The sequence below is a fragment of the Pleurocapsa minor HA4230-MV1 genome (assembly GCA_019359095.1).
Taxonomy (GTDB): Bacteria; Cyanobacteriota; Cyanobacteriia; order Cyanobacteriales; family Xenococcaceae; genus Waterburya; species Waterburya minor.
The window spans coordinates 342,983-400,653 of sequence record JAHHHZ010000013.1; the positions used below are offsets into that span (position 1 = coordinate 342,983).

The following is a 57,671-nucleotide window of genomic DNA, read 5'->3' on the forward strand; positions in this document are numbered from 1 at the left end:
TTGGACTTTCCACAGGAGCTGATGACTATTTAGTCAAGCCTTTTAGTCCCAGAGAATTAGTTGCTAGAGTTCGTGCCTTATTAAGACGCAGCCTACGCCACGAGGTGTCAGAAGATAACTCGCAAAATTATCGCACTAAACATTTTACTGTCGATTTAGATCAGCATGTAGCAACTAGAAAGTTGGACTCCCAAACCCCAGAAGAATTAGACCTGACAACTTTAGAATTCAATCTCCTTTCGACCTTTCTCAGCTATCCTGGACGAGTTTGGAGTCGCACCCAGCTAATCGATCGACTTTGGGGTAATGATTTCTTTGGTGATGAACGAGTTGTCGATACCCATATCAGAAGACTGCGGAAGAAAATCGAGCCAGATTCAGCAAATCCCACCTTTGTTAAAACCGTGGTTGGTGTTGGCTACAAGTTTGAAGATGATCATGTGTAAAATGATTACAGTAGACAAATCGATTTTATCGCTACTTTACGTAGTTAATTTTTTTAGCTATTAATAATCAAAAATAGTTTTTTTTAAACCTAATTGGTATCAAAAAACCTTTGATACTAAATCCGTTTCGTATAGATTACTTAAAAAATAAAGTCATAAGTGTTTATTAATCTCCCAGTCCTCTATTCTCCTAGTCAGCTTAAATAAATAACTTCTGTCAATCGGATTTAGTATGATTGCCAAATTGTTGCCATTGATACTCTAATTTTTTTAGAAAAAACTAATATCTATACAGGATTGTTTACTGTGAAATATATAAAAGAAGATTATCAATGAGCGCTCACTTTTAAAGTTTCTACTGATGTATCTGCCAAAATAAGTAACTTGATTACTTAAAAGTAAGAGTTGTCAAAATAGTCAAAATAGTCTAATGCGTCCTTAAATCCAGCCCTAATGGGAAATTTCTGTGGCGAATCAAAGAAAAGTAGGGTAATTCTGAAGACAGGGAAGTTCTGTAGGCGGGTTTCTCGTCGCAGGAAACTGTCCGTTTTTATTATAAAAACCCTTCTAGAAAAATTGTCTAAAGATTATAAAATGTATGATTTAGTATATAAAATGTATGATTTAGTACAAGAATTACTAAAAATTAAATGCTGTTATTTTAAAGTTACTAATAATATTCAACTTTTGATAGAGAACTTTTAAAAAATATTTTTTTAAGATGACAACAAATCCAAAAAATTAGGCTCAAAATTTGAATATGAAAGAGATGTGTTGGCTACCATGCAAAGGAAAACAATCGCATATTGCACTTCATTTGAGGGAATATCCCTATGAATCTTGGAAAGTTTACACAGCTTCTCCTCATGCCGTACCAGACCACAAAGTACCTGGAGGTTCAAAAGGTTGGGCAACTTTTCAAAAACTACGCCAAAATGGTTGGATTTTAATTAGTAGTGAGCGTGCTAAATTACCTACTTCATTAGCAATAGCAAGCCACCAACGTAATTAAATTTTCAAGCAAAAAATTACAGTGTTTGGCTAGTCCTGAAGTCTGGAAAACTCTGGTAAAAATTTAACTAAGTATTAACTAAATGAAGGAAAAGAAAAATCTGGAGAACTTTCCTCAAACTTTGAAAAAAGGTATTTGGATATTAGGTACAACTTCTTGGATGTTTGGAATTAGCGATCGCAGTATTGCATCCTTAGCGGATAGCTATATTTCCGCTATAGATTTGATTCAGCTATTTACGGCTTCGTTTTTCTTTGTTAGTTGGCTATTTTTAAAGCCCGAATAATATGAGTAGTAATCGTTTATCAAACAAACCTAAATTTACCCCTCATCAAACAGTGGGCTTTATCGGAGGTATGGGTAAAATTAAAAGTATTCAACAGCAAGATAGTCGTTGGGTTTATACAATCGAAATGAATATGGGAGCAGAACCCGATTTTGGCAGAGTAGGGGCGGAGACAACTATTGTTTTAGCAGAACAAGATATTCGCTGGGTGCATCTGTTTTTAGCAGAACAAGAGATGCACCCTATCCACTGAGCAAAATTTCTCCTTATTTCTCATTTAAGCTTGGTTATTAATTGGTTGAATAAGCTGATTGGGCAAAAATTGATGATTTATCTAGAGATGTTCTGGTTAATCTATAATTTTGCTGTTATCCTGAATCTTGCTTTAACCAGTTATTTGAGCATATGACCAACCAACAGCCAATTCAGATTCCTCATTGTACCTGGCAACGTTCTATCGGTAAAGGATGGGATCATCCCTACACGGTACGCTACGCTAGTAATCTGGATGATGGCCCTTGGCATGGAATGCCCTTGGGCGGGATGGGTGCAGGATGTATTGGTAGATCGAGTAAAGGAGATTTTAATCTCTGGCATTTGGATGGGGGAGAGCATATTTTTCAGTCTCTTCCCGCCTGTCAGTTTAGTGTGTTTGAACAAACAGCATCAGCTACTCAGGCTTATGCTTTAAGTACAGAAGCACCAAAGGATAATACCTTATCTCGTTGGTCATGGTATCCCACTGAGGGCGGAACTTACAGCGCGTTATATCCCCGCAGTTGGTTTGAGTATCAAGGAGTCTTTGCAGCAGACATTACCTGTGAGCAATTTTCACCCATTTGGGCGGAGAACTATCAAGAGTCTAGTTATCCGATAATTAATTTTGATTGGACGGTACACAACCCTACAGATCGGCCCATCACCTTAAGTATCATGCTGACATGGCAAAATACTGTCGGCTGGTTTACTAACGCCATTAAATCGCCGACGATTAAAGTGCGAGATGATGGTAGTCCTGAATATGAATATCAACCTAAGTGGCGGGATAGCACAGGTAATTATAACGAGTGGATTCAAGATAATTATCGGGTGGGCTATTTGATGAATCGGGTGAAGCCTGATGAAGATGTCCAAGAAGGAGATGGGCAAATTGCGATCGCCTCAATTTATAATCCTAGTGTCGAAGTATTTTATCTCAGCCGTTGGAATCCCGATGGTGACGGAGGGGAAGTTTGGGATAACTTTGCCGCAGATGGCTCATTACCCGACTTACAGAATGAAACTCCTGCCGATCCTGGAGAACAAATTGCCTGTGCGATCGCAATTCGGTTTACAGTTAAACCAGGTCAAACTAAGAAAATTCCTTTTACTCTAGCTTGGGATTTACCCATCACTGAATTTAAGCAGGGGGTTAACTACTACCGTCGCTACACGGACTTTTTTGGGCGGAATGGCAAGAATGCCTGGAGTATGGTGCGGACTTCCCTCAAGCATAGTGATCTGTGGCGCGAAAAGATTGAGGCTTGGCAACAACCGATTCTGCAACGGGACGATTTACCCAACTGGTTTAAGATGGCGCTGTTTAACGAGCTATACTTACTGGCTGATGGTGGTACTCTCTGGACTGCTGCCACAGAAAACGATCCCGTAGGACAGTTTGGAGTTTTAGAATGCCTGGACTATCGCTGGTATGAAAGCCTAGACGTGCGCCTATATGGTTCATTTGGCTTGATGATGCTGTGGCCAAAACTCGATAAATCCGTCTTAGAAGCCTTTGCCAGAGCAATTCCCCACCATGATGATACCCCGCGTATTGTGGGTTACGATCGCTCTAGCGCCATCAGAAAAGAAGCTGGCGCAACTCCTCACGATCTTGGCGCACCCAATGAGCATCCGTGGCAGGAATCTAACTATACTTCCTATCAAGACTGTAACCAGTGGAAAGACTTACCCAGTGATTTCGTGTTGCAGGTATATCGTGACTATCTGCTGACGGGAGAAAACGATCCCGATTTTCTCTGGGAATGTTGGGACAGCATTACTCTGACTCTGGCATATCTCAAAAAATTCGACCGTGACAATGATGGCATCCCCGAAAACTCTGGCGCACCAGATCAAACCTTTGACGACTGGAAACTACGAGGTATAAGCGCCTACTGTGGTGGACTTTGGATTGCAGCACTCGAAGCAGCAATTAAGATCGCTCAGATTTTACTAGCTACTCCTCCAACTAATCCTCAGTTACAGCCAGAAAATTTCCCGACAAGTATGCAAAATACTTTGGATACTTATCATAGCTGGTTGCAACAATCGCGATCGCTTTATCATGATGCTCTCTGGAATGGTGAATACTATCGTCTCGATACTGAAAGTGGCTCAAATGTAGTCATGGCAGATCAACTCTGTGGGCAATTCTACGCTCGTTTACTCGGTTTACCCGACGTGGTAGAAGAGCAATATACTATATCTACCCTGAATAAAATCTATGATGCCTGTTTCCTGAAATTCCATGATGGTAAATATGGTGCAGCTAACGGTGTGTTGCCTGATGGTAGTGCTGTTAATCCCAAGGATACCCATCCTTTAGAAGTCTGGACAGGAATCAACTTTGGTTTGGCTGCCTTTATGCTGCAAATGGATATGAAAGAAGAGGCTTTTAAGTTAACGGAAACTGTAGTGAAGCAAGTGTATGAAAATGGTTTGCAGTTTAGAACTCCTGAAGCGATTACTGCGGTGGGGACTTTTAGAGCAAGTCATTATTTGAGAGCGATGGCTATTTGGGGGATTTATGGGGTTTTGAGTGATTGGAAGTAGGAGTTTCGCGCCAAGACGCAGAGACGCAAAGGATTTAATCACTTATAAGAAAATGGAACAAACAGATATTGATGATTATCCCTGTAAAACTATTTATGTGCGTTTAAGTCGAATTTAAAATGCCATTGAAAATTTTAATTACTATTTTCCTAATATTTCCTCTTCTTTCAGGATGTCAGGCGATATTCTTAGACTGTACAAGTAAGCAAACTACCAAACCAAGACATCTCAAACGTTTACTTAAGACTAAAAAGTGTACTAATTGCTATTTAGGCGATGCCGATTTACGGGGTGCAGATTTAAAAGGTGCAGATCTGTCTGGATCTTATTTAGTCAAAGCGGTTTTAGATGATGCCGATTTAAGGAATGCTAATCTCAGTAATACTCAATTGAGTTGGTACGATATGAATACTGGTGCTGGAGAAAATGGTTATATTGGGCCACCTACTAGTTGTCAAGTAGATATGTCAGCTTCTCTTAAAAGAGTAAATCTAAGCGGTGCAAACTTGAGAAACGCTAATTTGAGAGATGTTGAGTTGCAAGGATCAAACCTACAAGATGCTAATTTATCAGATACTGATCTATCTCAGGCACAATACAGTAAAGCAGGAATGTTTGAGAAGGAAAGCATAGACAATGGAGATACAAATTTTCCCCCTCAGTTTGAACCATCAAAAGCAGATATGATTCGAGTTGGGGAATATCCTCTAGATTTTAGTAAAGTAGACATCAAAACTGTAGATTTAAGAGGTAAGGTTATTTACAAAGAAAACTTTGACGGTCGAGATTTGAGTGGGCTAAATTTTGTGGGTGCAAAATTAATCGAAGTTTCTTTTGAAAACGCCAACCTAAATAACACTAACTTCGGCGGTGCAGAATTTTTCAGAGTATCTCTAAAAAAAGCTCAACTATTTAAAGCTAGTTTATCGAGTGCAAATCTATCGCAAATAGACTTACAAAAAGCGAATCTTAGCTATGCCAATCTCACCCACGCTAATTTACAGAGAGCTAATTTACAAGAAGCGAACCTCAGCCATTCGCGATTAGGTCTAGCAAATTTTCAACAGGCAAATCTGTTAGATGCAACCCTTCCTGATTTGAGTATAAATTACGACAAGCCGAGAATGTTCAAAGGTGCGATTATGCCTGACGGTTCAATTTATCAAGAAGATACTGAATAATATAATTAAGCTACAAATTTTAGCGAATGGATGTTTTATTAAATAAACTGGCTTGTTTTGTTTGGTTAAACGTTAGCAAGAGCGAGCTTTATACAAACAAATCAACACGGTACAAAATCATGATAAATTCTGAGGTTGCGATCGCGCTAAATTAAAGTCGTAGTAAAAAAAAAGCGATCGCCTTAAAATAAACAAAATGACATTACAAGAAGTTCTCACACTAGCCAAACAACTAACTCCCCTAGATAAAGCGCGTTTAATTCAACAACTTACTCCAGACTTAGAGAAAGAATTAGAACAACAAAAACCGCACCCTAAAAGATCATTACTAGGTTTATGTGCTGATTTAGGCACTGCACCATCGGCAGAAGAGATCGATCTTACTCGCAGTGAGATCTGGAATAGTTTTCCCAGAGATATGATAGCTGGTTAGAACAGGCGCGATCGCAAAGCCAATGCTGTTACTCTAAAAATATTACTATTTATATTATAAAAGCTTTAAAAAACTATCTAAATTTATGTTTTGCTTGCTTAAGATTTCTTTTATAGTTCAAGCTGATATTTTCGCTTCTACATATTCAATAGAACTATTGGGTTGAGGAATTGATTCCCCATCTTCTTGCAAGCCTTCTAAATGAAATTCTATGGCTTCTTGAATTAAGGTTTTAACCTCTTCTGGTGTGTCTCCAACCGCTACACAACCAGGTAAATCAGGAACATAGGCTCCATAGCTATCTTCGCCCTTCTCAATAATCACTGCATAGCGCATATTACTAGTCCTCTTCTATTTGAGCTTGCTTCCAAATGCTTTTGATTGTGCCAACAGGAATATCCTTACTAAGTTTACCCGATACTGTAACTGTCCCTGGTTTGATTGGATGCTTGAACTGACGATGGCTACCTTTAGTTCTTTTTAGATACCAACCGTCTTGTTCTAACTTTCTAATTGCGTCTCTTACTTTCATAAAAGTATCATAACCAAAGGCGATCGCATCTAATCATCAAACTTTAGTGAGTGGTAGCGATGATGGGGGAATTGGAATGTGGCGATATTTTTTTAAATACTTTTTTAGCGCGATCGCCAATTTCGTAGGTCATTTGATTTCTTATACATGGAGAAACCAAGGCGATCGCAATTTTCAAACTTTAAATTGTAGCGACTGTCTTAAAAGTCAAGGGCGATCACTTTATCATGATGCTCTTTGGAATGAGGAATACTAACGTCTCGATACAGGCAGTGGCTCAATCGAGTCATGGAGATCGCATTAGCTTTTGTCATTTTGGTGTCACAATTCATTCGTAAGATAGATGCAAAATAATTGACAAATTTTCTACCATGCAACAGGAAAAAGCAGGCGTTGCAACTCCAAAGAGAACGCTGACATACTAAAAATCTAGCGAAGTTTTTTCACAAGGCGATCGCTCATAAATTAGCACCTTAGCTCCAAGATAAAAGCAAATGCAAGACGACAAAAAGAGGTGGTGGCAAACATCTCGACGTAATTTTTTGGCAAGAGCGTTGACGGCAGCTGGAGGGGCGATCGCTGCTCCACCGTTGCTTAATGCTGCCCAAGGGAAGGAAGAATCCGTGGTAAATCCCCCAGGGGAAGGGGAAATTCAGGTATCCCTCGATATTAATGGTCAAGAGCAGACCCTCAATATTGAACCGCGTGTAACATTGCTGGACGCCCTACGAGAGAACCTCGGCTTAACGGGGAGTAAAAAAGGTTGCGACCACGGACAATGCGGTGCTTGTACGGTGCTGATTGACGGGCAGCGAGTTTATTCTTGTCTCACCTTAGCTGTGATGCAGGACGGCAAGGAAATTACCACGATTGAAGGACTGGCAAGGGGTGATACTTTACATCCAGTGCAAACAGCTTTTATTGACAATGACGGTTTTCAGTGCGGTTACTGCACCCCTGGACAAATCTGTGCCACCGTTGCCTTACTCGATGAAGTTGAACGCGGTTGTGCTAGTGCTGTTACCGACGATCTCAATAGTCCACCTCAACTGGCGCAATTGTCAGAGTCGGAAGTACGCGAACGATTGAGCGGCAATCTTTGTCGCTGTAGTGCCTATAACGGCATCGTCGCAGCAGTGCAACAAGCAACTGGACAAACTCCACCAGAACCGACGGCGTTAATGTTGGTACAAGATTCGGAAGAAACTGCATGAAAATTTTTACTTATGTTCGGGCTAACTCTACCCAGGATGCAATTCAACGAGCAAGCCAAGAAAAAGGGGCGAACTTTATTGCGGGAGGCACTAATTTAGTCGATCGCCTGAAAGTTTTTCTCGACGAACCCTCGCAATTAATCGATATCTCCCGCTTAGAACTCAACCAAATTGATCGCACTGATGAAGGAGGACTTCGCATCGGGGCATTAGTTAGCAATACAGCAGTTGCCGATTATCCTGAGATTCGCAGTAACTATCCCCTGCTTTCTCGCGCTATTCTTTCAGGTGCATCGCAGCAAATTCGCAATATGGCAACGGTAGGCGGTAATTTAATGCAGCGCACTCGCTGTCCCTACTACTACGACACAGTATTTCCTTGCAATAAAAGACAACCAGGTTCGGGCTGTCCAGCAGCGACGGGAATCAATAAAATGCACGCAATTTTAGGGGCAAGCGAACAGTGTCTGGCGGTTAATCCCTCGGATATGTGCGTGCCTCTGGCTGCTTTAGATGCGGTTGTGGAAGTTGAAGGAGTCAAGGGACGCAGAGAAATCCCTTTTACGGAGTTTCATCGGCTGCCTGGCAATACGCCTCAGTTGGATAACAATCTGGCACCTGGCGAAATCATTACGGCGGTTATTTTGCCCCCCGTCTCCTTTGCCCAATCTGGCGTGTATTTAAAGTTACGCGATCGCGCTTCTTATGCTTTCGCCCTGATTTCGGTTGCAGCTGCCTTAGATATTCAAGACGGAGAGATTCAACAAGCGCGTATGGCACTAGGAGGGGTAGCCCATAAACCCTGGCGATCGCCAGAAGCCGAACAGTTTCTCCAGGGTAAACCAGCCGAGACAGCAACGTTTCAACAGGCAGCCGAGCTTGTTTTACGGGATGCCAAACCTTTGAAATATAACGCTTTTAAAGTAGATATGGCCAAACGTGCCATTCGTCGCGCCCTAACCGTTTCAGCCCAAGGAGGAGGAATTGTATGAACGAGCCATTGAAAACTTCAGTCAGCCGTATCGATGGACGGGCAAAGGTTACGGGTACAGCTGTCTATGCTGCCGAACATCAAATTCAGGGCTTGGTGCATGGCTATTTAGTAACATCGGCGATCGCTAAAGGCAGAATTCGGGCGATCGATACCCGTACCGCCGAACAATCTCCAGGGGTTCTAGCTGTCTTTACTCATCGCAACGCTCCTAAACTCTTTAAACCAACCAACGATTGGAAAACCTCGGTCATTTATGAATCGCGCTTGCCTTTATCCGACGATCGCATTCACTATGCGGGGCAAATTATTGGCTTAGTGGTTGCCGATACCTTCGAGCGATCGCGTCATGCAGCTAACTTGATCGAGGTGGAGTACGACACCGAACTCCCAGTTGTCGAGCCAGAAAAAGCTACTTTTAAAGAAGCTCCTGGGATGATGGGGGAAGAGTTGAAATTTGAGAAGGGTAGCTTTGCTACTGGAAATGTCGAACAGGCTAATGCCAATACAGCTATTGATGCAACTTACTCGACCTCGATGGAACACCATGCGCCAATGGAACCCCATGCCATCATTGCTCAGTGGCGAGGCAACGATGCCGTTACTATTTACGAACCTTCACAGTGGGTACTGGCAGGGCAGCGAACCTATGCAGAAGTGTTGGGCTTGCCAGTAGAGCGCGTCAGGCTCGTCAGCCCTTACATTGGTGGGGCTTTCGGTTGTAAAGCCTTTCCTTGGCCCCACGGATTGCTCTGTGCTGCGGCTGCCAAACAAGTGGGAAAACCCCTCAAAGTCGTCGTGTCTCGCCGTCAAATGACTGCTAATACTGGACAGCGATCGCCAACCGAACAGCGTATTCGCCTGACCGCAACCGCAGATGGAACTTTAACGGCGATCGATCACGAGGCAAAATCCTACACTTCGCCCGCCAATGTGTTTACCGAACCTTGTACTAAAGCTACACCCGTGATGTATGCAACACCAAATATGCGGCTATATCAGGAGTTAGCTGTATTGAATGCAGGAACGCCCACCTTCATGCGCGCACCTGGGGAGACTCCTGGTATGTGGGCATTAGAATCGGCAATGGACGAACTCGCTTGGAAATTGAATGTCGATCCAATTGCTCTGCGACTCAAAAATCTTGCCAAAGACGACCAACGCAAGGGATTGCCGTTTTCCGAGCATCATTTTGCCGATTGTCTCAAGGTGGGGGCAGAACGCTTTGGCTGGCAAGACCGTCCGCAACCTCGCTCTCTTTCCCGTGAAGGTAAACAGGTTGGCTTGGGCATAGCAGCCGCCACGTATCCAGGCCTTCGCGGAGCTGCTTCTGCCAAGGTTCGGCTTTTACCCGATGGTACGGCTCATGTCTTGACGGCGGGAAATGATATGGGAACGGGTTCTTATACCATAGTTGCGATGACAGCATCAGAAGTTCTTGGTTTACCCGTCGAGCAAATTAAGGTGGAGATGGGAGATTCTCGCTTACCCGACGGCGGACTCGCGGGTGGTTCGCAAATGACCGCATCCCTTTTGCCTGCGGTTAAGAGCGCTTGCCAACAACTGCTGCAACAAGCTAAGGCAAACAACGCTCAAGAAGCCATTGCTGCCTTAAATCAATCTGGACGCGCTGCTTGGGAAGCGACGGCTTCTAGCGCCCCTGGACAGGAAGCCAAACAATTTGCTTTTCATTCGTCGGGCGCTCATTTCTGCGAAGTGGCAGTAGATGAAGAGATTGGACGTTTAAAAATTACTCGCTGGCTGTCGGTTATGGATATAGGGCGCGTTATTAATGTGAAAACAGCGGCAAGTCAAGTACGCGGTGGGGTCATTATGGGCATTAGTCACGCCTTGATGGAGGAGGGTGAATTAGACCCAACGATGGGTAATCCAGTAGTCTACGACCTAGCAACCTATCACATTGCCTCTCATGCCGATATTCCCCGCATTGACGTGGCATTTGTCGGCAAACCCGATCGCCAGTTCAATCCAGTAGGCGCTCGCGGGGTCGGGGAGATTGGGATTACAGGCGTAGCGGCTGCTGTTGCCAATGCTGTTTATCACGCCACTGGTAAACGAATTCGCGATTTGCCGATTACACCTAATAAGCTTATATGAATGAATTACCAGCAATTTTGAAACTCTTTGAGGAAAGCCAACAACAAGACGAGACTGCATATTTAGCCACGATTGTTAATACCCAAGGCTCAACCTATCGGCGATCGGGTGCCAAAATGTTGATGACCAATACGGGTCGCATGGTAGGGGCTATTAGTGGCGGTTGCCTAGAAAATGATATCTTCGAGCATACTCGTCAACGGATGCAATCTGGGAAACCAATTGTTGTCACCTACGACACTACGAATAATGAAGATATTGTCTGGGGTTTTGGGATTGGTTGTAATGGTGTAGTTCAGGTTCTCATCGAACGTCTCGATCGCTGTCTTAATCCAATTGTTTTTTTACAAGCATGTTTTAAGAAAAGACAACCAGGCGTTATTGCAACTGTGTTTAGTGTCGAGGGTTCGGTTGAGATGGAGATCGGTGCCAGGGTAATGTTTGCCGATGATGGTTTGATCTCTACTAATATTGAAGCACCCAATTTATTGCAAACCCTCGTCTGTGACATCAAAGCTAGCTTTCAGGCTCGACAGTCAAGCATTCGCAAATATCAATTTCTCTCTGGTAGCGTGGAAGTTTTTATCGAAGTCATTCAACCACCAACGCCGTTAATAATTTTCGGTGCGGGTAGCGATGCCATACCCGTGGCTAATTTTGCTAAAACATTAGGGTGGAATGTGACCGTTGTTGATTGTAGAGCCAGTGAAGCAACACGCGATCGCTTTTCTCTAGCTGACCAGGTTATTCTTACTCGTCGAGACATCATTGACCAACAAGTTCTCGTTGAAACAGACACCGCTGCTGTAGTAATGACCCATAATTACTTTGACGATCTGGAAATTTTGAAAATGCTGTTGCCCTCTCCCGCTCGCTACATTGGAGTTTTAGGGGCAAAAAAGCGGACTGAAGGAATACTTGATAATTTAATTTATACCAAAGACCAGTTAGCAAGATTATATTTTCCGATTGGCATCGATCTGGGTGCAGAAACGCCTCAAGAAATTGCGATCGCGATTATTGCTGAGATTCAAGCTGTTCTCGACCATCGTGCAGCAGGCTTTCTAAAACATCGACAAGCGCCGATTCATCTCCTAACACCGTCAATTTAACTTAAGTAGGTAGGCAAAATAATTGATCAAACCCCTACCCTTAGAGCTATTTGTCCTAAAGGATTCCTAAAGGATTAGCTCCTTCGTCCTAAAGGATACCGCTCCGCATATCGCGTCACCGCTCCGCATATTACTCGTTACTCGTTACTCGTTACTCGTTACTTATTACTCCCTAACCTCATTTCCAATTTAATTACACCCACCTACTTATGCTGTCTTCTAGCCAAAACGCGATCGCTGCCGTTATTCTTGCTGCTGGTGCATCGACGCGGATGGGAACACCGAAACAACTGTTGTTATATCAAGGACAAAGTTTATTAAGAAGGGTGATTGAGACGGCGATCGCTGCCCATTGCAGTCCGATTTTTGTGGTCTTGGGTGCATATAGCGATCAAATTCGCTGTGAGCTAAAAGATCTCCCCGTTCAAGTAGTTGAAAACCCTGAATGGCAAACAGGTATGGGATCGTCAATTCGTCATGGTATTCAGGCACTAATAGAGACAGCTCCTTTTGTTGAAGCTGCGATTCTTCTCCTCTGCGATCAACCCTTCGTATCAGCGTCAACGATTCACCAGTTAGAATCTGTCTATCGTTCCACCAACTATCCCATTATTGCCTCAGCCTACCAAAATACCATTGGTGTTCCAGCGTTATTTCACTCAACGCTATTTTTAGAACTGACTGGCTTGACTCAGGTAGAAGGCGCGAAAAAAGTGATTCAACGCCACATTAATTCTGTTGTTACAGTGGAATTTCCTCAAGGAGCGATCGATCTAGATACTCCTGAAGATTACCAACAGTTTCTAGTAAAGTCTCAAGTTTAAATTGAAGGATAAAGTCTTCTCGATCGAGAGGCTAAAAATAGTTAGGCATTAAGTATTTTTGGGCATTCTAAATAATAAATGAAAATCCAAAATTAACATTTATAGTTTAGAGGATATCTGAAAAGTCTAATTGCTCCGTTTCCAGTGGGTAGATCCCCCTAAATCCATGCCACTTGCTCTACTTGGGGAGACCCCAAGACCGCAGTGGCTCCCCTTTTTAAGGGGGACTTTGATTCCGATTCCCCCCTTGTTAAGGGGAGGCAGCGCGTTGCGGAGGTTTCCTCCGTTGTAGCGACTGCCGTGGGCTAGGGGGGATCTGATAGGGTCTAAGCATAACAGAATTGAGTTCTCAGACATCCTCTTAGTAATACGTTAATCTCCTCATCTCCCTATCTCCCTATCTCCCTATCTCCCTATCTCCCAACATAATTGTAATTACTAACTTTTCTCTGCGTAACGTCAGTAGGTAATTTAATTTATCGTGCATGGAGAAACCAAGGCGATCGCTTTATCATGATCCTCTCGGAAATGGTGAATATTATAGAAATAAAGAGCGCAATTTCACTGAGACTAATTAACATAACTTAACTAGAAGATAGAGATAATTACGGAACTTTTTTTGGTGCTGGGGCAATAGAATCTAATCACAAGTTTAGTGAAAATTTCTACCCACAAAATAATAAATGTCTTTAGCTCAAGTTCAAACGACAGGTACGTCAACAGATCTCAGGTCAGATAAGCATCTACTGAGACAAAAGTATCCCCAAAGACGCTTTCACTATAGTCTCAAAGATTTTTTCTCATTTCAGACTGATACTGGCACGATTGATGATTGGAATGAATCCCGTAATATCTTAGTCAGCGAAAACTTTATTATCGGTTTGATTGCTGGTTTAGAAGAAGAAGTCGGCGATGCTTCTGGGGTTTTAATGTACAACATTGGTCAACAATGGGGTCAAGAAGATGCCAAATTTTTCCGTAGTTGGTTTCTTAAAGAGTATGGCTATGAAGATTTTAGCCAGCTTAATTTAATGTACGTTCTAGAAGCTTGGTGGTGGCCCTTTATCACTCAAGGTTGGGGTAACTGGGAAGTAGACATGAGCGATCAAAAAAATGGCTTTATGTTTATCAATATTTTTGACTCTGCCGTAGCTAGAACTTTAGGTGATGTTGGTAAACCAGTCTGTCACATATATGCAGGTTTGTTTGCAGGTTTCTTTAGTGATTTGATCAATAAAGATCTTGGCTGTATCGAACTTCAGTGCTATGCCATGGGAGAAACTTACTGTAAATTTTTACTGGGTAAAAAAGATCGCATTGATGCAGCATCTTTTTGGCATAACGAAGGGGCAACCGCACGAGATATCCAGAAAAAACTATATAACGGGGAGTATCTCAAGTGAGTACTATTGCTGCTTGGCAATGTTTGAGTGTTAATGAATTTATTAGCCAATGTAACTGGAAAAATATTTCATTTCAAGCACTTACTACATCTGTAGCTCAACGCAAAAATGTCTTGACAGCTTGGCAGTGTTTAACGACTGAAGATTTCTTTGCCTTAAGTAATTGGTCAGGTAAAGTAGCCTCGGTCGATGGTTTAGAGCAATCAGCCAAGCACCAAGTTACTTTTGCTGTGACTTTGACATCGGCTCAGTTTTGGCAGTGCTTCAACTGGTTAGGAGAAAAGGAAATCCCTTCACCACAAAAGGTTGAGCAAATATTAGAACAAACCAAAGAAGCAGTTGCTGCCGTTGAAGAATTTACCCTCAACGATTTATCTCAATTATTCTAATTTATTCTCCGTAGATTTAATTTTATTCCCATGATTACTGAAATTGACTCGTTGATCTATCAAGCAGAAGCTGAGTATTTGACACAAAAGGATTTGGGAATCTTTAAAAGCCAAATCTTATATTTGTCCGAACGATTAAAAATATATGAACAGATTCGCGATCAAGAAACAGAAATTTTTCAACATGTAGTTAATCAAATATTCAATAACTTTCCTGATGAGCCTGAATTGAAAGTTACGCGGGCTGTAAAACATTGGCTGGTGATCCTTCGCTATTGCAGCATGGCGGTTCTATCTAATGATGCACAATATCTTGAGCGGCGAATTTTAGAATGGCTGCCCGAACAGATCGCAGCTCATCAAATGCAGGAGCTAGAACAAAATTTGTATGGCTATTTATACAAGCGTCTCAAAAAGAGTTTGGACAATGACCAATTCTCGATCCTACAGCCATATTTAGAACAGTCTAAAAATGTTTTATTAAGTCAAAAACAAGCCTTAAAGCCTGCATAGACACTTATTGATTACCCCTTGAGGAGAATTATTACTAAATCATGATTAACGTTGCTGATTTAATTTCCGAGTCCCATCTTCCAGGTAACTATTTTGCTCCTACTTCCTATCTACAAGGAGATTTTGAATCTGGTTTAATCGAAAACCGTCAGGGTGGACGTTTGCTGGCTTTACCCGACACCTTAATTAGGGGTCTTTATAGTGGCTTAGCCGCTGAACTTGGTTCTGCCACTGGTTTAGTTCTTTATAACTGCGGTCGTAAATGGGGGAAAAACTTTTTTCGCCGCTTTAGCCAAGAGGTCAGCAGCTATTACCAGCAGCCAGTTGCAACCATGGAAATGATCGAACTTGTCCAATGTTTAAAACAATGCTGGAAAGCTCATGGCTGGGGTCTAATTGAGCCAAATTTTAGCCACTATCAACAGGGGTTTTTAGTCATTCAGGTCACCAACTCTAGCTTTGCTAAGGCGCTCGCGGAGCCTGGACGGAGTCCAATCGCTTCTCCCGATCAACCAGGTTGTTTTATTGAGGCTGGCTTGTTGAGTGCTTTTTTCTCAGAATTATCAGAAACTGACCTGCACTGTGTGCAAACAACCTGCGAGTCTTTGGGGGCAAGTTCTAATTGGTTTATTTTAGGAATTAAAAAAAGGCTGGAATCAGTATCAGGGATGGTAGAGCAGGGACAAACTCATACTGCCATTCTGCAAAGTCTGACGGCAAATCAATAGCGCTCAATCCGAATTATTTAACAAGAAAAGCTCATGGTTAAAACTGTTCGACTAGATCCATTTGGAACGAATACGGCGATCGCCACTAACACTAATTTATTGTCAGTGTTAATGCAAAATGATGTCGAAGTTACTCAAGAATGTGGTGGTAGAGGAATCTGTGCTACTTGCCATGTCTATATTAGGGAAGGGGAAGAGAGTATTTCTCCTGTAACTAAAAGAGAACACCGCACCTTGGGTTCGATCACTAGCTGTAATGTCAACTCTCGTTTAGCTTGTCAGGCAAGGGTCATCGGAGAAGGGGTGATTGTCGAGTTACCCGCAGGGATGTATATCAGCCAAGATGATGATATTGAAGATTTAATTGGTCGCCGAGCGCAGTCTAATCTGCTCCATCCTTTGTCTGGTCAAGTGTTGGTAGAAGAAGGTAAGCTGATTACGCGGTCTGTGATCGCTCAGCTTCAAACAACTCAGAGTCAGGTTAAAGAGTTTTTAAATAAAAGTGAATCTGTATAAAAGTCAAATTAGGTAAATCTTATGTTAAATCAACTAGACCGATTAAGCTTAGAAACAGAAGGTCGTTACGCAACTGAGCAGGAACTACAGTCTCTAAAAAATTTTTTCCCGACCATTAATGCTCGCTTGAGTGCTTATCAAAAACTGCGTGATGCGGAAGCCGAGATCATCGCTAAGTTGGAGGTAAGGATGCGGGAAAAACAACCCAATATTTTTAAAATGGGTGATAAGGACGTAACGCAGATGTATCAAAGAGACACTAAAATGGCGCTAAGGATTTCCTTGGCAGCAATGCTGATTGACGATCTAGATCGTTTACGGGAAAATCTTCTGTTTTGGTATTTAACTATTATTAAGGCGTTTCAATTCCAACATATTATTACTTTAACTTACGCCACCATGCCAGAAATTGTGGAGCAGTTCCTTACCCCTGAAGAATTTGCTGTTGTCAAGCCAATTTTGATCTTAAATCAAACAGTATTAGCTGATTAATTAGTCTTAATTTTATCCCTAAACCTTAGTCTCATTACTTATTTAAATCAACATGAAATCATCTACTCCTAATAAAAATCATTGGTTAGATATTGCCGAAACATCTGCTGTTGTTGGTTCTATCGGCGGGTCGATCACTAGTGTTGTCCTCAAACAATTTTTGTGGGTCACAATTCCGCTTTCTGTGACTGCGGGACTTGCAGTAGTTAACCATCAACGACTCAAGCGAATCATCGCTTCTGAGCAGGCAGCAATGACTGTGTTGATTCAAGACAATCAAGCCAAAGTTAGCCAACTTAAAGAGCAATCAGAAAAGCAGCATTGGGACAACAAAGTTGAGCTGGCTGAATTAAAAAAGGCTAGTGATACAGCGACTACAAAACTAACACGATTAGACCAGCAACAGAAAACAAGTTCGGAGATGACAACGCAAGAGTTGCAGACTCTACAAACTTCGATGGCTCAGCTAGATCATCTGACTCAACAGCTAGAACAAGAACAAAGTCAAAACCGTAAATTGGCTAAAGAGTTGAAAACGATTGAAAAATTTACCCAAATTATCAATAATGACCCTAACTCGGTTGAAGCTCACTATCAAAGAGGCTGTTCTTATCAGCTTACTGGCAGTATCGAACTAGCAGTTGAGGACTTTTCTAAGGTGATCGAATTACGTAACGATCATGCGGAAGCGTATCATCAACGCGGGTTACTCTATTTAGAACTTGCCGATCCCCAAAAGGCAATCATTGATTTGCGTCGGGCATCGCAATATTATATTGGTAAAGGCGACCTAGATAAGTATCGTCAAACTAGAGACCTCAGCCTAGAAATTCACTTTAATCAGTCTGCCGACGCTAACATTAGCGAAACTATTGAACCGAAGAAAAAAGCAGAACAAAAGCTGGAACCAGTGGCGGTCAATAATCTTTTTGGTTAAATTTTGTTGGTTAAGTTGATTAAATATTTTATGGTGCGATCCCGAAGGGTAGGCGCGACGCGGTTGCGAAGCAAGTCCGAAGGACTCAGCTAGTCCTTTAGGGGAGCCTAATCGCTCTCCCAAATCAGACTTGGTACTCAGCAAAACTTTTAATTCATTGATGAGTTTGATTAGTTAGCAGCATAATATGTAACTGAAGAGCATTAGCCAACCATAAATTTAATCTTAAAATTGAAATTTGCTGAGACATCAATCAAACTACAAAATCTTAGATTTAGTTGGTCAAGGACAGTTTGGGAGGGTATTTGCTGCGGTGGAACTCAAGAGCGGTGCTTTAGTCGCGTTGAAAGAGTTAAAAACTAAACAATTATCTACCAGCAGCTTTTTACGAGAATTAACTTTTTTAGTTACTCTCGATCACTTTAATCTAGTTACCTGCAAAGCGTTGGAACACGGACATAATCAGCGCTATATTGTCATGGATTACTGCGAAGGAGGAACTTTACGCAGTTTTTTAAATAATTCTCCTGCCATAAGTTTAAATCAGAGCTTGAAGTTAGTAATTGATATTCTCTCTGGTTTGAAGTATGCTCACGAAAAAGGCATCATTCATCGTGATATTAAGCCTGAGAACATCTTACTAAAAACTAGCGATCGCACCTATACGGCTCACATTGCTGATTTTGGTATTGCTAAACTCAAACAAGAAGCTGATTCACAAAATATCTTAGGTAATACAGGCTCTCCTGCCTATATGGCTCCCGAACAGTTTTATGGAGAATATTCTTATAACTGCGATCTTTATGGAGTCGGGATAATTTTATATGAACTGGTGACAGGAAACCGTCCTTTCTCAGGAATGCCTAAAGAATTGGTGGCAGCACACCTAAGTCAACCAGTGACAATTTCCTTAGATATTCCGCTGTTGTTACGCTTGGCGATCGCTAAATCATTAGAAAAATTGCCCAGCCGTCGCTATCAAACTGCTGCGGAAATGCTGGAATCTCTGGAGTTGGTGCAGGCAATTTTGGAAGTAGATCCCAATCCTCAAACTCCCCTTCAAGTCAAATCTGATTTTAGCGATCTGGTTCCTGTTGCTCAATCTACTCTAGATTATCCAGTGTCCCATTTAGCGAGCGCTGAGGGGCAAGTTTATTTAGTTAGTGGCGATCGCCTTTTAATTCAGCGTAATCTAGATGCTAGTTTGTCTGAAGAAATTTTGGTAGACAGGGAAATAATTTTAAATCAGCCAATCAAAAGCTTACAGTTTAGTTCTACAGGCTGCCTGATCGCCACAACATCTTCAATCTACTATTTAGCTCAAGATAGCGATCTATTACCTCTTGCCACCTTTGAAAGTAATCACGATCGATTCATTGCCACTGTCGATCCTCAAGGATCTTGGCTGGGTATTTCCTCTGGTAGCCAGAATTCAGATAAGTCTGATCTAAAAATTTACAAATTACCTAACTGTAAGTTACAGCGATCGCTAATCAATCATCAAGTTTGCCAGAGTCTGATTGCTTTAGATCGAAAATATGGTTTAGCAATAAGCCAAGTTCAGGCACAAAATACCGAATTTCAGCTTTTTAATCGTCGCGGTAATTTCCTCGCTAATTTTACTGTCCAGATTCAACTTGACTCGGTAATCGATCATCCCCTATTTCCCAATCGTTTATTGGCGACAGAAGTAAATAATTCTGACATGGTGATCCTCATTACTCTAAAAAAATTTAATCTCAAACGAATTGCCCTGGAAATTTCCCCTGCGGTAATTAAACCTTGTCCTCAAGGATATCTAATTAGCGATCGCCAAGGCAAAATGATCTTGCTCGACTCTGATGGAGACTGTATTGGTAGATTTAAAGTACCATTGTCAAGTGAGTTTGAAGTTACAGCGATCGCTGCTTCCACCTCCGAGTTACTAGTAGCCTCTGTTTCTTCATTCTCTTCATCGCGATCGCAGCTACAAAGATTTTCTAGCCAAGAGCTAAGTAGGTGGGTGTAATTAAATTGGAAATGAGGTTAGGGAGTAACAAGTAACGAGTAACGAGTAACGAGTAATATCAAGTATGGATAAACAGTTGAATTAAAACTCGCGCAAAGACGCAGAGGCGTTTATCCCGCTTAGTTTGAGCGCGAGATTCGGCGAATTTATTTCGCCTTGAATAATCGCGCTGTTGGGGCCCTAAAGGACTAGCTTCGCGTCGCAAAGATTTTATCAGAAGTACATAAGCGGACGTGATATAACGAGTAACAAATAGCTCTAAGGGTAGGGGTTTGATCAATTATTTTGCCTACCTACTTATTTATCAAGCACCACAGCTAAACCGCGTCTACATAAATAGTTTTTTCAATCTGACGCTGTATACGTCTAGGCAAAGTGGCAAAAAAGTTATATCCTGTATTTTTTTCTACCCGATCTACCGACACAATATAGTCTTGCCAATCTGTATTTATCACCTCTTCGGAATTAGGAATCCAAACCGCCAGAGTTTTAGCATTCTGGGCTGTGATCTCACTATTCGGCTCATCTAAAATTAAGATTACTTTCCAGGTATATTCAGGAACAACGACTTGACTATCAGCAATTTTCTCGGCAATACCTTCTCCTCCTGCCACTAAATAAAGTTCTTTCCCTTGGAAAGCTAATTCTCGGCTATATTCCTCTAATTCCCGCCAAACTTCGCGATTATTGCTGGGAGACTGGGGAATGATATTAGTCATGACAAAGGTACTCTCATTCTCCAGCACACTACGAGTGCGATCGCCACTGGGAATTAAATGACCGCGATCGTAACCACTTCTGCTGTAGTCACTGGGTCTAACGGCATAGCAATCTGCTGGTAACTCAGTATTGGGCATAAAATTGTCAGAACGTTCGGCACTACCTAGCCAACTGCGATCGAGCTGCCAACTAACCCAATTAGCAACTCCTGTTTTACAGTTGTAAGATAAAGCATATTCAGGCTTGGCGATGAGATAATTATTCTCCCTGCTTTTGGCATTGCTGGGATTACCATATTTGAGATGGACATTATCTGTGACGGTAGTTGAACATCCCGTTAGCAGTAGCAGAGAAATTACGACTGTGAAAGAACACAGGTTTAAAATAATTGATTTTAATTTCACAGCCGTTTTTTAAGATTTTCTGATTAACCACAATTATTAAAATATACCTCTATGTTGCTCCGTTGAGAAAACTAAAGTTTTCAAACGAAATTTATAGTAAGGGTGTGCATATTGATATTAAGTACCGCATCTTAATAGGCAGCAAACACATATTTTGAAGTAAGTATCATGGCTAATATTTCAGGAACTACTAGTAATGACTTTTCTGAAGGAACAGTAGGAAAAGACACTATTAGAGGTGCAGATAATCAGGATTTTCTCATTGGTTTGGATGGGAATGATAGTATTCGGGGCGACGGGGGCAATGATGCTTTGTTTGGCGGGGATGATACGGACATCATTTTGGGAGGTAACGACAACGACCTCTTGGATGGTGGCTTAGGTAATGATACTTTGCGTGGAGGATCGGGAGCTGATCAACTAATTGGGGGTGAAGGTTTAGATTCACTTTTGGGCGAGTCAGGCAATGATACTTTGTACGGCGGCTTAGGCAATGATACCTTGAGCGGATCTTCAGGTGATGATGTTCTGCAAGGTGGCGTTGGTGAAGATGAAATTAATGGTGGTTCTGGCGCTAACAATTTGGTGTATGGTGGGGATGATGCTGACATCTTTGTCTTGAGCAATAGTGGCAACAGCAATATCCTGGATTTTGCAGGCGGTACAGATAAACTCAGCCTAGGAAGTGGTTTAAACTTTGACAGCTTGGAAATTCAAGATAGTGGAGGAGATACTGAAATTATAAATGCTAATGGTGAGGTGATTGCTTTAATCTCCAATATTGCAGCCGCGGACTTAAGCGCTGCCGATTTTGTGTAACAAATCTTCTTTAAGAGGCGATCGCTTGCATTAAAAAAAAGTGCGATAAAAAAGCTTTCAATTCTTAGCGCGAAGATGTGTTGTTGAAAGAACTACCGACCCAGCTTGAATTGAATTTAAGCTGGGTCGGTAATGCGACGCACGACGCGAAGCTTATCCTTTATGACACTTACACCTTGATTATTCCACCCCTTCAATCGGCGCAAAGCCTTGACGCTGAATGTTTTCTGTCACTACACGGGGATCTAAGAATTGTAAAAGATAATCTGGCCCACCTGCTTTGGAACCCACCCCCGACAGCTTAAAGCCGCCAAAGGGTTGTCGGGCGACGATCGCTCCAGTTATGTTTCGGTTGATATAAAGATTACCCACTTCAAAATCGCGGGATGCTTGTTCGATATGCTGGGGGGTACGGGAATATAAACCACCAGTTAGGGCATAGTCTGTACCGTTAGCTATCTCTAAAGCTTGGTCAAAGTTATCTGCCTTCATTACAGCTAAAACAGGGCCAAAGATTTCCTCTTGAGCAATAGTATGGTCTGGATTAACTCCACTAAAGATAGTGGGAGGGATATAGTAGCCACCGTCAGGAGTCGGCATGGTTAAAGCTAATTCACTTTGCTGTTTACCTTGAGCAATGTATTCTAGAATGCGATCGCGCGCAGCTGCATCAATTACCGATCCCATTTGAATGTTCGGATCGTCTGCTGCACCAACGTTTAAAGATTTAGTTGCTTCCACCAGTCTAGCGAGGAAAGCATCATGAACAGGTGCTGCTACAATCACCCGCGAACAGGCGGAACACTTTTGCCCACTGTAGCCGAAGGCCGACTGTACCACTCCAGCGACAGCTTGGTCTAGATCGGCACTCTCATCCACAATAATGGCGTTTTTGCCACCCATTTCGGCAATAACGCGTTTTAGGTGCTTTTGTCCTGGCTTGAGTTGGGCAGCATCGGCATATATTTTACAGCCGACTTCTCTTGAACCCGTAAAAGCAATGACATGGGTGTCTTTGTGTTCGACTAAATATGTGCCAACTTCCGAACCCTTGCCTGGAACATATTGGAATACTCCTGGAGGAATGCCCGCCTCGACTAAAATTTCTGCTAGCTTGGCAGCAATGACGGAAGAAGTGGCGGCAGGTTTTAACAGGGTGCAGTTACCTGTAACTAAGGCAGCAACAGTCATGCCAGTGGCGATCGCAAAAGGGAAGTTCCAGGGGGAAATGACGACAGCAATACCTTTGGGTTGATAGAAGTAGCGGTTATTTTCTCCAGCCAGATCGTAGTTTTTGCCAGATTCTAGCCTTTCCATTTCTGCTGCATAGTAGCGACAGAAATCAATTGCCTCAGAAACTTCCCCATCGGCTTGGGGAATAATTTTACCTACTTCTAAACAGATCCAGGCGTTTAATTCGTGTCGGCGTTCTTCCATTAGATCGCCAGCTTTACGCAGGATATTAGCTCTGGCTGAAGCAGATGTTTTTTTCCAGGACTTAAAAGCTTCTTTTGCTGCTATCATTGCCTGTTCTGCCTGTTCTACAGAAATTTGCCCTACCTTCCCTACTAGTTCACTCGATCTACAAGGATTAACGGAGTCGAGATAATTATCCGCCTCAATATATTCACCGTTAATTAAAGGCTGATAGGTTTTACCTAACTCTTGCTTGACCTGTACTAACGTTTGTTCTGCCTTGAGCCTGGTTGCTAAATTGGCGTAATCGGTATCAGGGGCATAATTGAATGATGTGGTTGTGGAATCAATATATCGATCGTCTAAATCATCAACCATAGGTGGCGCAATTAATTCAGCAATGGGTTTTTCCTGATCATTTTGTCGAATAAAGGAGCTATTTGCCGTATTTTCTAGTAAACGACGGATGAGATAAGCCATGCCTGGTAGTAAATTACCGTAAGGAGAATAGACTCGTACCCGATGACCCCGCTTAACTAACGCTTGAGCTAATTTATCTCCCATGCCGTATAGCACCTGCATTTCAAAGCGACGAGGAGGAATTTTGAGAGTTTCGGCGATCGCACAGGCCAAAGCTTGAGAACGGACATTATGGCTGCCGATAGCTGCATAGAGATATTGATGATTTTCCAATAGCAGTTGGGTCATACGCTCGTAATTGAGATCTGTTGCTGCTTTTTGGTTGTATACAGGCTGTGGCCAATGATTTTGCAGAGATTTAATCGTTTCTTGATCCCAATATGCGCCTTTCACTAGACGTACCGTTAGAGGATGACCCCGTTCTTTGACCCAGTTAATAATCCCCTGTAAATCTTGATAGGAATCTCGCAAATAAGCCTGGAGAGTAATACCTAAGTCTGTCCTACTGCGAAACTCTTCTTCCATCAACAACTCTTTCAGAATTTGGAGAGTCAGATCTTTATAACGATACTGCTCCATGTCAAAATGAATCGCTGCACCGAGTTCCCCTGCTTTGCGTAACAGGATTCTCAAGCGATCGCATACTTTTTCTTTACTTCCCACAGGATTAAGAGGATCGAACTGAGAATAAAAAGCCGTCAGCTTAACGGATACCTGTACCTGAGAAATTTCCTCTCCATCCGCCAGATCGATTCCCTCTTGGCGTTGCCAACTTTGGGCTTTTTGCGTCAGCTGCTCGATTAAATCTAGATAACGCTGAAGATAATCTGCTGCTTCGGCTTCCGTAATGACCGCTTCACCCAAAAGGTCAATCGTATAGGTCATCCCTGATTTACGCAGGCGATCGATCGTCTTAATCACCTCCGTAATATTTGCCCCCGCGATATATTTATAGGCTAGTGTCTCTACTGCCTTAGTGATAGTCGCTGCTGCGGTTTGGGCGGGAAAAGAATCAGGATCGCTAAAGTTAATCATGCCTTTTAAAGCACCTGGTAACTCTACGGCTTCCGCACTCATATATTGCTGAAAATGATTAGCGATCTCAGCCTTACTCTGAAGAGCGGGAATAGCATCAATAAAGCGGAACATCTGCACCCTTAAACCAGGGTTTGCCATTGTCCACTCCAGAACTTTATCGTCCCAGCGCATCTGATCCCGCATTCGATTAAAGATATTATTCTTCGCTCTGGTGCTTTTAATTAAATCGCCCGCAATGGACTGAGTTTGAGATTCGTAACGACGATCTATTTCTACGCGATCTGCTTGAGCTACCACTAGATAAATACTCCTGGATTGAGGTAGAGGATGGAAAATTATATATACCTATATATATTTAAGACATTTATGATCTCGATTGAGCAAAGCGCGATCGCCGATCCCAATCATGTCCAATATGTCCAATATGTCCAATATGTCCAATATGTCCAATATGTCCAATATGTCCAATATGTCCAATATGTCCAATAATTTTAAAACAAGGTGCAAATTTACTGGTACAACCCAGCTTACTAAAAGTTTAGTAATGTTTTTAGCCAAAGCAATCAAATATCAAGATACGATCACAAAAGCGTCAATACTCACGGTCTATATATTCTTCAAGATAGATTTCTATTTCTTGAACTTAATTTGGCTGAGTAATCTGCAAACTACAACATAATTTAGTTGAAGAATTTTCTGCTTATGATCCTAATAGCCAAAGAAACTATTGAACAACAAGCAAATCGGCTCTTAGAAAAGTCGATCATTTACTATCAACAAAAAGCCGTAGGGGCAGTAGCAGCAGCCGACTCTGAACGAGAAGCTTTAAACTACGACCAGTGCTTTATTCGTGATTTTATTCCTGCTGCCTTGGTATTTCTCATTCAGGGTAAAACAGATATTGTCTACAACTTCCTAATTGAAACCGTCGGCTTGCAAAAGAAAAAAAGAAGAGTGGACTGTTATCAGCCTCCTATAGGTCTAATGCCCGCTAGTTTTAAGGTGGAGTCCCTGGAGGATGAACAATATCTTCATGCGGATTTTGGGGATAAAGCGATCGGTCGCGTTACGCCGATAGATTCCTGTCTCTGGTGGATTATTCTGCTCCGCGCCTATACTAAAGCAACTGGCGATTGGGAGCTAGCTCAAAGCGACAATTTTCAGGAAGCTTTAGCGTTTATTTTAGAGATCTGTTTAGGCCCACAGTTTGAGATGACCCCGACTCTGCTTGTACCCGATGGTGCCTGCATGATCGATCGCCCAATGGGATTAAGCGGACATCCCCTAGAAATTCAGTCGTTGTTTTATATTGCGCTGCGGGCTGCTCGTGAAATGCTGGTCAAAAATACCGATGGTGAAATTCTGGTAGATAAAATTAATAACCGTTTAGGCAGCTTGGTATATCATCTACGAGACTATTACTGGCTAGATTTAACCAAGCTTAATCAGATTCATCGCTATCAGTCCGAACAGTTTGGGGAATCGGTCGTCAACAAGTTTAATATTTATCCTGAATCGATCCCCGACTGGTTAACAGAATGGATCCCCGATCGAGGAGGTTATCTAGCAGGCAATTTGGGGCCAGGAAAAATGGACTTTCGGTTTTTTTCCTTGGGTAACTTAGTCGCCATCATGGGTTCATTAACTACGGCAAGACAATCTGCCGATATCCTCAATCTCATTGAAAATCGCTGGTCAGATTTGGTTGGTAAGATGCCAATAAAACTCTGTTACCCAGCAATTTCTGGACTGGAATGGAGAATAATTACTGGTTGCGATCCCAAAAATACTCCTTGGTCTTATCATAATGGCGGTAGTTGGCCAGTCTTGTTGTGGACGATGATGGCAGCCTGTCAAAAAATGGGACGAGAAGACTTAGCGGACAGGGCAATGGCGATCGCCGAGTTACGACTTTCACAGGATGATTGGCCCGAATATTATGATGGGAAAAATGCTCGTTTAATTGGCAAATCGTCCCGTAAATTTCAAACTTGGACGATCGCTGGCTGGTTACTCGCCAAGTTACTCAGAGAGAATCCCCGTTATCTGGATTTGGTTTGTTTTGAAGCAGATACTGAAGCGATCGCCTGTACAATTTAATATTAGTTCTAATTTACTAGTTGAATAGATTATTATCTTTGATGTCCAAAGATAACTGTCATTAACATAATCAAAAAACTATATTTCTCTAATTGCTTAAAAAATTAGCGATCGCTCTTTAGCAGAAGGTCAGACTACTATTTTTAATCCGATCTGCTCAATATATCTCGCTCAATTAACCACAAATTCACTTTTTATTTATTCGACAGATAGGAGAATTTGTAAAAAAATCTTAATGGAGCAAATTAAATTGTTACTGAGGTTTTTTTTGTCCTAAACTGGAATAGATATGAAATATACCTAAACTAAATTTTATTTGGGCTTACCCCCTCTATAAATTGTTGTTTATCGTCCGAACTCTATTAAATAATATTTGGTCGTAGCCGTAACTGCGGGTCTATTCATTAAATTGTTATGGCGTAATCCCTGTCATTACAGCGGATCGTGCTGTCAACTTTTGCAATTATATATATTTAAGCCTTTATAGGAAAAAATTATATGGAGTCTCATAATCAGTACGTAAGAGATCGCTTGTCGATATTTGTAGACGGCAACAATATGTTCTATGCTCAGCAGAAAAATGGCTGGTTTTTTGATCCCAGAAGAGTATTAGAGTATTTCACTAAAGATCCCACGGTGGTGATGATCAATGCTTTTTGGTATACAGGATTAAAAGATGCTCAAGATCAAAGAGGCTTTCGAGATGCGCTGATTAGCTTAGGCTATACCGTTAGAACCAAGATCCTCAAGGAATATTATGATGATGCTTCTGGTCGCTATTCCCAAAAGGCTAATTTAGATATTGAGATTGTCGTAGATATGTTTAACACTGTTGAGCAATACGATCGCGTAATCTTGTTTAGTGGGGATGGAGACTTTGAGCGGGCAATTGAACTATTGCGCTCTAAAAACACTCATATTACCGTAGTTTCTACCGAGGGCATGATCGCCAGAGAACTACGTAACGCTACAGACCGCTATATAGATCTGAACGATGTTCGTGGTCATATAGAGAAAAGCGATTTCTAGATTGATTAACAATGATTAATTCAATCATGATTATTTTTGTAGATATTCGCGATCGCTTACAAATAAAATTTAATTAAATAACCTCTACCATTAATACTATTAATATCAATAAACTCGTTGCTAAAGTTCATTTGAGGATTTAACACTTGAAATACAGTGTTGAACATATCAGACTTTTTGCATTGGCAATAAATTTTCAGAGGAGTAATTTAGTAATTTAATGAGCGAACAATCACCATTTCAACCACCAAATAGCGATGACAATGAATATAGTAGTGAAGCAGAACAAGCTTTAGCCAAAGAGCGTCAGTTACCCCTAACAGGCTGGCAGCAGGAAGTAGATAAAGGCTTAGATTATGGTTTAGAAGCAGCATCAAGTATTAAAGATCGAACTATTCCTACTTTTTCGAGGGGAGAATTACCTCACTACGCAGGGATTAATACTTTTTTAAAAGCACCCTATTTAGAAGATGTCAAACAGGTAGGCAATTACGATGTAGCAATTATTGGCGTTCCCCACGATTCGGGAACTACCTATCGTCCTGGTACTCGTTTTGGCCCTCAAGGTATTCGTAAAATCTCTGCTCTTTATACGCCATATAACTTTGAACTAGGAGTTGATTTACGCGAACAGATTACTCTTTGTGATGTGGGAGATATCTTTACCATTCCTGCCAACAATGAAAAATCTTTCGATCAGATTTCTAAAGGTGTGGCTCATGTTTTTAGTTCTGGTGCATTTCCCATCGTCTTAGGTGGCGATCATTCCATTGGCTTTCCCACGGTTAGAGCTGTTTGTCGTCATTTGGGGGATAAAAAAGTTGGCATTATTCACTTTGATCGTCATGTAGATACTCAAGAAACAGATTTAGACGAAAGAATGCACACCTGTCCTTGGTTTCATGCGACCAATATGGCAAATGCTCCCGCAGAAAATTTGGTGCAATTGGGTATTGGTGGTTGGCAAGTACCGCGACCAGGAGTAAAGGTATGTCGAGAAAGAGCGACTAATATTTTGACCGTAACTGATATTACGGAAATGGGTTTAGATGCAGCAGCCGACTTTGCGATCGCCAAAGCAACAGACGGTACAGATTGCGTCTGGATTAGTTTTGATATCGATTGCATTGATGCGGGATTTGTTCCAGGGACAGGCTGGCCAGAACCAGGGGGTCTATTACCTCGTGAGGCGCTACATTTACTCAAAAGAATTGTGCAAAATACTACAGTATGTGGTATTGAAGTAGTCGAAGTTTCTCCACCCTATGACGTTAGCGATATGACGGCACTTATGGCCACTCGCGTTATCTGCGACACCATGGCACATTTGGTAGTTTCAGGACAGTTACCCAGAAGCGAAAAACCATCCTACATTCATGAAGAAGCACAGCAAGTAGATGAACCTTGGCAATAGCAATGAGTCCTAAAGGATTAGCTTCGCGTCACAATGAACAATGAGCAATAACAATAAGCAACTGTATCAACTAAATCCTCAAAGTCGATTTAGCGATCGCGCTCAGGATTATGCTAAATATCGTCCTAGTTATCCATCTGAGGCGATTGATTGCATTTTAGCGGGACTAGACACATCTGGAATAGCTGCTGATATTGGCGCTGGAACGGGTATTTCTTCGAGATTGCTAGCCGATAGGGGAGTTAAAGTAATTGCCATTGAACCTAATGCAGCAATGAAACAAGCAGCCGAGTCACATCCTTTAGTTGAATTTGGCGATGGGAATGCTGAGGCGACAAAATTATCTGACAACTCAGTAGATTTGGTTACTTGTTTTCAATCTTTTCACTGGTTTAATCCCGAACCAGTGTTACAAGAATTTGCCCGTATTCTCAAGCCAAAAGGAGTATTAGCCGTAGTCTGGAATAATCGCGATCGTGAAGATAATTTTACTCGTGAATACAGTCATTTAATTCAAGTTGCTTCTAACAATCAATCTGAATTGCGTTATGGCACTCAAAGATTTCTTCACGAGCCAGAATTATTTGCTCCTGTTCGTCATGAAATTTTTCCCTATTACCAAGGATTAAATCGTGAAGCTTTAATTGGTAGAGCGATGAGTACTTCTTATATTCCCAAACAAGGAGAAATAGCAACTAAATTTATTCAAGATTTAGAGCAATTATACGAGCAACACAAAAATAGTAATGGCTTGGTTTATTTAAAATATAACACCAGTATTTATCTAACTTTTTTGTTAGTCAGTACAACTTAAAATCAACTAAAAATCTTTAAGTACAGACTCGTAAGTATCATCAGCTATGCATGAAACAGACATGACCAAAGCTTTGATTTTGACCGTGAAAGATTGGTATGAATCACAATCAGAAGCGATCGAGCTGCAAAAAATACATTTAATTGTTGGTCAATTTACCTGTGTCGAACCTCTGGGTTTGCAGTTTGCTTTTGAAGTTCAAACCCGCAATACTTTTTTAGAAGGAGTAGAACTGGCGATTAAAGATATTCCTTTGATCGCTTTTTGTCATAGCTGCCAACAAGAATATAAACCTGAAATTGGACTGCAATATAGTTGTCCTGATTGTCAGTCACCAATGGAAGATATTCGCTCTGGACGTGAATTAAAAATCGATCGCCTTGAATATTCTTCTATAACTAAAAATTGTAAGGGCTAACGGCGACGCGACTTAAGGAGCTAATCTCCAACTAAGCGACTTGTCCTAAAGGATACTGCTCCGCATATGCCGCTTAGTTCGGTAGACAAGTCCTTTAGGGCGTTCGCCCCTACTAATAACTAACAACTGAAAAAAATGCATCAAACATTCGACGCTGCAATTGAACTAAATTTACTCCACGCTAACCAAGAAGGCGCAGATCACAACCGCGAACATTTTGACAAGTGGGGAATTACCTGTCTTAACATTATGAGTAGTCCAGGAGCAGGAAAAACTGTTCTTTTGGAACAAACCTTAAAAGCTTTAAAAGATAAGTTAAACATTGCCGTGATTGAAGGCGATATGACCACTGAACTGGATGCCGATCGCCTTCGTAAATATAATGTTCCTGTAATTCCCATTAATACGGGACGTTCCTGTCATTTAGATTCCAAAATGGTGGCAGGTGGCATTCATACCTTAGAGCATCAATATAATCCGAACGAGCTTGATTTAGTGTTAGTTGAAAACGTGGGTAACTTAGTTTGTCCTGCCGAATTTGAAGTAGGGGAACACGCTAAAGTTGCCTTATTAAGCGTTACTGAGGGAGAAGATAAGCCTTTAAAATATCCTGTGATGTTTCAGCAGGCAGATTGCCTGTTAATTACCAAAACCGATCTAGCACCCTATTTAGATATCGATCTTGAGCGGATTAAAGCCAATGTACGGCAGATGAATCCCCAAGTAATAATTATTCCTATTTCTGCCAAGACAGGTGAAGGATTAGAAATTTGGCTAGATTGGTTGCGATCGCGGAGCGTAGGCGCGACGCGGAGGACGCGGAGCTAATCCTTTAGGACTAGTCCTTTAGGGGAGCCTAATCGCAAACACACAAAGCAAAAGATTTAACTGTTAATTGAGCAAATTAAATTTAGTTTTTAATAGCGATCGCACTGGTAAGCTATTCTCTAACCTAACGTGATTACTTTACTCAATTTATGCTAAAAATTCGTTCATTTTTCACTTATTTGCTTATTTTTGTCCTCAGTGCAACTGTTGTTGTTGGTTGTAATCCAGCTACTTCGATTAAAACAACCACTGATACCGATTCTCCTACTTCTACTAGCGAGGCTGCCTTCACTTTGGGCTATAGTGCCTGGCCTGGTTGGTTTCCTTGGCAAGTTGCACAAGCAGAAGGAATTTTTAAAGCAAACAGTGCTTCGGTCGAGCTTAAATGGTTTGACGGTTATTTAGAATCACTCAGTGCTTTAACCACAGGACAAATTGAGGCGAACAGTCAAACCTTAAACGATACGATTAGTAGTGTCTCAGGCGGTACAGATCTGGCGATAGTTTTAGTTAATGACAACTCCACTGGTAACGACAAAATAATTGTGAGTGAAGAAATTAATAGTGTTGCCGATCTAAAAGGGAAAAAAATTGCTGCTGAAGAAGGCACAGTCGACCATTATTTATTATTACTCGGGCTTGAAAAAGAAGGTTTATCCGCAGCAGATATTGAGTTTGTCCCCTTAGAAACAGGTCAAGCAGCTACAGCCTTTGTTGGTGGTCAAGTTGATGCCGTTGCTGTATTTGCTCCTTTTACCACTCAAGCCCTAAAACGACCTGGCAGCAAAGAATTATTTAGTTCCAAAGACTTTCCTGGCGCAATTTCCGATCATTTAGTATTTTCTCGTCAGTTTATTGCAGAAAATCCCGAACAGGTGCAAGCTACAGTCAATTCTTGGTTTGCCACCCTCGATCGTATCGAGCAAAATAAAGCATCAGCTAATAAAATCATGGCAAAACGGGCAAATGTAACCATCGCCGAATATGAAGATTATGCCGATGGTACAACCATCTTTTCAGTGCAAGATAATCTTAAAGCTTTTAAACCAGGGCAAGATGTCACCTCGTTACAATTTTCAGCCCAGAAAATTAGCGATTTTTTAGTCAAATCTGGTTTAGCCCAACAAGCTCCAGATCTGAGTAATCTATTTGACGATCGCTTTGTCAAAGCCTATGCAGCCAAACAGCCAAGTTCTTAATTAAACAATTGAACTATGAATCACCATGATAACCAGCGATCGATTCAATCGTTGATCAAGCCTAAAACTATACGCCCAACGGTTTTTTGGCGACTGGCAGAAGATATTCCTCAACCCCTAAATACTTCTCTAATTATTACTTCAATCGCTTTGCCGCTAGTTGTCTGGTGGTTGGTAACGACATTCGGCAATATAGACCCCAAGTTTTTACCCTCTCCCGCCCAAGTCTGGTCTGCCTTTATCCGTTTATCGAGTACGGGAGAACTGCTTAAAGACACTGTAGCTAGTTTATGGCGAGTCGGCGTGGGCTTTTTTCTAGCATTAATCTTAGCGATTCCGATTGGCGTGCTGATGGGCAGTTTTGCGAGTATCCGCGCTCTCTTGGAACCTCTCTTCGGCTTGATGCGCTATATGCCTGCTCCAGCTTTTATTCCTCTGTTGATTCTATATCTGGGTATCGGTGAAGAACCAAAAATTATGCTGATTTTTATTGGTGTATTTTTCTTTAACTCGCTGATGGTGATGGATACAGTTAAGTTTGTCCCTAAAGAATTAATTGAAGCTACCTATATGTTGGGTGGCGATCGCTGGTCAGTCTTAAAACAAGTAATTTTGCCTTATGTTCTCCCTGGAATTATCGATGCCTGCCGAATTAATTTAGCAGCAGCTTGGCAACTGGTAATTGTCTCAGAATTAATTGCTGCCAATGAAGGATTGGGTCGTCGGATTAGCGTTGCTGGCAGATTTTTAAAAACCGATGAAATTTTTGTCGGCCTAATTGTTATTGGTATTATCGGACTTATTTTCGATTTACTCTTTCAATATTTTTTAAGGGTGAGTTGTCGGTGGGCAAGTCAGAAACGATAAAAACTTTAGCAAGAGAAAGTAAACATGAAATCGCTTAATAAACTAAACAGTGATTGATGTGAGTTTTGATCTTGTTGAGTAATTTCAGTCTAGATCTTAAAAGTGTGTTTAATCGCACAGTACATAGTTGAGTAATTGATAACTATATTAAAAACGTCTATTTAAAGTTATACCTAACTATGTTTTTGGAAATTAATCACCTCAACAAACATTTTCCAACTAAAAGCGGTACTTTAGTGGTGCTTAAAGAAATCAATATGGCGATCGCCGAAGGTGAATTTATCTGTGTGGTAGGTGCATCGGGTTCGGGTAAATCTACGTTGTTGCGTCAAATTGCTGGCTTGGATAGTCCTACCAGTGGCGAAGTAAAAATCGACGGTCAGTGTGTTACTGCACCAGGGCCTGATCGCGGTATGGTTTTCCAGCATTACACCCTCTATCCTTGGATGAACGTACAGGAAAACACCGAATTCGGACTCAAGTTACAAGGTGTCCCCCAAAAGCAACGCCGAGAACAAGCCAGTTACTATTTAAACGTCGTTGGTTTAACTGAATTTGCCCGTTTATTACCCAAAGAATTATCGGGTGGGATGAAACAACGAGTTGCGATCGCTCGTGCTTTAGCTTCTGAACCAAAGGTACTGCTGATGGATGAACCTTTTGCAGCCTTAGATGTTCATACTAAAGAGTCAATGCATGAGTTTATGATCGATCTGTGGCAGCGTACTGGTTTGACTGTGTTTATGATTACCCATGATGTCGAAGAAGCTGTTTTTCTCTCCAATCGCATTTACGCTTTGAGTTCGCGCCCTGGTACTGTGCGCAAAGAGATGTTAATTAAATTGCCAGAACGGACACAAATGGTCAAACGACACTCTCTGTTCCACGATTATCGCGATGAATTAATGTCTCTGCTACGTCAACACGGACAAGAATTAGCAGCAGTTGCCTAATCAATATCAAAATAGCGCTATTTTCAATCAGCAAAACTATAGTTGCTGATGTCTTCCATCGGGAGATAGCCAATTTTACGATAGATATGATTAGAAGCGGGATTAGCTAAATTAGTGAATAAAAAACAGTATTTATATTGATTGAGCAATTTTTGGCTTATTACAGCTACACAAGAAGTTGCATATCCCCTCCCTCTATGCTCTGGTGGCGTATATACTGCATTTACTTTAATTCCATTAGGTGTTGTGCCTCCATATGCTGCCATCGATACAGTTTTTCGATCCTGCCAAACGTATAAGCTTTGTTTTTTTAAATTTCGGTCAAACCATAACTGGCTATCCGACTTCGGTTCACTGTCTCCCAAAGCCTCTATTACAAATGCCTGTATCCAATCTGTTAGCAAATGGCGATCGCTTTCTTTGGCTAACCTTATTTGACCTGTTGCATTAGTTATCCGTTGCACCTGGTTTAACTGATGCACTCGCATGGCAACATTTAATTTAGATAATTGTCCTGTTAAATTGTGCCAAGTATCGACAAATGTTTTAGCTTCAGCTTTTGAAGCAATTACTCCAGGCAAAGATTGAGGATTGGTTGCAAGATCTTGGGCAATTAGTTTAATTGCTTGCGAGTTACTGGGTTTTGCCAAAATTAAATTACGCGGTGGAGTTTGTATCGCTGTAGCTACTATGGATCGATCCTGTTCGACAACAACCATATAAGGTTGATTTGCACTATTGGCCTCACCACCAACTAAACCTTTGTTCATACCCAAAATTAAGCAGTTAGCTGCCTCATGCTGAAGCAAATAATTTTTTACTCTCTGATAGTACTGAGGCGCATCATAAAACTTAGTTAACTTCATCTTTATAATTTAACAGCTATAAATTTTGCTCTAGCTCATAGCTGGTTTCCGTTTCCTTTTTCCCTGTTTCAACCAGGAAAACTTGGCAAGACTCTAATTACCATCTTGAATCATGTCAAAAAACACATTATCTAACTCGTAACCAAATAACTGTGCCATCGATTTTAAACGCGATCGCTCTGGAATTCCCTGTTCTTGTAACCAGTCAGACAAAACAAAGATTTTATTCATCACAAAAATCTCTAACGCCTCTGGATTAAACATAATGCCTTCGCTACGATTAAATTGATGAGGCACAAGCATCGCCGTGTAGCGTGCTAATTCTCCCGCTTTCCAATCTAGAAGAAACGGTAGCCAAGGATAGGTGGCATCTAAGCGAACATACCAGAGTCTGATTTCAGGAATCTCTGATAGCTCACGAGGATCATTTTCTGCTTGCTCAAAATCGAGCGCAAACTGTAGTTGCTGTTCATAGTCGGCAATTTTTGCCAACCAGGGGGCAAGTTGTTTTTTTACTACTGATAAATCTAAAGAGGCGATCGCTTGATGATCTAGGGTTAATTTTATAGTCACAAGTAATATTACAAAAATAGATAAATTTTTTATTTAAGCTCAAATTATCCAAGTCAACACGAGCCAAAGGTTAAAGCGCTCGATCGAGAAAGCAGAATATTCTTATTAAGGCGGGCTACTGTTTACTTTACCAAAAAAAGCTTTTAGCTTATGCGCAATTACTTAAGTAAATAGCTAATAGCTAAGAGCTAATAGCCAGGGCGAAGCCCTTTACTAGTTTTTGTGATAGACATTTAGTTTAAATTTAAGTTAAAGTGGTAATGACTATGTATAGTTTTAAATTAAGTTAGCCTCCCATATGAAAACGACTGAGGCAAGTCCCAAACCCATTAAATCTTTAGAAGATGCTCTAGCTCGTTGTCAAGAATTAGGTATGCGAGTTAGTCGTCAGCGCCGCTATGTTTTAGAACTGCTGTGGAAAAATGAAAATCATCTTTCCGCTAGAGAGATTTATGATCTGCTCAACCAAGAGGGCAAAGAAATCGGTCATACTTCGGTGTATCAGAACCTAGAGGCATTGTCAGCAGGAGGCGTAATCGAGTGTCTAGAACGCTCGGACGGCAGGCTGTATGGCAATATTAGCGATTCTCATAGCCACATTAACTGTTTAGATACCAACCAAATTATCGATTTACAAATTGAGTTACCCGAATCAATCATCAAGCAGATTGAAGAACAGACGGGAGTTTCAATTGTAGATTATCGGATTGACTTTTTTGGTTACAAAAATTCGCCAAAAGCCTAGGATAAAATTCTTTAGAGATCTTTTATCTTCATCTCTACCTGCTGTGGGATCGGCTTCTCTTCGCTCATCTCATCGGTAGACAAGAAGATAATTTTTGTAAGCATAGACATGGAGCAACTTGTATTGTTTGTTACCAAGATGCGAGAATGTTACTTCTTAGTCGGCAGGTAAATTGGTTCAAAAAAACCGCCAGAAGGCTTTGAGCTTAAGTAGCTCTTGTCAAAAATCAGGGTTCATTCATTGATATGTCTTAACACATTATTTCGATACGATAGGCGATCGCAAACGCTAAGATAAAAAAGAACCTTTAAACCCCAAACAGCAAAACTTAAACAATTCTCCTGGTATTTATTGATAAGAATATGGTTCAGACTCCAATTGAAAAAAAAGTTGAAAAAAAAGTATCCAAAGTTGAAAAAATAAAAGAGCGCAGTAACTTTCTTCGCGAACCTCTTTTGAGTGAACTAAAACAAGATACCACCCACTTTACCGAGGATGCGATTCAAATCCTAAAATTCCACGGCTCTTACCAGCAAGATAACCGCGATAATCGAGTCAGTGGTCAAGAAAAAGACTATCAAATGATGCTGCGTACTCGTAGCCCAGGGGGATTTATTCCACCAGAATTATTTTTGGCTTTAGATCGTCTTGCCGAAGAGTATGGCAATCATACCCTGCGAATCACAACTCGTCAGGGGTTTCAGATTCACGGAATTCTGAAGCAAAACATGAAAACGGTAATTAAGACGATTCTCAACAACATGGGTTCAACCCTGAGTGCTTGTGGAGATGTTAACCGCAACATCATGTCTCCTCCTGCGCCGTTTAAGAATAAGCCTGAATACCAATATGCTTTTAAATACGCCAATAATATTGCCGATCTATTAAATCCTCAAAGTGGCGCTTATTACGAGATCTGGCTAGATGGGGAAAAAGCGGTTAGTGTCGAGGAAGCTCCTGAAGTAAAGGCTGCTAGACAAAGTAAAGGCAGAGGGATGATTATTGAAAACAGCCTCGAACCAATCTATGGCGAGCAATTTTTACCCCGTAAGTTCAAAATCTGCGTTACTGTACCTGGGGACAACTCTGTTGATGTCTACACCCACGATATTAGTCTGGTGGTAATGAGTAATAAAAAAGGTGAGTTACAGGGATTTAATGTGCTTGCTGGGGGTGGTTTAGGACGTACTCATAATAAAGAAGAAACCTTTGCACGGATTTCTGATGAAATTGGCTATGTAGATAAGGCTGATGTTTACGATTTAGTTAAAGCAATTGTTGCTACTCAACGAGATTATGGCGATCGCACTAACCGCCGTCATTCGCGCATGAAATACTTGATTCACGATTGGGGAGTTGAGAAATTCAAAGCCAAAGTCGAGTCCTATTTCGGCAAAGAACTAAAGCCTTATAAAAAGCTCCCAGCCTGGCAATATCAAGACTTTTTAGGTTGGTATGAGCAAGGAGATGGTAACTGGTTCTTCGGCATCGGGGTGGAAAACGGCCGAGTTAAAGATGAGGGTGCTTTTCAATTAAAAACTGCTCTAAGAGAGATTGTGCAGCAGTTAAACCTACCCATGCGCTTATCTCCCAACCACAATATCATCCTCTGTGAAATTGCTCCAGAGCAGAAAGCAACCGTCGAGAATATTCTCAATAATCGGGGCATAATTACCGATCCCCAGGCGATCGAACCCTTAACTCGCTATTCTATGGCTTGTCCTGCCTTACCTACCTGTGGACTAGCGGTTACGGAATCGGAAAGAGCTTTACCAGGAATTACCGATCGAATCAGGACATTATTGAATAAACTAGGAATGGTAGACGAACACTTCGTGATGCGGATGACTGGGTGTCCCAACGGCTGCGCTCGTCCCTACATGGCAGAACTAGGTTTTGTCGGCAGCGCACCAGAGAAATACCAAATCTGGCTGGGAGGCACACCCAACCAAACTCAGCTAGCCCAACCTTATGAGCAGAAAATGTCCGTAGATGAGCTAGAAACCTTCTTTGAGCCTATATTTGTCTTCTTCAAGCAGGGTCGCAAATCTAAGGAAAGCTTTGGTTCATTCTGTAGTCGCGTCGGATTCGCTGCCATTCGTAATTTTGCTGAAAACTACACCCTAGGAAGCTATATGGATATGGATACAGATACTACCACTCAACCCAAATTTCGCAAAAATCAGCGTCGTGTTAGCGTTCCCGATCACCTTTTTCCTCGCTTGAAAGAAATTGCTGAAAAGGAAGGTCGACCTATGAATCAAATTATTGCTGATGCTTTAAGCGATTACTTTAGCAAAAGTAAAGAAGCATAATTAAGATCACTGTCTTAAATCAAATAACTTGCTGGGCTGCTACTTAGCAGCCTTTTATTCTATCTAGAGCATTTCTTAGTTCACTAAGAAACATTTTTTACTCCCTTCTGTTTCTTCACTTAAATTAAAAAGTCTCTTTGGTTAAGACAAAAACGTTACCTTCATTGCCTCGACTAATGCGCATATCCCGATCTAAATAGGTAATTTCCAACCAGCCTTGTTGTTCACCGCGCTCAATTTTAAAGTCGATGGGCAAAAATTTCTTACCCGACTCGATCTGTTGAATCAGTTTGGCAGGAGTTTTATAGCTAAACAACCTTTGTAAACCAATAATCGAGCGTTCAAAAATAACATTAACTCGGCGATCTGAAACTGGGTCAAAACTAGCAGCGACGCTAACCAAACCTTCTAACATCGGTAAGCCGATAATCTCAGCAATATTATATACCTTGGCTTCTGATACTCGAATGCATTGATAGATTTGACCTAGCTTAAACAGGGGAAAGCGATCTAAACCAAGAATCCCCTTGCTGGTGGTATAGAGCAAACGCCAGTCACCATTGAGTAAATCCTTAGCCTCTAAAGGCTTCTGTGTCGGATTAGTATCTTCTAGCTGTTGAATTGCCGAGAGAACTCTGGCATTATCAATTTCGGTTGCCAGCAAACCACGATTTTTACCCGCGATCGCCTCTAATAATTCTGCTTTTTTACTCATAATCTTTTAACTCAGATCAACAATTTTAATCCAGCTACTTATATTTTATCGACTTATTCGGCTGAATATTTTTTAACAGAAAAAACGATCGCAGCTATATTTTAATTTTGGCGATCGTTTAAACTTTTTTTAGTTATTGACTAATATTTAATTATTTAATTGTTTTTGACTCTATTAGCTTTACTTTAAAGAAATAGCAGTTCCCCAATCGTAACTTGGTGTTGTAGGTAAAGAACTAAGGTTATTATCATTAGTCAAATCTTCACCAATAGTTTTCGCTACTTCAATTCCTGATTGCTCTAGAATGACTTTGGGGCTAGAGTAACGATTGCGATCGATTCTTTTGATCAATACTTGACCATTAGATAAATATTGTCCTACTTCGACATAGCGACTGGTCTCTTCATCTGGTGCTTTAACAATTAGCCTTATTTTCCCCTTGGCTTCATACAGCCCTGAAATCACGACATTATTTGCTATAGTTGGTTCAATGATTTCTAGTGGGGCTGAAATTGGATTAGTATCGTTACTATCTCCTTGATTCTGTAAGTTACTTGTGTAGTTATCACGATTTGCGCTTGGCTGCTTCGCCACCTCTTTTTTAGGCTGCTTCGCTTCTTCTTTAATTTTAATTCGAGGATTAAGAGCTACAACGGAAAAAGGATCATTTCTACCACGAATAATACTTCTAACTCTAACTTCAGGATCTGTTGCAGGAATTAAGCCAGCAATTTCTGGTAAAGATTCTTTCTCTGACTGTTCTAGTTCTAAATCAGCAAAATCTTCTTCTGCCTGTAGTTGAGCTTTAGTAGTATCAGTCTCTACAGGATTTGATTTAGGAGTATTTTCTTCTAGCACTTTTTGAGAATCAGCCATACTAGAGAAAAAAGAACAGCTTTGAGTTGTCAAAGCCAAAGTTCCGATTAATGTCAACAATACAACTTTATTCATAATAATAATCATTAAGTATCTATTAAGATTACCCAATTTAATCTATAAGCAAAAGATTGAGACTCTAAGATAACAGTTGACTTGAAGATCAGCCAGAGAGTACAAACTATATTTTTTCTGATGCCATTGATTTTTTTAGTAAATTTAATCCCTTTTTAAGCTGACGCGAGACTGTCACGACACTAATATTTAACATTTGTGCGGTTTCTTTTTGAGTTAGATCGTGTAAAAAAACAAACTCTAAAACATCTCTCGTACGCTCTTCTAACTCTTCCAAAGCTTGCTGCAAACGTACTCGATCTTCGTAGACTAGATGGAAACTACGATGCTTAGGATCGGAAACTAAATCGCAAAGGCTAGTCTGATTATCTAAATCATTATTGACAGAGATATCTAAGCTTAGTGGCTTACGATTTTGATAGGCTAGTTGAATATCTTGCCATTCTTTAATAGATACTTCTAAATGTTTAGCAATATCTAAATTAGTAGGTTGTCGATGATACTCTTCTCGAAAACTATGCACAAAAGTAACTGATTTTTGCTTTAGTTCTAACCAGCGACGCGGAATTCTTAAGGTAGTACTTTTATCCCGAAGATAGTGCTGAATTTCTCCTCTAATATAGGGAATAGCAAAAGAACTAAAAGCATTGCCTTTCTCAACATCAAAACGCTCAATTGCTCTAATTAAACCAATTGAACCAACTTGTAATAAATCTTCAAAGCTTTCATTACATTGATTCACCCAATGATAAGACTCTTTTTTTACTAGACCAAAGTTTAACTCCACGATTTTATTTCTTACTTTGGTACTATGCTCTTTTTGATATTCTTGAAATAGATATAAACTATCTAATTTGATATTTTTGTCAATGCAAGCTGCCATTAAATTTAGTCCCTAAATAGAGATAATTTATTATCTAAAAATTAATAATCTACTTGATATAAATTAGTTTATTTCAGAAACAATTACAGCTTATTATTCACAGGACTTATTAAACAACAGCATTTATACTATTTTAATTTAATGAATTTTCAAAAAATACCAGATTTACACTTAGTCATCTAAGTAAATATTTTAGCCAATGAGTATTATTACTAATAATAGTTACCAATACTAATGAATATTTAATTTTGTTTAAGTAAAATCTCGATTAAAATCAGTTTCAGGTAAAGATTAAAGATTAAATTGTTAGCACTAGTTAATGCGTAATGGTTTAAATAGAAAATTGTTGGGTCTTGAATCTTAAATATTTCAGTAGCAAGGATAAAGCCTTCTTCTACCACTATCCAAAACCTAAAGCAAAAATAAAAAATTTTACTTTTCTTCCGTTTTAAATTAGCTAATTGATTGCAAAGTTAAATTAGATTGTAACTGTAAGTTAAAACATGGACTCTAGTTTAATTCTCTCTAATATCTTAAATCCGCCTGTCTTATTCTTCTTCATTGGTCTGATGGCGGTTTTTCTCAAGTCCGATTTAGATATCCCCCATCCCTTACCCAAACTATTTTCACTTTATTTACTGTTTGCGATCGGATTTAAAGGAGGGCATGAAATTCATGAAAGCGGAATTAATAGTGAAATTGCCATTACCCTTTTGACTGCAATATTTTTGGCTGCTGTGGTGCCGATTTATTCTTTCTTTATTCTCAGGCTCAAATTAGATGTCTATAATGCAGCAGCGATCGCTGCTACCTATGGTTCAATTAGTGCGGTAACTTTTGTAACGGCTAGTTCTTTTCTTGAGCAACAAGTACCTCCCGTTGCCTATGGAGGACATATGGTGGCAGCTTTAGCCTTAATGGAATCTCCTGCGATCATTGTAGGTCTAATTTTAGCTAGGTTGTTTGCTCACTCTTCAGGGGACAATCAAGATCATGAAGCAGTAAAAGAATTTTCTTGGTCAGAAGTGTTACGGGAAGCCTTTCTCAATGGTTCAGTTTTTTTACTATTGGGTAGCCTCTTGGTGGGGATGATTACTAGTGAAAATGGCTGGGAAAGACTGGAAGTTTTTACTGGTGATATATTCTACGGTATGCTGACTTTCTTTTTGTTAGACATGGGAATAGTAGCAGCAAAAAGAATAGACGATTTAAAAAAAAGCGGTTCGTTTATAATTGGATTTTCAGTTTTCATGCCTGTCATTAATGCTCTCATTGGTATTTTTCTGGCCAAAATAATTGGCATGTCTCCAGGCAATGCGCTTCTATTTTCCGTATTGTGCGCTAGCGCCTCCTATATTGCTGTTCCTGCTGCAATGCGAATGACCATACCAGAAGCCAATCCTAGTCTATATATTTCCATGGCTTTGGCATTAACCTTCCCCTTTAATATTATTGTTGGTATTCCCATCTATTTAACAATAATCAATCGTATTTGGGGCTAAAACAAGGCAAAGAAGTAAGTAGATAGAGTATTTAGCTTTATAGCGATCGCAATCCGCTCAATAACTCCTCTTGAGCGGTAAATGCGAGGTTACAAACTGATTGTTGCCATTGAGGGAGAACGCCATAAAAGGCATCCAACATATTTTGTTTAATTTCGACTGCTTGTCTTGTATCTAAATCACCATGAGTATGTAACCAATGATCGGCTCTTAGAGCATGAAATACTTCAGTTTCGTATATTGTGCCAAATTCATAAGCAGCAGCAATGCAGTTAGAGGTTGCTAATTTAGCTTGCAAGGCAGCAATCAAAGTTCCTTGAGGAGAATAGACAGCCACAGACTCAGCAGAACCTGTCACAACTAATTTATCCCCCCAAATTTCCGAGGCTAAATTGTATTTGGCTTCAGAATTAACCGGCAGACTCATTAGCTGCCCTGTAGCGTGTTGTCCTAAACCCGTATGATAATCCAGTAGACCGACTGCTTGTTTGTCGAGGAGATAGCGATCGCTAATTTGATTAAATACTCGATTTGACCAGCTAGGAACTTCCCCGCCATAAAAAGGTGCATACCAGTATTGATATTGCCCTTTAGCTAAGTCGGCTACCGCTGATGGTTTGTTGGCTAAATACTCAGTGATTTGGTCTAAAGTTTCCATCTGAGTTTCTACCGTCCAATTTTCGGGGACAATTACATTTGCTAAATCAGCATAAAAAGTATTTGTGGGTAATGGTTGCTGAAAATCAAGAAAATTGCGGTTAAGATCGACTCCATCTTCATTGACTCGTCTTAAATGACTCATCCCATAAGGATTTAAGCCATGAATCATCACAATAGCAACATTGCTATCTGCTTGGAGATGCCACCCTGTTCTAATTGAACCGACTTGAATTCCTGAACCGCAATATCCTTCTACTCCATGAGTTCCAGAGATTAAAAGTAATACTTTTTTAGCAGCAAGATCGCCAAACCAAGCCAGATCTAAATATAGCTTTTCCCCTGCTATGCCTCTTAGGGGATGCTGCCAAGATTTGATTAAGGTGGCTTGTCCTGAAGCAGCAGTGAGAAAATTGTGACGAGCCTTAGAGTATTTTGAATTAAAACGAATAGGATGAGCTTCGGATTGCATACTTAAAATGGTTACTGGTTAAGTGGAATATGGTGGGCAAAATCAACTGATTAATAAAGCATTTTTAGATCTAAATCTTGCCCACCCTACTGTTGGTTACTGATTACTGATTACTAAGTAATGTAGAAATAATTCTTGTTCTATGTACTTGACTTCTAGTAGCTGGAGTTTTTTGCCTTGAGAATGGATAAATCCTTTTCCCGCCACAGGAGTCGGGGCAGACTGACCGCCAAAAATTATGGGACAAACGGTTAACCACAGTTCATCGATTAAATTTTCTGCTAATAATGATGCTACTAGTTCCCCGCCACCCAAGATAGCCAGCTTGTTTAAATCTAATTCGGCTAGCTGCTGAAAAGTCCTTGTCCAATTAATGATCGAGTTATTTTCTGGAGCAATTAAAATACGCTCAAATTCTGTTCTGCTTTGCCATTTGCCATCATTACCAGGAAGAGTGATCAACCATCGCGGGATGGGTTGTTGAAAAAAGCGCCATTGAGAATCCAAATTCCCTGATGCAGAGACGACGATTTGTACAGGTTGAGGTGATTGCGATCGCGCTTTTCTCTCTTGCAACAGCAGCGGATTAGAAACCGACATGGTACTACCATAAGCTCTTAATGTACCTGCCCCAAACAAAACTGCATCTGCTAAAGATACCTGTTGTTCGAGGTGAGTGCGATCGTTAATAGAACCAAAACGGGCAGCCGAACTCTGATAGTCGGCAATTTTGCCATCGGCAGTCATCGCTAGAATAACAGTGGTATGTAATCGATTTTTCATCAATCAAGTTAGAATTGTTACTTCCTCAGAAAATGGATCTGGCAAATGGTGTTGGAGTGGATATCATTAAAATACAACAGTAGAGATCTAGTTTAAGCGTGAGGCTAAGTCTTTTCTTATGGCACCTAGTCAATCTTCTTTTCGACGAATTTTACTCTCGCGCATTCTGTTAGTCAGTGTTCCCGTCTTGCTAATTGGCGTATATGTCACTTATAGAAAGGCTCGTTCGGCTTTTTTGGAGACTGCTAGACAGAATTTAACCGAAAGTGCCGTGAGAAAGGGAGAAACAATTCAACATTCGATTGAAGCTTTACAAAATAACCTGGCGAGTGCCAGCGATGCAGCAATTGCTCGCTCAGATATTTTAAATGGAGAGTTACTAATTGCTCAACTAGAAGAAGTCTTGCCAATAGGCATTCTCTGCGCTCAGATTACCGATCTCGAAACTAATGCTATCACTTCTTCTACCTGTAAAGAGCCAGTTGAGCTAGAAAATAATACCTGGAAGAAAAAACAGCGAGTTTTTACCACTGCGTCTCAAGTGGATGTCAAATTACTTTCCTCTACCGCATCTTTGTTACGAAATTCTGCCGAAGCCAGTGAAAATCCTTCAGGTCGTCAATTAAAATTGTGGTTGACTGCCCCTATCTACGATCGCCAAGGTAATCTGCGCTACGCCTTAAGTATCAAGTCTGCTATTCTTGCTCAAGAAATCGTTGAGCCAGGTTCATTAGAAGGCTATCCCGTAGTAATCGATCAAGACGGCACAATTCTCGCCCATCCTTTTGAACAGCGAGTGGGACGCAACGTCAAGCAAATGTCCGATGCTCAAAGGTTGACGGAATTAATGCAAAATGCGATCGCCAATAAGCCAGATTTTCTGCATTTATTTTATTTGGAGACTGATGGAGTCGAATTAGTTACTGGATATAGTTCTATTCCTTCTCCTATTACCAGCAATAAAGGAGAAAAATGGATTATTCTCGCGGTCAGTCCCCTAGATGCTGCCTTAGAACCCCTCAAGGACATTCAGCAAGCTCTTGTGGGCATGACTTTAGGTTTGATCGCTGCCTGTTCTCTGGCTACGCTCTATTTGTCCCGTGAATTGGCTCGTCCTTTAGAACAAATTAGAGATTATTCCTTGAAGGATCAACACCTAAATTCTCATGTCGATCGCCTGCCAGAAAATTTTAAAATCCGCGAATTTAATCAGCTTTCTCTCTCCCTCAATGATATGGTGGGTCGCTTAAGGGCTTGGGGAGATGAAATTATTACGGCTTGGAAGCAAGCCCAGACAGCTAACCAGTTGAAAAGCGAATTTTTAGCCACCACTTCTCACGAGCTGAGAACTCCTCTAAATGGCATCATTAACTGTATTCGGGTAGTTCAAGACGGTTATTGCGATAGCAAAGAAGAAGAACGAGAATTTCTTCAGCAGGCAGACGATGCAGCAATTCATCTTTTAGGAATTATTAATGATGTACTGGATATCTCCAAGATTGAGGCGGGAAAACTTTCGCTCAGGATTGAACCCGTTAATTTAAATAGAGTGCTGAATGAAGTAGTCGATCTCCATCTGGTTTCTATCCAGCAGAAAAACTTGCATTTAAAAATGCCAGTTTGGGGAAAAAAACTTTATGTCCTGGCAGATGCTGCAAAACTCAAGCAGGTGCTAATTAACATAGTTAGTAATGCGGTTAAATTCACTGATTTTGGTACAATCACGATTACAATTACGACTCAACTACTGACAAGCGATCGAGAATTTGATAATTATCAATATTCTCTGGCTTCAAAAGCAGACTACCAGAGAGATATTGAAGCTTCAAGCGATAATATTGCCCTGGCTGCAAAAGCACAAATTACTGAAGAATATAATTCGCCAAATTCTTCTACAAATTCTTCTACAGCCGATAGTTATCCCGAAACACAGCAGCAAGAGCCAAATCAATACGTTGTAGTTAAAATCGAAGATACAGGCATCGGGATTGACCCCAGCCAACAGCATAAACTCTTTAATCCCTTTGTCATGGTCGATGGTTCAACCACCAGAAAGTTTGGTGGGACAGGTCTTGGGTTAGCCATTTCGCGTAATCTGATGGATTTAATGCAGGGTACGATCTCCTTAGAAAGTCCTGGAATAGGTCAAGGTACTGCTGTTTCAATTTCGATTCCGCTAACAGAAATTATAGTGAGCAATGAACAGTGATGATTATCTTTTGTAATCACCTGGCTTGAGGCAAAATTAGCATGGCATCGCCAAAGGAATAAAAACGATATTCAAGAGCGATCGCTTGTTGGTAAAGACTCAACAACTGCTCTCGACCAATCATGGCACTCACCAGCATTAACAAGCTAGAACCTGGTAAATGAAAATTAGTGATTAAGCCATCTACTACTTGCCACTGATAGCCTGGATAGATAAACAAATTAGTCTTACCGCGAAAAGGCTCGATCGAGTCTGATTTGGCTTCTCTAGCTGCTCCTTCTAAGGCTCTGGTGGCAGTTGTCCCCACGGCAATGACTCGACCTCCTCTGGCTTTCGTGGCTTTAATCTTGGCTACGGTTTCTGCACTGACTTCAATCCATTCTTGGTGCATGGCATGATTCTTAATTTGCTCTGTTTCTACAGGACGAAAAGTGCCAATTCCCACATGAAGCGTAATTTGAGTCTGTTCAATCCCCTGGCGCTCTAGTTGAGCTAATAATTCGGGGGTAAAGTGTAAACCTGCGGTGGGTGCTGCGATCGCTCCTGGTTGATTGGCATATACAGTCTGATATCGCTCGTCAGGAGCATCACTATCCGTAATATAGGGGGGCAAAGGAAGCTGTCCATAATCATCCAATAGCTGCCAGAGAGACTGACCTGGAGCTAGCTCAAACTGCAAGATTCTCCCCCCTGTGGCTTCATCTTTGCCGATCACTGTAGCCTGGAGTGGATTATTGTTTGAGTCGGGATTACCCAGAGCATCAAAGTTGATGGTTGCTCCAATCGTAAAACGCTTGCCAGGTTTGACTAGAGCCAGCCAACAGTTAGACGCTCGCTCTTCAATCAGCAAAATTTCTAGCTGAGAACCCGTAGTTTTATGACCATAAAGACGAGCAGGAATAACGCGGGTATTGTTCAGGACGAGCAAGTCACCTGGTTTTAACCAATTGGGCAAGTCCCGAAAAGTTGAGTGGGTAGGCTCTCGCCGTGAATTTACGATCAGTAGACGAGAGCTATCTCGCGGCTCGGCAGGAGACTGGGCTATCAGCTCTTGAGGCAATTGGTAAGTGTAGCTAGAAAGCAAAAAATCTTGATCCATCCTAAGTTATAAGTTCAATTTACACGATCGTATTTGGGTAATATCCCCTATAGCAAATTTAAAAGATCGGGTGCTTTTCCCCAAGCGCGATCGACACATTTATTGTCAGACTATAAATACGCTTCTGTAAAAACATGATTTATGGACTATCTGTATTTCCTGGCCAATGCCAGCGTGACCTTAAGAACAATCGAGTATCTCCGCAATATGGAGCATACGACCAATGCTTCTCTCACCGTAATTCATCAAATTGATGGCTGGATTGTCAAAATACACTTCCCCCAAGCTCTAGAACCAAGATTACACGGTAATCTTTGCGCCTTTATGTCAGAGTTGGGCATTGTCTATGAACCAGAAATGCGACTCAAAATGGTCTTCTGGAGTTTAGAAACTGGTCAATCTCCTGTGGAAGTTATGCGCCGTTATCAAGTAGCAGTGGTTTCTTATGGTGTGCCAGATACCAAAGATATTGAAGCTTTTCGTCAACAATTTACCATTGGACTAGGTTACTGTCCAGAAACCTTAGCCTAATGAAAACTCGAAATAATCTGTAAGACTCTAGAGATATCGTCAAGCTGTCCCACAATACGTTTGACAGGCCCAGGAGAGACTCGAATTAAAGTCGGGGTGGTTATAACTCGGTGTATTATCGCTTGTTCGGGGTTTTTAGCAACATCAATCACTTTTAAGGTGTAGGGATTAGTCAATCTTTCTTCTAATAGCTGATGAAGATTACTTAAGGTTTTTTCGGCACTATCATTCTGACTGGAAATAAACAGGCGTAGATTGTATCCTTCGCTCTTGATTACAGTTGTTCTGATGTGATCTTGAATTATCCCAGAGTCTTTAGAAGGCAATTTAGTTGATTGTTTAGGGTCAAGACGAATAACTAAATCTTGTCGCTGCCAAAGTTGCGGAAAATGGGGTTTATAAGTCTCAATTACTGCCCGATGACAATGCTCTTCTTGCCAAGGAGCAATTTGCCATTCAGTTTTGGCATCGAGTTTAAATAATGCTTGCAATAAAGGGATATATTGCTGTACTGCGGGGTAAACTTCGGCAATAGTCTGTAGCTGATGAGTTGTAGGGTCTAACCAACGCTCTACTGTGGCTGTATATCCAGGTACGAGAAAATGAGGTGAATCAGCTAAATTGAGCATCTTTTGTAATTCATGACATAAATGAACATGCCATTGAGTTTGTTTACTCGAATTGATGCCATAAATCAAATCTCCCCCTGGTGTAAACAAGGCTATACCTTTAAATACTTGAGGCAGAACATTTATCATCTATTGCCGATCATGATCTCAAACCCGACAGTTTAACAACTGCTGACTAGTTAATAGTAATACTTTTAAAGTATATCTATTCCTGTGGGTAATAAATATGGATGCATGAACACTTTAACATGCTAAATGTTCTGTGTATTTAGATTCTACCTCTGAGCATCATCGCCATTTCATTGGCTGTCGGAGACATTTCCATGGCTACTTCCTCGGTAATTCTGCCTTCTTCGTAAAGACTGAAGAGAGCTTGATTGGTAGTAATCATTCCGTCATATTCTCCATCCAACATCAGATTCTGAATCTCATCATACTTACCCTGTTTAATATATTCTTTGACGGTTTCTGTATTAACCATGATGTCATGATACGCAGCTCGTTTACCATCTGTGGTGCGACATAATCCTTGAGAGATGACAGCTACTAGGGACTCGGAAATTGCCACGCGCATCGCATCCTGTTCTTCGGCAGTGTAGAGAGTCAAAATCCTTTCAATAGTTTTAACCGCACTGTTGGTATGTAACGTTCCCATGACCAAGTGACCTGTTTGGGCTGCTTTGAGGGCCGTATTGACCGTTTCGCGATCGCGCATTTCCCCAATCAAGATAATATCAGGATCTTCCCGCAATGCTGCTTTGAGGGCATGATCGAATTTGTGAGTATTGATGCCAACTTCTCGTTGTTTAATTAAAGAGCGTTTACTCCGATGGACAAATTCAATCGGATCTTCAATGGTAATAATATGCTTGGCATGTTCGGTGTTGATGTAGTCTACCATCGCTGCCATAGTGGTCGATTTACCTGAACCCGTCGGCCCCGTAACTAAGATTAAACCTTTATGTTCGTCAGAAATATCCCGAAAAACTGGGGGTAAACCCAAGTCGTCCATGGTCAAGATTTTGAGGGGAATCAGACGCATTACTAAGGCAGGGCCTAGCAGAGTGTCAAACACGTTGATCCTGACCCTAGCAAACTCGTACTGAGTTGCACCATCAAATTCTAGTTCTCGCTTGAACTGTTCTACTTCGCGATCGCTTAAAATCTCATGTAGCCAACTCATAAAAGTTTGGCGATCGGTTTTGGGATACTCTGTTAGTGCCATTTCTCCGCGATCGCGCATTCTGGGGACTTCTCCTACTCCCACATGAACATCGGAGTATCCTTTGTCGTATGCCTGTTTAATGATATATGCCAAAGAGGGTTGACCAGAAGCTCTCTGTGGTTTGTTGTTTGACGCTGATGTTGGAGCTTTAACAGCAGAATTTTCCGCTTTTACTTCGACAGGTAATGAATTACTAGTTCTGCCAATAGTGGATGGTGGGGGTGGTGGCAGTGGTCGAGATTGTTGATCTACTTTTTGATTCATTTAATTTATGTGTTAGAGAACTATTGTTTTTATATGATTAGTATGCCCAGCCCTTCCAAGTTTTTAACAACTTTAAGACTGAGTTAAGTAGGTAGGCAAAATAATTGATCAAACCCCTACCCTTAGAGCTATTTGTCCTAAAGGATTCCTAAAGGATTAGCTCCTTCGTCCTAAAGGATACCGCTCCGCATATCGCGTCACCGCTCCGCATATTACTCGTTACTCGTTACTTGTTACTCCCTAACCTTATTTCCAATTTAATTACACCCACCTACTTAGTTATTTCAATTACCATCTGTTAGGTTGATCGAGCTTTTTCAAACTGTTAGAACTGTTAAAAATGATACTTAAATTGTCATGCTTATCATTACTTAATAGCTAATATTATTTCCTCACAATTACCTCACAAAAATATTATTTACTAACTCTTAATTGATTAATGTCTTAAAATCTGCAAGCTAAATTTTTGCTTTCAGAGTAATTAAGTATAAATACTTATTTGTTTCCCAAGCCTTGCTCAAGATCCAAATTAAATAAGAACAAAGATATTATGGTAAAAATAATTATTTTTGCTAAAAGAGTCTAAATTTGCCTTGAAGCTATGGGGATCGATGAGAATAAAGAAAAATTAGATTAACGAGTGATGATTAATGGTCAAGTTTGTGTATTGCCAAATGTAAAAATATATTTTCAAAATGTATTTTTCTGATTGAACTTTCTTATACTTAGTTTATTCAAAAGAAATAAAGTCTGATTTTTGCTTCGTTGTTGTTTATGTTTAAGGATTTGCAAAACTATGGAAACTACCCGAAAGAATAGTTACGTTGGTTTAATCAAAAGCTTCTTGATTTGGAGTTTTACCTTAACGGTCTGTCTACTAGTAGTAGGTTTTCCCGTGGGAGCTTTAATAGTTACAGTCGGTCTTTTAGCGACTATTGTTTTACAAACAGTTCTACCTGCTAGCGCCGTTTTGCTGGTGACAGGCAGCATTTTTAGTCTTAATGTGGCAGTGGTAGTCATTGGGGCTGCGGCTCTAGCTTTAAAAGGAGTTAATCCTGAAGAGGTAAGCTGGCTAAACTGGTTACATGGACAAAAAGATTTAATTAATATTCCTGTGTACGCTTCGTGTCCATTAACTTGCCAAGTTGAGATTCATCAATAATTGATCTGCAACCATAAAAATTAAACTAACTGGTTTAATGTCTATTCTGTCGTTGATTACTTGAATGCAAAACTAAATCCCCAACAGTAAATGCGCTCAATAATTAGCGATCGCAAAGCGTAGGCGGAGCCTAATCGCTCATACGAACCGAAACCCAGAGTATACTGGGTTTTTTACTGTCAAAAAGCATGATCAGTTATGTTGTTGCGTTGAGGGATTATGACTAAACCAATTTCTGTCGGAGTAATTTTAGGAACTCGCCCAGAGGCAATTAAGCTCGCTCCAGTAATCGAACAGCTTAATCTAACTCAAATTAAAACCCATGTGATTCTGACAGGGCAACATCGAGAAATGGTAGATCGGGTGATGGAGCTATTTAACCTCGAAGCAGATTTCGATTTAGGCATAATGAAACCGCAGCAAACCCTCAGTAGTATTACCTGTGATAGCTTACAGGGTTTGGGTAAGATTTTTACGCAGATTAAACCACAGTTGATTTTTGTTCAAGGCGACACCACAACTGCCTTTGCTGCTGCTCTGGCTGCTTTTTATCATCAGATTGCGATCGCTCATGTTGAAGCAGGCTTGCGTACTGATAATTTATATAATCCTTATCCTGAAGAAGCAAACCGTCGCCTAATTTCACAAATTGCTCAACTGCATTTTGCACCGACGGAACTAGCGGTTAAAAATCTGCAAAAGTCAGGGGTGACAGGCGAAATTCATCATACAGGTAATACGGTAATTGATACTTTATTAACCGTAGCGGGGAATAAGCCCAAATGTGAGATAGCTAATTTAGATTGGTCAAAATATCGAGTATTGTTAGCTACGGTTCATCGTCGCGAAAATTGGGGGAGACCACTGACAGATATTTTGCAGGGATTTAATGCCATCTTGGATCGTTTCCCCGACACAGCTTTACTGCTGCCGCTACACCGTAATCCTACCGTGCGAGAGCCAATTAAAGCAGCACTTGGCGATCGCCCTAGAGTATTTCTCACAGAACCATTAGACTATAGCGAACTGGTTGGTGCGATCGCTCGCTGTCATTTGTTGTTAACCGATTCGGGCGGATTACAGGAAGAAGCCCCCAGTTTAGGGAAACCTGTGTTGGTGCTGAGAGAAACCACAGAAAGACCAGAAGCCGTTCAAGCGGGTACAGCCAAGCTGATTGGCACCGATCCTCAAACCATAGTTAATGCCACCGCTGAATTACTTGAAAACGACCATCTCTATAATCAAATGGCAACGGCGATTAATCCTTTTGGTGATGGTCAAGCATCCGTTAGAATTGTCAAAATTGCTCAAGATTATTTAACAAAAAACTTATAGCTTATAGCTACTGCCAGTTGCCAACCAAAACATAAGCAGCCCAATAATAAGGATGTGGAGGAAGCTGCTTGAGTTCTGGCAGGGGTGGATTGGCGCGTAAAGATTCGATCAAAGATAACTGGGCTTGTTGTAGAGCAACAACTTTTTTCGTGGTGGGATTTTCTAATTCACGATAAAACTGGCTCATCAACTTACTAGTGGAATCATCTTCCACTGACCATAAAGATGCTACGGTACTGCTGCCAGAACGTACTGCTACCCCTGCTAATCCTAAAACAGCCCGTTCATCTCCTGTCGCCGTATTGCAGGCACTAAGCACAATTAACTCAGGTCTGGTGTTGCTGGAACTGAGCAAAGTATTCAGAGCTTCAAGATCGAGCAGATGGCGATCGCCAGTAACAATAAAAGTCTGTTGCGGATCGGAGCTAAATACTCCGTGGGTAGCTAAATGAATGATGGGAAATCCTGCTTGCAGTTGCTGGGCAATATTTTTAGCGGTAAACTCTCGATCTAATAGCTGTCGCGATCGCGGAAAAACTGTTTTAATTTGCTTCAATTCTTCAGGAACATTGTTTAATGCGGGGAAGATTTCTCCTTGAATTTCTACTTGCTGGCTTAATCCTGCTGCTAATACTTTGAGCTTATCCCTCGGTTTTGCTTGGGTGTTGAGTAATTGTAAACTAGGGGCTAAAGCAACGCTATGCTTTTCTAAGAGATATTGCTTACCGTCATAGAGTGCTGCCATCGGCACATTTTGTAATTTGCCACTGAGGATAAAAACCAGAGTTTCGATTTGATTGGCGGTTAATTCGCCTTCCAAAGGTTCAATCAACCAGCGATATATTTCTTGGAGATTGGGTAATAAGGCTTGAGTATTGGCAATTACTTCTTGAGGGTTAAGAGGAGTAGTGCTAAAAATATTGACTGCCGAATTATTAATGCTTTGGTTATAAAGACTGTCGTATAAAGCGTCGAGGGTGCGATCAATTTCTGTCGCCGAAATATTCCTGGTAAAGCGCTTCAAAGGTTTCCCTGCCATGGAGAGAATTACCTCTAGGCGATCGCTTAAGATAATGGGATAAATGACTGCTGCTTGAGGGTCTAAATCATCAATGGTTACGGCAATATCAGCCGTTGGGGAGCAAGGATCTTGAAAGAAATTATCTAATTCAGCAAGCTGGAGGGATTCGATTACTTGACGAGCTAGTTCTAAGTTGTCGTTAGAAGTATAAGAAGTAGAGTTAACAGTGTTAATTGTGGTTAGAGATTTAGAGGCTTGCAGATTATCTGACAAAAGTAAATTTGCCAAACGTAGGTAGACAGGCTTGACTGACTGGCGAAAGTTAAATTGGACTACTTGATTATTAGTATTTAGATCGGTACGCAAAGACTGAAGAGTGTTAAAGGCTAGGGTATAGGCGGCGATCGCCTCTTCTTTCCTACCTGAGCGCTCTAAGAACATCCCTAATTGGGACTGCCACAGATAACTAATTTCACGCGCATCACCAGCAATATTTTGCGCTTCTGCCACAGCTAAAGCCTGATTAGTCAAAGCGATCGCTCGATTTAAGTCTCCTTTTAGACCATAATTCTCTCCCAAATATCCCAACGCATAGCTCTCTCCCCGTCGATCTTCGATCAGTCGTGCCTGTTGCAGTGCTGTTTGTAAGATGGACTCGACAGTAGTGGTTTGCTGGAGGCGAGTTAAGCTTTGAGCATAATTGATCTGAGCATAAATTCCCTGATGAGTCTGTGGTAGCTGTGGTAAGTTAGCAGCGATATCTGCAATTAACTTGGTTTGATTGTTTTTTAGTTCAGTAGTCAGTAAAGCCAAAAAATTTTCTGCCATTTCAACCAGCATACTTTGGTTGAGCCGTTGCCATGATTGGATCCGTCTTTGTGTTTGCTGTTGCCACCAAGCTTCCAGTTCAATCAGGAGAGATAAATGATTTAGCTGTGCCTGAGTCTGGGTGAGCAATTCCGTTTGTGGCTCAAGGGCAATCTGTTCGTAGGTTTTAAATGTAGCTAGATATGGCTTTAAGGCATTTTTCGAGTCTTGGCGATCGATAATTTCGGTGATGCGCTCATAGTTCCAGCGATCGCGTACCTGATTTCCCAATGCCTGTTGAATGTTGCCCAGTGCTAAAAGAGTTGCCCCCGATTCTGAAGAGTTAAGAGTTGCTGTGGCACTAAGCTGGATGATTGTTTGCGCCAAACTTAGCATTCCTTTATTTTGTAAAATATTACTCAAGCTACGCAAACCGATACCCTCAACGAGAGTAATTTTGTGTTGCTTTAAAGTCTGAATTAGCTGTTCTATTCCATCACTATTACATTGAGTATCTTCTAGTTTAAAAGCCTTGAGTAAACTAGTACAGGCACGAGGATATAACCCTAAATCTTGCAATACCTGAGATTGGTTAATTAAGCTTTTGGTTTTGCCCAAGCGATCGCCCTGAGCCGCAAATGCTGCTGCTGCTTCTTGCCAAGCTATAGCTGCTGGTGCTAATTGACCTGTCTGATAAAGCTGTTGCGCCTGTAAAGATAATCCTAGTCCATTAGGTTGAGACTGCACTGGTAGATGAACAGCTACTGCCAACCATGCCGAGAGCGTGACAGTTAGGAGGCGACGCCATAACCAAGATCGATCACTTAACATTAACTATGAACCATTAACTAGTTTTAACTTGATTTAATTTGAACTGTAAATATGAGGAAAATTGAGCTAAAAAAAACTGTACTGTAACTGTAGATAAACTCCATTTTCCTGTATAGAACTACCTTCCTCGTCGTGATTAACTAAAGGAATCCCCCAGTCAACTCGCGCCGAAAAATTTTCTGGTGTTTGTAATAGTAAACCGAATCCAGTGCCGATTAAAGTATTAAATTCTGTCTCTTCATCATCCTGATTCCAACCAGTGCCAAAATCAATAAATGGGGCAACCTGCAAGGTAGCATCAAGAGACTCAAAATAAAATATCGGCAGGCGAAATTCCGCACTAGCCAAGAACCCACTGTCAGTAAGTAAAGCATCTTGACGATAACCTCGAACCGTTGTGGCTCCACCTAAACTAAATTGTTCTGTAGATATTAAAGGATCGGCAGCTAACTGTAATTCCGAACGTAACAACATCGTCGCCCCAAATTCGCGATCGGGTTGACTGAGCGATCGCAAATAAGAAAACTGTCCCCGCCAGCTAAAAAACTGACTATCAGGTTCTTCTGGCAGAATCGTAGCACCCAGAACATCAACCCCCAGATTAAACTGCGAACGAGCCGAAATTACTTGACGACGATTACGCTGTAGCCATTCTTGACCAAAGCTCACCACTGAAGTACGAATTTCCCCCTCTTCATTAGCACCAGGACTTAGGGGTTCGGCATCGTTCATAATTGTGCTGTCACTGGCTCTTCTGGCTGCCGTGACGCTGACAGCTAGTTCTTGGGACACTTGAGGAGTGGCTGTTTGGAGTAAAGGTTGTCGCCAAGTCAAATCATAGTTGCGGGATTCAATATCGATATCAAGATCTTCAAAAGAAGACTGCACAATTTCATTCTGTCCCCAGCGAAAATTGAACCCCAAAGAACCATCGCGAGTATTAAGAGGTAAAGTATAGCCACCACCAAACTGGTTGCTGCCTTCCGTATTATCGTAGGTTAGACGAAAGCGATCGCCAATCCCCAGCAGATTTGCTTCCTCCAGTTGAATTCCTCGCTCAAAAGTGCCAACGCTCAAGTTACGATTATTATTGAGCTTAGCTTGGAGGCTAAAAGTATCGGCGCTATTTACTGATACGGTGAGAATATTAGTTCCTGGTGTAATCCCTGCCGAAAGCTCTGCATTTAAACTCTCGATCAGCGGATTAAGCTGAAGTAACTGTAGTGCTGATTGTAGTTGATTAATATTCAGAGGCGTAGTAGTTCTTTGGGCGATGCGATCGCGCACATAACTTTCTTTTAGTCTCCCTGTAACATTCACCTCAATTGCGGCTAGACTGCCTTCAACAATCTGAATTTTAACTTTGCCTGATGATAAACTTTGTTCAGGAATATAAGCTCCAGTGGTAATATATCCCCGACTGACATAAAGCTCGGTAATCTGATTCGCTGCCTGGACTAATTGAGCAAAAGAAATTGGCCCCTTGGTAAAATTGGCGATCGCTTGATTTAATTCTGCTGGACTAAATACTGTGTTGCCGACAAACTCAAACTGTTCAACTGCGATCGTGCCTGGAATATCTAACACCGATTCAGGAACAGGAGGAGTCGGAATTGTTTTAAAAGGATTGACGGCGGGAGGCAACGGCGGAGGCTGCTGAGGTTCGATCGGTTCTGGGGTTAAAGGTTCAAAACTTTGAGCTGTTGCC

At 41.1% G+C, this 57,671-nt stretch carries 54 protein-coding genes (2 of these 54 running past the window's edge); 38 read left to right on the forward strand and 16 right to left on the reverse strand.

The genetic code is table 11. From position 1 onward, the window contains the following. The 7 genes from KME09_06435 to KME09_06465 all read left to right on the forward strand — a co-directional run. On the forward strand, nucleotides 1-446 hold the 3' portion of the coding sequence (locus tag KME09_06435) for a response regulator transcription factor (protein ID MBW4533559.1). The gene continues 271 nt to the left of window position 1, outside the view; only the last 446 of its 717 coding nucleotides appear in the window; its start codon lies beyond the left edge, outside the window; it ends in the stop codon at nucleotides 444-446. A gap of 760 nt (nucleotides 447-1,206) precedes the next feature. Then, nucleotides 1,207-1,458 (forward strand): hypothetical protein, encoded by a 252-nt coding sequence (locus KME09_06440; protein ID MBW4533560.1) that lies wholly within the window; start codon nucleotides 1,207-1,209, stop codon nucleotides 1,456-1,458. Nucleotides 1,459-1,540: 82 nt separating this feature from the next. Continuing rightward, a complete protein-coding gene (locus tag KME09_06445) occupies nucleotides 1,541-1,744 on the forward strand; it encodes a hypothetical protein (GenBank protein ID MBW4533561.1) in 204 nt (67 codons plus the stop codon). A gap of 1 nt (nucleotide 1,745) precedes the next feature. Next, the gene (locus KME09_06450; GenBank protein ID MBW4533562.1) at nucleotides 1,746-1,997 is read left to right on the forward strand and encodes a hypothetical protein; all 252 of its coding nucleotides are present in this window, start codon (nucleotides 1,746-1,748) and stop codon (nucleotides 1,995-1,997) included. 152 nt (nucleotides 1,998-2,149) lie between these two features. Then, complete coding sequence (locus KME09_06455; protein MBW4533563.1) at nucleotides 2,150-4,558, forward strand: bile acid beta-glucosidase; 2,409 nt, start codon at nucleotides 2,150-2,152, stop codon at nucleotides 4,556-4,558. 119 nt (nucleotides 4,559-4,677) lie between these two features. After that, the gene (locus KME09_06460) at nucleotides 4,678-5,739 is read left to right on the forward strand and encodes a pentapeptide repeat-containing protein (GenBank protein ID MBW4533564.1); all 1,062 of its coding nucleotides are present in this window, start codon (nucleotides 4,678-4,680) and stop codon (nucleotides 5,737-5,739) included. 196 nt (nucleotides 5,740-5,935) lie between these two features. Beyond that, on the forward strand, nucleotides 5,936-6,172 hold the full coding sequence (locus KME09_06465) for a hypothetical protein (protein MBW4533565.1): 237 nt from the start codon (nucleotides 5,936-5,938) through the stop codon (nucleotides 6,170-6,172). 117 nt (nucleotides 6,173-6,289) lie between these two features. Here KME09_06465 and KME09_06470 read toward each other — a convergent pair whose 3' ends face one another. Continuing rightward, nucleotides 6,290-6,508 carry a type II toxin-antitoxin system HicB family antitoxin gene (locus KME09_06470; GenBank protein ID MBW4533566.1) on the reverse strand — a complete coding sequence of 73 codons (219 nt, stop codon included), beginning with the start codon at nucleotides 6,506-6,508 and terminating at the stop codon, nucleotides 6,290-6,292. A gap of 4 nt (nucleotides 6,509-6,512) precedes the next feature. Then, nucleotides 6,513-6,704, reverse strand: coding sequence for a type II toxin-antitoxin system HicA family toxin (locus KME09_06475; GenBank protein MBW4533567.1), 192 nt, complete (start codon nucleotides 6,702-6,704; stop codon nucleotides 6,513-6,515). A 46-nt stretch (nucleotides 6,705-6,750) separates the two neighbouring features. On the opposite strand from KME09_06475, the gene KME09_06480 reads away from it, so the two are divergent. The 14 genes from KME09_06480 (at nucleotide 6,751) to KME09_06545 (ending at nucleotide 19,949) form a co-directional block, all read left to right on the forward strand. Then, nucleotides 6,751-6,960 carry a hypothetical protein gene (locus tag KME09_06480; GenBank protein ID MBW4533568.1) on the forward strand — a complete coding sequence of 70 codons (210 nt, stop codon included), beginning with the start codon at nucleotides 6,751-6,753 and terminating at the stop codon, nucleotides 6,958-6,960. Nucleotides 6,961-7,198: 238 nt separating this feature from the next. After that, the gene (locus tag KME09_06485; GenBank protein ID MBW4533569.1) at nucleotides 7,199-7,918 is read left to right on the forward strand and encodes a 2Fe-2S iron-sulfur cluster binding domain-containing protein; all 720 of its coding nucleotides are present in this window, start codon (nucleotides 7,199-7,201) and stop codon (nucleotides 7,916-7,918) included. Next, complete coding sequence (locus tag KME09_06490; protein MBW4533570.1) at nucleotides 7,915-8,910, forward strand: xanthine dehydrogenase family protein subunit M; 996 nt, start codon at nucleotides 7,915-7,917, stop codon at nucleotides 8,908-8,910. The genes KME09_06485 and KME09_06490 overlap by 4 nt, the downstream gene beginning before the upstream one ends. Then, nucleotides 8,907-11,027: a xanthine dehydrogenase family protein molybdopterin-binding subunit gene (locus KME09_06495; GenBank protein MBW4533571.1), complete on the forward strand. Its 2,121-nt coding sequence runs from the start codon at nucleotides 8,907-8,909 to the stop codon at nucleotides 11,025-11,027. The genes KME09_06490 and KME09_06495 overlap by 4 nt, the downstream gene beginning before the upstream one ends. Beyond that, nucleotides 11,024-12,139 (forward strand): XdhC family protein, encoded by a 1,116-nt coding sequence (locus tag KME09_06500; GenBank protein ID MBW4533572.1) that lies wholly within the window; start codon nucleotides 11,024-11,026, stop codon nucleotides 12,137-12,139. Before KME09_06495 ends, KME09_06500 begins: the two co-directional genes overlap by 4 nt. A gap of 209 nt (nucleotides 12,140-12,348) precedes the next feature. Beyond that, nucleotides 12,349-12,963 carry a nucleotidyltransferase family protein gene (locus KME09_06505; protein MBW4533573.1) on the forward strand — a complete coding sequence of 205 codons (615 nt, stop codon included), beginning with the start codon at nucleotides 12,349-12,351 and terminating at the stop codon, nucleotides 12,961-12,963. Between the two features lie 683 nt (nucleotides 12,964-13,646). After that, the gene (locus KME09_06510) at nucleotides 13,647-14,366 is read left to right on the forward strand and encodes a 4-vinyl reductase (protein MBW4533574.1); all 720 of its coding nucleotides are present in this window, start codon (nucleotides 13,647-13,649) and stop codon (nucleotides 14,364-14,366) included. Next, nucleotides 14,363-14,755 carry a hypothetical protein gene (locus KME09_06515; GenBank protein ID MBW4533575.1) on the forward strand — a complete coding sequence of 131 codons (393 nt, stop codon included), beginning with the start codon at nucleotides 14,363-14,365 and terminating at the stop codon, nucleotides 14,753-14,755. Before KME09_06510 ends, KME09_06515 begins: the two co-directional genes overlap by 4 nt. 30 nt (nucleotides 14,756-14,785) lie before the next feature. Continuing rightward, nucleotides 14,786-15,268, forward strand: a complete 483-nt coding sequence (locus tag KME09_06520) for a phycobilisome protein (protein MBW4533576.1) — start codon at nucleotides 14,786-14,788, stop codon at nucleotides 15,266-15,268. Nucleotides 15,269-15,309: 41 nt separating this feature from the next. After that, nucleotides 15,310-15,996 (forward strand): 4-vinyl reductase, encoded by a 687-nt coding sequence (locus KME09_06525; protein ID MBW4533577.1) that lies wholly within the window; start codon nucleotides 15,310-15,312, stop codon nucleotides 15,994-15,996. Nucleotides 15,997-16,029: 33 nt separating this feature from the next. Next, on the forward strand, nucleotides 16,030-16,512 hold the full coding sequence (locus KME09_06530; protein MBW4533578.1) for a (2Fe-2S)-binding protein: 483 nt from the start codon (nucleotides 16,030-16,032) through the stop codon (nucleotides 16,510-16,512). A 21-nt stretch (nucleotides 16,513-16,533) separates the two neighbouring features. Beyond that, nucleotides 16,534-17,004, forward strand: a complete 471-nt coding sequence (locus tag KME09_06535) for an allophycocyanin (GenBank protein ID MBW4533579.1) — start codon at nucleotides 16,534-16,536, stop codon at nucleotides 17,002-17,004. A 52-nt stretch (nucleotides 17,005-17,056) separates the two neighbouring features. Beyond that, the gene (locus KME09_06540) at nucleotides 17,057-17,941 is read left to right on the forward strand and encodes a hypothetical protein (protein ID MBW4533580.1); all 885 of its coding nucleotides are present in this window, start codon (nucleotides 17,057-17,059) and stop codon (nucleotides 17,939-17,941) included. A gap of 238 nt (nucleotides 17,942-18,179) precedes the next feature. Continuing rightward, nucleotides 18,180-19,949: a serine/threonine protein kinase gene (locus tag KME09_06545; protein MBW4533581.1), complete on the forward strand. Its 1,770-nt coding sequence runs from the start codon at nucleotides 18,180-18,182 to the stop codon at nucleotides 19,947-19,949. Between the two features lie 317 nt (nucleotides 19,950-20,266). On the opposite strand, the gene KME09_06550 is transcribed toward KME09_06545, so the two are convergent. Next, nucleotides 20,267-21,055, reverse strand: coding sequence for a DNA/RNA non-specific endonuclease (locus tag KME09_06550; GenBank protein MBW4533582.1), 789 nt, complete (start codon nucleotides 21,053-21,055; stop codon nucleotides 20,267-20,269). A gap of 186 nt (nucleotides 21,056-21,241) precedes the next feature. On the opposite strand from KME09_06550, the gene KME09_06555 reads away from it, so the two are divergent. Beyond that, nucleotides 21,242-21,892, forward strand: a complete 651-nt coding sequence (locus tag KME09_06555; protein ID MBW4533583.1) for a hypothetical protein — start codon at nucleotides 21,242-21,244, stop codon at nucleotides 21,890-21,892. A 180-nt stretch (nucleotides 21,893-22,072) separates the two neighbouring features. On the opposite strand, the gene pruA is transcribed toward KME09_06555, so the two are convergent. Next, nucleotides 22,073-25,063, reverse strand: coding sequence for an L-glutamate gamma-semialdehyde dehydrogenase (gene pruA, locus KME09_06560; GenBank protein MBW4533584.1), 2,991 nt, complete (start codon nucleotides 25,061-25,063; stop codon nucleotides 22,073-22,075). 405 nt (nucleotides 25,064-25,468) lie between these two features. Here pruA and KME09_06565 point away from each other — a divergent pair, with 405 nt between their 5' ends. The 9 genes from KME09_06565 (at nucleotide 25,469) to KME09_06605 (ending at nucleotide 34,388) form a co-directional block, all read left to right on the forward strand. Further along, on the forward strand, nucleotides 25,469-26,866 hold the full coding sequence (locus tag KME09_06565) for a glycoside hydrolase 100 family protein (GenBank protein MBW4533585.1): 1,398 nt from the start codon (nucleotides 25,469-25,471) through the stop codon (nucleotides 26,864-26,866). A gap of 498 nt (nucleotides 26,867-27,364) precedes the next feature. After that, a complete protein-coding gene (locus tag KME09_06570) occupies nucleotides 27,365-27,895 on the forward strand; it encodes an NYN domain-containing protein (protein ID MBW4533586.1) in 531 nt (176 codons plus the stop codon). 220 nt (nucleotides 27,896-28,115) lie between these two features. Then, nucleotides 28,116-29,309, forward strand: a complete 1,194-nt coding sequence (speB, locus tag KME09_06575; GenBank protein ID MBW4533587.1) for an agmatinase — start codon at nucleotides 28,116-28,118, stop codon at nucleotides 29,307-29,309. A gap of 40 nt (nucleotides 29,310-29,349) precedes the next feature. Continuing rightward, nucleotides 29,350-30,123, forward strand: coding sequence for a class I SAM-dependent methyltransferase (locus KME09_06580; protein MBW4533588.1), 774 nt, complete (start codon nucleotides 29,350-29,352; stop codon nucleotides 30,121-30,123). A gap of 46 nt (nucleotides 30,124-30,169) precedes the next feature. Continuing rightward, nucleotides 30,170-30,541: a hydrogenase maturation nickel metallochaperone HypA gene (hypA, locus tag KME09_06585; protein ID MBW4533589.1), complete on the forward strand. Its 372-nt coding sequence runs from the start codon at nucleotides 30,170-30,172 to the stop codon at nucleotides 30,539-30,541. 135 nt (nucleotides 30,542-30,676) lie between these two features. After that, on the forward strand, nucleotides 30,677-31,369 hold the full coding sequence (gene hypB, locus KME09_06590) for a hydrogenase nickel incorporation protein HypB (GenBank protein ID MBW4533590.1): 693 nt from the start codon (nucleotides 30,677-30,679) through the stop codon (nucleotides 31,367-31,369). Between the two features lie 149 nt (nucleotides 31,370-31,518). Further along, nucleotides 31,519-32,568 carry an ABC transporter substrate-binding protein gene (locus tag KME09_06595; protein MBW4533591.1) on the forward strand — a complete coding sequence of 350 codons (1,050 nt, stop codon included), beginning with the start codon at nucleotides 31,519-31,521 and terminating at the stop codon, nucleotides 32,566-32,568. Between the two features lie 15 nt (nucleotides 32,569-32,583). Further along, nucleotides 32,584-33,435: an ABC transporter permease gene (locus KME09_06600; GenBank protein MBW4533592.1), complete on the forward strand. Its 852-nt coding sequence runs from the start codon at nucleotides 32,584-32,586 to the stop codon at nucleotides 33,433-33,435. Nucleotides 33,436-33,614: 179 nt separating this feature from the next. Continuing rightward, nucleotides 33,615-34,388, forward strand: coding sequence for an ABC transporter ATP-binding protein (locus KME09_06605; protein MBW4533593.1), 774 nt, complete (start codon nucleotides 33,615-33,617; stop codon nucleotides 34,386-34,388). 23 nt (nucleotides 34,389-34,411) lie between these two features. Here the strand turns inward: KME09_06605 and KME09_06610 are convergent, their stop codons facing one another. Together KME09_06610 and KME09_06615 are read right to left on the reverse strand one after the other, a co-directional pair. Next, nucleotides 34,412-35,254, reverse strand: a complete 843-nt coding sequence (locus KME09_06610) for a GNAT family N-acetyltransferase (protein MBW4533594.1) — start codon at nucleotides 35,252-35,254, stop codon at nucleotides 34,412-34,414. Between the two features lie 93 nt (nucleotides 35,255-35,347). Further along, entirely contained in the window at nucleotides 35,348-35,827 is a 480-nt protein-coding gene (locus tag KME09_06615) for a CRR6 family NdhI maturation factor (protein MBW4533595.1), read from the reverse strand. Nucleotides 35,828-36,125: 298 nt separating this feature from the next. Between KME09_06615 and KME09_06620 the strand changes: the two genes are divergently transcribed. Together KME09_06620 and sir are read left to right on the forward strand one after the other, a co-directional pair. After that, entirely contained in the window at nucleotides 36,126-36,572 is a 447-nt protein-coding gene (locus KME09_06620; protein MBW4533596.1) for a transcriptional repressor, read from the forward strand. Nucleotides 36,573-36,934: 362 nt separating this feature from the next. Then, a complete protein-coding gene (gene sir / locus KME09_06625) occupies nucleotides 36,935-38,887 on the forward strand; it encodes a sulfite reductase, ferredoxin dependent (protein ID MBW4533597.1) in 1,953 nt (650 codons plus the stop codon). Between the two features lie 124 nt (nucleotides 38,888-39,011). Here the strand turns inward: sir and KME09_06630 are convergent, their stop codons facing one another. The 3 genes from KME09_06630 to KME09_06640 all read right to left on the reverse strand — a co-directional run bounded on the left by KME09_06630 (nucleotide 39,012) and on the right by KME09_06640 (nucleotide 41,436). Then, on the reverse strand, nucleotides 39,012-39,602 hold the full coding sequence (locus KME09_06630; protein ID MBW4533598.1) for a PAP/fibrillin family protein: 591 nt from the start codon (nucleotides 39,600-39,602) through the stop codon (nucleotides 39,012-39,014). Nucleotides 39,603-39,782: 180 nt separating this feature from the next. Then, nucleotides 39,783-40,553: a hypothetical protein gene (locus KME09_06635; GenBank protein ID MBW4533599.1), complete on the reverse strand. Its 771-nt coding sequence runs from the start codon at nucleotides 40,551-40,553 to the stop codon at nucleotides 39,783-39,785. A 106-nt stretch (nucleotides 40,554-40,659) separates the two neighbouring features. Beyond that, entirely contained in the window at nucleotides 40,660-41,436 is a 777-nt protein-coding gene (locus tag KME09_06640; GenBank protein ID MBW4533600.1) for an RNA polymerase sigma factor SigF, read from the reverse strand. Nucleotides 41,437-41,939: 503 nt separating this feature from the next. Here KME09_06640 and KME09_06645 point away from each other — a divergent pair. Continuing rightward, nucleotides 41,940-42,938, forward strand: coding sequence for a sodium-dependent bicarbonate transport family permease (locus KME09_06645; GenBank protein MBW4533601.1), 999 nt, complete (start codon nucleotides 41,940-41,942; stop codon nucleotides 42,936-42,938). 37 nt (nucleotides 42,939-42,975) lie between these two features. Here KME09_06645 and KME09_06650 read toward each other — a convergent pair whose 3' ends face one another. Both KME09_06650 and KME09_06655 read right to left on the reverse strand, forming a co-directional pair. Beyond that, nucleotides 42,976-44,067 (reverse strand): M14 family metallopeptidase, encoded by a 1,092-nt coding sequence (locus tag KME09_06650; protein ID MBW4533602.1) that lies wholly within the window; start codon nucleotides 44,065-44,067, stop codon nucleotides 42,976-42,978. A 96-nt stretch (nucleotides 44,068-44,163) separates the two neighbouring features. Next, nucleotides 44,164-44,850, reverse strand: coding sequence for a RibD family protein (locus KME09_06655; protein MBW4533603.1), 687 nt, complete (start codon nucleotides 44,848-44,850; stop codon nucleotides 44,164-44,166). Between the two features lie 118 nt (nucleotides 44,851-44,968). Here KME09_06655 and KME09_06660 point away from each other — a divergent pair, with 118 nt between their 5' ends. Continuing rightward, complete coding sequence (locus KME09_06660) at nucleotides 44,969-47,059, forward strand: cache domain-containing protein (protein ID MBW4533604.1); 2,091 nt, start codon at nucleotides 44,969-44,971, stop codon at nucleotides 47,057-47,059. 16 nt (nucleotides 47,060-47,075) lie between these two features. On the opposite strand, the gene queA is transcribed toward KME09_06660, so the two are convergent. Further along, complete coding sequence (gene queA, locus KME09_06665; protein ID MBW4533605.1) at nucleotides 47,076-48,158, reverse strand: tRNA preQ1(34) S-adenosylmethionine ribosyltransferase-isomerase QueA; 1,083 nt, start codon at nucleotides 48,156-48,158, stop codon at nucleotides 47,076-47,078. Between the two features lie 141 nt (nucleotides 48,159-48,299). Here queA and KME09_06670 point away from each other — a divergent pair, with 141 nt between their 5' ends. Beyond that, on the forward strand, nucleotides 48,300-48,689 hold the full coding sequence (locus tag KME09_06670; GenBank protein ID MBW4533606.1) for a hypothetical protein: 390 nt from the start codon (nucleotides 48,300-48,302) through the stop codon (nucleotides 48,687-48,689). On the opposite strand, the gene KME09_06675 is transcribed toward KME09_06670, so the two are convergent. Together KME09_06675 and KME09_06680 are read right to left on the reverse strand one after the other, a co-directional pair. After that, complete coding sequence (locus KME09_06675) at nucleotides 48,686-49,447, reverse strand: circadian clock KaiB family protein (GenBank protein MBW4533607.1); 762 nt, start codon at nucleotides 49,445-49,447, stop codon at nucleotides 48,686-48,688. The two genes, KME09_06670 and KME09_06675, sit on opposite strands and share 4 nt — an antisense overlap. 139 nt (nucleotides 49,448-49,586) lie before the next feature. Then, nucleotides 49,587-50,807, reverse strand: a complete 1,221-nt coding sequence (locus KME09_06680) for a type IV pilus twitching motility protein PilT (protein ID MBW4533608.1) — start codon at nucleotides 50,805-50,807, stop codon at nucleotides 49,587-49,589. Between the two features lie 796 nt (nucleotides 50,808-51,603). On the opposite strand from KME09_06680, the gene KME09_06685 reads away from it, so the two are divergent. After that, entirely contained in the window at nucleotides 51,604-51,969 is a 366-nt protein-coding gene (locus KME09_06685) for a hypothetical protein (GenBank protein MBW4533609.1), read from the forward strand. 219 nt (nucleotides 51,970-52,188) lie between these two features. Then, the gene (gene wecB / locus KME09_06690) at nucleotides 52,189-53,304 is read left to right on the forward strand and encodes a UDP-N-acetylglucosamine 2-epimerase (non-hydrolyzing) (protein ID MBW4533610.1); all 1,116 of its coding nucleotides are present in this window, start codon (nucleotides 52,189-52,191) and stop codon (nucleotides 53,302-53,304) included. 7 nt (nucleotides 53,305-53,311) lie between these two features. On the opposite strand, the gene KME09_06695 is transcribed toward wecB, so the two are convergent. Both KME09_06695 and KME09_06700 read right to left on the reverse strand, forming a co-directional pair. Further along, nucleotides 53,312-55,963, reverse strand: coding sequence for a CHAT domain-containing protein (locus tag KME09_06695; protein ID MBW4533611.1), 2,652 nt, complete (start codon nucleotides 55,961-55,963; stop codon nucleotides 53,312-53,314). Between the two features lie 66 nt (nucleotides 55,964-56,029). Further along, nucleotides 56,030-57,671 carry the 3' portion of a ShlB/FhaC/HecB family hemolysin secretion/activation protein gene (locus KME09_06700; GenBank protein MBW4533612.1) on the reverse strand. 86 nt of this gene lie beyond the right edge of the window, so the window shows 1,642 of its 1,728 coding nt (coding positions 87-1,728); the start codon falls outside the window, past its right edge; it ends in the stop codon at nucleotides 56,030-56,032.

What these genes read in the sequence shown, in the direction of transcription:
- KME09_06600 (MBW4533592.1), top strand. Translation starts at nt 32,584, where the DNA reads ATGAATCACCATGATAACCAGCGATCGATTCAATCGTTGATCAAGCCT.
- hypB (MBW4533590.1), top strand. Translation starts at nt 30,677, where the DNA reads ATGCATCAAACATTCGACGCTGCAATTGAACTAAATTTACTCCACGCT.
- KME09_06445 (MBW4533561.1), top strand. Translation starts at nt 1,541, where the DNA reads ATGAAGGAAAAGAAAAATCTGGAGAACTTTCCTCAAACTTTGAAAAAA.
- wecB (MBW4533610.1), top strand. Translation starts at nt 52,189, where the DNA reads ATGACTAAACCAATTTCTGTCGGAGTAATTTTAGGAACTCGCCCAGAG.
- KME09_06595 (MBW4533591.1), top strand. Translation starts at nt 31,519, where the DNA reads ATGCTAAAAATTCGTTCATTTTTCACTTATTTGCTTATTTTTGTCCTC.
- KME09_06525 (MBW4533577.1), top strand. Translation starts at nt 15,310, where the DNA reads ATGATTAACGTTGCTGATTTAATTTCCGAGTCCCATCTTCCAGGTAAC.
- KME09_06540 (MBW4533580.1), top strand. Translation starts at nt 17,057, where the DNA reads ATGAAATCATCTACTCCTAATAAAAATCATTGGTTAGATATTGCCGAA.
- KME09_06510 (MBW4533574.1), top strand. Translation starts at nt 13,647, where the DNA reads ATGTCTTTAGCTCAAGTTCAAACGACAGGTACGTCAACAGATCTCAGG.
- KME09_06655 (MBW4533603.1), bottom strand. Translation starts at nt 44,850, where the DNA reads ATGAAAAATCGATTACATACCACTGTTATTCTAGCGATGACTGCCGAT.
- KME09_06620 (MBW4533596.1), top strand. Translation starts at nt 36,126, where the DNA reads ATGAAAACGACTGAGGCAAGTCCCAAACCCATTAAATCTTTAGAAGAT.
- KME09_06520 (MBW4533576.1), top strand. Translation starts at nt 14,786, where the DNA reads ATGATTACTGAAATTGACTCGTTGATCTATCAAGCAGAAGCTGAGTAT.
- KME09_06680 (MBW4533608.1), bottom strand. Translation starts at nt 50,807, where the DNA reads ATGAATCAAAAAGTAGATCAACAATCTCGACCACTGCCACCACCCCCA.
- KME09_06685 (MBW4533609.1), top strand. Translation starts at nt 51,604, where the DNA reads ATGGAAACTACCCGAAAGAATAGTTACGTTGGTTTAATCAAAAGCTTC.
- KME09_06580 (MBW4533588.1), top strand. Translation starts at nt 29,350, where the DNA reads ATGAGCAATAACAATAAGCAACTGTATCAACTAAATCCTCAAAGTCGA.
- KME09_06695 (MBW4533611.1), bottom strand. Translation starts at nt 55,963, where the DNA reads ATGTTAAGTGATCGATCTTGGTTATGGCGTCGCCTCCTAACTGTCACG.
- KME09_06450 (MBW4533562.1), top strand. Translation starts at nt 1,746, where the DNA reads ATGAGTAGTAATCGTTTATCAAACAAACCTAAATTTACCCCTCATCAA.
- KME09_06460 (MBW4533564.1), top strand. Translation starts at nt 4,678, where the DNA reads ATGCCATTGAAAATTTTAATTACTATTTTCCTAATATTTCCTCTTCTT.
- hypA (MBW4533589.1), top strand. Translation starts at nt 30,170, where the DNA reads ATGCATGAAACAGACATGACCAAAGCTTTGATTTTGACCGTGAAAGAT.
- KME09_06485 (MBW4533569.1), top strand. Translation starts at nt 7,199, where the DNA reads ATGCAAGACGACAAAAAGAGGTGGTGGCAAACATCTCGACGTAATTTT.
- KME09_06465 (MBW4533565.1), top strand. Translation starts at nt 5,936, where the DNA reads ATGACATTACAAGAAGTTCTCACACTAGCCAAACAACTAACTCCCCTA.
- KME09_06675 (MBW4533607.1), bottom strand. Translation starts at nt 49,447, where the DNA reads ATGATAAATGTTCTGCCTCAAGTATTTAAAGGTATAGCCTTGTTTACA.
- KME09_06610 (MBW4533594.1), bottom strand. Translation starts at nt 35,254, where the DNA reads ATGAAGTTAACTAAGTTTTATGATGCGCCTCAGTACTATCAGAGAGTA.
- KME09_06455 (MBW4533563.1), top strand. Translation starts at nt 2,150, where the DNA reads ATGACCAACCAACAGCCAATTCAGATTCCTCATTGTACCTGGCAACGT.
- KME09_06470 (MBW4533566.1), bottom strand. Translation starts at nt 6,508, where the DNA reads ATGCGCTATGCAGTGATTATTGAGAAGGGCGAAGATAGCTATGGAGCC.
- sir (MBW4533597.1), top strand. Translation starts at nt 36,935, where the DNA reads ATGGTTCAGACTCCAATTGAAAAAAAAGTTGAAAAAAAAGTATCCAAA.
- KME09_06490 (MBW4533570.1), top strand. Translation starts at nt 7,915, where the DNA reads ATGAAAATTTTTACTTATGTTCGGGCTAACTCTACCCAGGATGCAATT.
- KME09_06635 (MBW4533599.1), bottom strand. Translation starts at nt 40,553, where the DNA reads ATGAATAAAGTTGTATTGTTGACATTAATCGGAACTTTGGCTTTGACA.
- KME09_06605 (MBW4533593.1), top strand. Translation starts at nt 33,615, where the DNA reads ATGTTTTTGGAAATTAATCACCTCAACAAACATTTTCCAACTAAAAGC.
- KME09_06640 (MBW4533600.1), bottom strand. Translation starts at nt 41,436, where the DNA reads ATGGCAGCTTGCATTGACAAAAATATCAAATTAGATAGTTTATATCTA.
- KME09_06440 (MBW4533560.1), top strand. Translation starts at nt 1,207, where the DNA reads ATGAAAGAGATGTGTTGGCTACCATGCAAAGGAAAACAATCGCATATT.
- KME09_06630 (MBW4533598.1), bottom strand. Translation starts at nt 39,602, where the DNA reads ATGAGTAAAAAAGCAGAATTATTAGAGGCGATCGCGGGTAAAAATCGT.
- KME09_06645 (MBW4533601.1), top strand. Translation starts at nt 41,940, where the DNA reads ATGGACTCTAGTTTAATTCTCTCTAATATCTTAAATCCGCCTGTCTTA.
- KME09_06500 (MBW4533572.1), top strand. Translation starts at nt 11,024, where the DNA reads ATGAATGAATTACCAGCAATTTTGAAACTCTTTGAGGAAAGCCAACAA.
- KME09_06555 (MBW4533583.1), top strand. Translation starts at nt 21,242, where the DNA reads ATGGCTAATATTTCAGGAACTACTAGTAATGACTTTTCTGAAGGAACA.
- KME09_06660 (MBW4533604.1), top strand. Translation starts at nt 44,969, where the DNA reads ATGGCACCTAGTCAATCTTCTTTTCGACGAATTTTACTCTCGCGCATT.
- KME09_06530 (MBW4533578.1), top strand. Translation starts at nt 16,030, where the DNA reads ATGGTTAAAACTGTTCGACTAGATCCATTTGGAACGAATACGGCGATC.
- speB (MBW4533587.1), top strand. Translation starts at nt 28,116, where the DNA reads ATGAGCGAACAATCACCATTTCAACCACCAAATAGCGATGACAATGAA.
- KME09_06565 (MBW4533585.1), top strand. Translation starts at nt 25,469, where the DNA reads ATGATCCTAATAGCCAAAGAAACTATTGAACAACAAGCAAATCGGCTC.
- KME09_06535 (MBW4533579.1), top strand. Translation starts at nt 16,534, where the DNA reads ATGTTAAATCAACTAGACCGATTAAGCTTAGAAACAGAAGGTCGTTAC.
- KME09_06505 (MBW4533573.1), top strand. Translation starts at nt 12,349, where the DNA reads ATGCTGTCTTCTAGCCAAAACGCGATCGCTGCCGTTATTCTTGCTGCT.
- KME09_06570 (MBW4533586.1), top strand. Translation starts at nt 27,365, where the DNA reads ATGGAGTCTCATAATCAGTACGTAAGAGATCGCTTGTCGATATTTGTA.
- KME09_06475 (MBW4533567.1), bottom strand. Translation starts at nt 6,704, where the DNA reads ATGAAAGTAAGAGACGCAATTAGAAAGTTAGAACAAGACGGTTGGTAT.
- queA (MBW4533605.1), bottom strand. Translation starts at nt 48,158, where the DNA reads ATGGATCAAGATTTTTTGCTTTCTAGCTACACTTACCAATTGCCTCAA.
- KME09_06670 (MBW4533606.1), top strand. Translation starts at nt 48,300, where the DNA reads ATGGACTATCTGTATTTCCTGGCCAATGCCAGCGTGACCTTAAGAACA.
- KME09_06650 (MBW4533602.1), bottom strand. Translation starts at nt 44,067, where the DNA reads ATGCAATCCGAAGCTCATCCTATTCGTTTTAATTCAAAATACTCTAAG.
- KME09_06495 (MBW4533571.1), top strand. Translation starts at nt 8,907, where the DNA reads ATGAACGAGCCATTGAAAACTTCAGTCAGCCGTATCGATGGACGGGCA.